This is a genomic window from Spirosoma profusum (genome assembly GCF_014699005.1).
GTDB lineage: Bacteria > Bacteroidota > Bacteroidia > Cytophagales > Spirosomataceae > Spirosoma > Spirosoma profusum.
Map to the genome: position 1 here is coordinate 1 of NZ_JACWZY010000026.1, position 57,671 is coordinate 57,671.

Below are 57,671 nucleotides of genomic sequence, written 5' to 3' on the forward strand. Positions count from 1 at the left end.
GCGTCTTAACCGCCATTGGCCGGAACTGACATTATTTCGAAATAATGTCAGTTCCGGCCAATGGCGGTTAAGACGCTTGTAAAATTTTTGAAAAATTGTGACCTAGTTTAACTCTTCCCGTCCAAATGTTAAACATTTGTTACATTTTTAGGAAAGTCCGGCCGATTATCTGACCGGACTTTTTTGTTTATAACTATTTTTCAACTTGCCTTTGTTCAAGCGTAACTGGCAAAAAGTTGATTGAAGCAATTCTTCTTTACCCGTGTAATCAATATGCGGCTGGAACGAGTAATTCGTCAATTCCACTACGTCAATATCATCAACGCGAAAAAGCTGCCACCGACTGGGAGTCCGCGCATCGGCCACAATGTCGCGGCAGTACCCATACACGCTGATGGATTGTTCTATTCCTTTCTGTGGTCCTATTTGATACGGTTCAATCGTTCGCCACGTACTCCCTAATTTCATCTGAATAACCTGCTGATTGGCAATTGCGGATTCAATGGTTCTTAACAGATTATCTTGCTGTATAAATTTCATTGCATACATTTTAAAACTTGTTGAAAGAGGGTAAAAGCCGTGTAAACGGCTCACATAAAGTATGCCAATTGATAGTATTTGTATAATAAGTGAGATATATTTACTGATTTGACTACTAGTTTGTATAGTACATCAATAATAGTAACCACAAATAAGAAACTACGGCTACTACAGAGTCTTGTTACAATAAGTATACCTTATTGAGCAAAGCAGTATAAAAATTTGTCTGGTAACAATGAGTATAGGACTTTCGCTTAGAGGGTGATTGCTTGAATTCGGGGCTTGGCTAACGCTCCCCTCAAGTAGTCAGAGAACAACCCCGTCCGCAATTGATAGATGGTTTGGCCTACTTGTCGGGCCTTCACTTGTAAAGCAACTCAGGCCTGATAACAACACGCCAAGTGATTACGCTGCGAACGAGCCTTGCGGCATTGACACCGTTCCGAGCCAGTTAACTGCTTGAAGCTCCGATGGAACGTCTCGATCTGCCAGCGGGTGTCGTTAGCTAATTCAGCGACAAACCGATTTACAGATGCGTCTAGGTCATTGCGGGGCCGCCCGAGCGGTGATGACCCAGTCAATGTCGCCGTTTGGGGCAACCAGCTTGAACAACTTTACCTGGAAAGGAACCTCTTTCAGCTTGACTATTAGCCCTGTCGTCAGGGTTTGTTCAGTGAAAAATAAGGTGTCTAAGTGCTGATAACCCCTATCTCGATGCAGACTCACCAGCCGGTTGCTCTTCAGTGTGGTGAAGAGAGCCCAACCGGAACGATGAATCAGTTTGAGATGATCAACTGATGCCTACCAAGAGTCGAATAAAATCCGTCTGGCTTTAAGCTGTTTATGGGTGCTGAGCCGCTTAAACATCTCCTGGAAATGATCGTTCTTGGTCTTGCCATCCGTTTCGGGATGGAAGATGCGGTAGTCAATAGGCCAATGAGGTTCGTCGTTACCCGCCGTGTGGATGAAGTTGACTAAGCCGATGCCTTTAACTGTACCATGCTCATTACCAGAATATTGTTTTTTAACCAAGTCGATAAAATGGGAGTATCGTTTGTCCTGAACACTATCATCAACCAGCACCGATGCGGTCTCACCATCGTTGATGTAGGGCTGAACAATGGCCCATAAATCAGCAGGTGTGAAACGTTCCGGGCGGAGGAAATCACTGACCACGTCGTGACTCAGATTGGGTTTATGGTCAGCCATGTTAGTGCAAGTGTAATTGAAAGGCGTACCAAGCAGGTACTCGATATATTCCTGTTTTGCAATCATAGAGCTAAACTCTCAAATTTGGCCCTTAAGCGAAAGTCCTAGAATATTACTTTATTATTGTGATTTATCCCTAATTATTCCCTCTAATGCTCTTTGTATGCCTCAACATCGATAGAGTACTGGTTGCCGTACAAGATCTGGTTTAGCTCGCCCCCACATCTACCCCCAATGAGCTTTAACCGGGTTACCCGCCCCTCTTTTTGAACATTGAAACTGTCGACAATTTGGACAGTTAGTCGGCATGGTGATTAAGTAGGCGATTAGGGTATATCTCTCTTGAACAGGTTGACAGTTTATGATTTGGCAGTTTAGAAGATAAACTGTAATCGGATCGCCGGTGTGATGGAAGCTGAGTGTTCCTTTAAGCAGAACACTAAAATCAACAAATCAGGTCATTCAGGCAATCAAACCACATAAAGTGCGTAAGAGTCGAATTATAGAATTCTTTAACCACCGAATTGGCCTCATTATAAGTCAGCATGAGAACCAGCATCATGTGTGTTCGCTCATTACTGCGTAACGTCATCAGTAATTCATTTCCGGCCTCTTTATCAGGCAATCCAACATCTAGCAGAATCAGTTTAGGTAGCTCATTATCGTGGTTGGTGAAATAGCCTTTTGCTTCCTGAACGGTAGTGATTTGCTTGAAACTGGCCTCTGGGAAGGCTAACCTTGCGGCTCGCTCAACAATAGCCAGTAGATTAAGATCGTCATCAATAAGGATAATCAAAAACATCAAACTGCCTTTTTAATGCTGTATTTATTTTCGTGTAGAATAGACTGATTAAGGCAATCAATCTTCTGACTTTCTGGGAAGTCTGCTGGTTTCATACCAGAACCGTTTCAGAATAGCTACATAGTTGCGCCACCCCTCCATATCCTCGGGCTTTTGGGTATAGGCCACCGCTCCAGCCTTATAAGAACGTTGGACATTCGAGTCAGAAACTGAGCTGCTGAACATCACAATTGGTACGTGTTTTTTAGTGATCGAACTAATTTTGGGAATCAATTCAATGCCATCAACCGATTGATGCAGGTCGATATCTAGCAAAATCAATTGTGGTTGTTGACGTGACTCATCAGCCAACAACTCAAGAGTTTCCTGTGGCGATTCAACGCTAACAAATTGAGCTTCGGGGAAAAGTTGCTGACCAACTCGACTTAGAATATCAATAACTGGTGGTTCATCATCGACTAGTAAGATCAAAATAGGTTTATCAGATTGCATATAGGGATGTAGCTAAAAGTCGGCGTAGCGATGACCTATTTTCTAATCGGAGAACAAGGCGCTATATATACTCCGTGTTGATAATTTTAGTTTCAGGGAGGCTAACTTTTGCTAACTCAGTTGCACTATTTACCCGTTAACACTAGTTATAATATATCAATACGCTCCTATGTAAGACGAAGGAGCATTCATGTGTCTGTTTCATTATTAGGGCGTTTTAGAAGCCTGAGAATCGGCGTGTAGTTAGGGATGGGTTTATTCCCATGCCATTACCCAAAACTAGAGTTCATAACATGCGAGGCAACTCCTCTAATTTCCACCCAACCGCAACTGACTGGTAGCTCCCAACAACAAACGACCGCCATGCGAATAAATTACCCGTAAAGCTGAGCCTTGATAACTAGCTGGCAAACTCACCGCATGATGTAGCGTCACTACGTCCGTGCTGACCGGTATACGACCGCACGACCACACACTGGTATCTGTCCAGTTGCCACTTTTAAGTGTAAACGTATTGTTATTGACCGTTACGTTGAAGGCCACAGTAGTCATACTAGTACAGGAACCGCTGACGGCGATCTGATAACTCCCAGCATTACCAGGCTGTAGATTGCTCAGCAATGGACTGCTCTGAACTGAGCCTACGGGTGTTCCATGTCGGTAAAACTGATAACTAAAGGGACCAGTACCACTCACACTCAAAGGAATTGTTACGTTACTGCCCGCACAACTGGTGATCGAAGTGGGCTGCTGAACAATAGCCACTGGTGAACCAGGTGCAGACTGAAACTCAATGGCACCCACATCGACTCGTCCACCGATGATACGTGCATTACCCGCCAGATCGACGGCTGGTAGAGCTGATACAGAGTATGGCCCAATGGACGTAGTGGAGCTAGTCGGGTCACCGGTGTTGATAGCTGGTGAACACGCATATAAAGCTACACTACTGGTACTGATAAAAGGGGACGTAGCAGTAGTTAGGTTGTTAGTGCCACTATAGCCATTTATATCGGTTTCGAATAGACAGTAGCGAGCCGTTAGTATAACATTGCTGTTAGCGATAGCAGAGCCGGGGCTGCCGTTGCCAAACAGCACACAATTGGCCAATTGGGGCGAGTTAGCCCCCTGAGTGCTCACACTAAAAATGGCATTACCTGTATTATTGCCCGAGGTATTTCCAATCAACGAGCAGTTGATAAGTGTAGGTGTAGCTGTGCCTGGCAGACCAAAGTTGCAAAGTGCCCCGCCTGCCTGCGTAGATGAGTTATAAACTAGCGCACAATTAATAAGCAGGGGACTGGCACTACCTCCAGACAGCCCTTCATTGAAAATTGCTCCCCCCAGGGTAGCCTGATTGGATACAAAAAGGCAGTTACTAACGGTAGGACTAACTGAACCATTATATATGCCTCCACCTGTTGAATGGGGTGACGTAGCATTATTGGCATTCCCATTGGTGATAACTACTCCGTCGAGTCGGGAACTACTGTTTGAACTTATATTATAGAAGACGTGAAAGCTATTATCCGTCGCATTATTAGCTACCCCAATATCACCCGAGAGTGTGGTGGAAGATGGATAACTGAGTTGCCGCTGGGTCAGGTTGGCTTCATTACCGGAAAAGCCACCATAAAGTTGTACGCCCGGGGGCAGGCTGAAGCTAATAGCACGGTCCGTGCCAGTAGTCGGTTTATAAAGCCCGGAAGCTACCAATATAGTCGTACTGGGGCACGCAGAAGCCAGCGCTGGTTGAAGGCTGGTAGCAGATAGGGCATTACTCCAACTGGTACCAGACTGATTACCAGCTCCAGTTTGGGTCACAAAACGGGTGGCGGGCTGGCTGGAGTTAACGACAAGGTTATAAGACGTAGAAACCACCGATTGGCTTGTGCAGGCAGCCGTGATACGTACCAAGTAGTTGCCCTGTTGAGCAGTGGTTAGATTAGTCAGATTCAGGGCCGCCGTCGTGGCCGAAGCGGGACTGGTGAGTGGGGCGTTATCCTTAAACCACTGGTAAGCGGCAACGGTGCCGGTCGTGCTGACTAAAAGGGTGAGATTACGTCCTTCGCAGAAGGTGCCTCCAGTTGGCGGCTGACGCGTGATGGCTACGGGCATCGGTGTGTTTTGCTGTTCGAATGCGCCCAGATCAATCGTTCCGTTGCCCATAAAACGCGGATTACCGCTAAGGTCAGTAGACGGGCCTCCAGAAAGAATATTGTAGAGATTATTATTCCCAGCGTCGATGGCGGGAGAACATAATTGGAGGGGCAATGTACCCGATGGTGGATTTACCTGAAAAAGAGGATCAACCCGAATGTTGCCATTCGTTCCCGCAAACCCATCCTGATCGATGAGCGTGTTTCTTAGGCTAGGTATTTCGGTTGAAAAAGTGAGCTGAGTTGGCACATTGCCCCAGAGAATACTGTTTGTAATACCTGTATAAGAAGAATTTGATTCCTCAACGAATAATGCATTAGGGGCATTTTTGCTTAACGTACAGTTCATCACTGTCAGACTGGATGTTGTTGACTGATAAACTGCCCCTCCCTGGCTTGTGGCTTTGTTATTGAGAAGCAGACAGTTCGTTAGATTTACGGAAATTGTAAAATTGCCCTGCACATATAGACCTCCCCCGGTCGTTGCCGTATTCGACTCGAACACACTGTTTGTTGCCTTTACAATTACCCGGCTCCAGACGGCACCTCCCTTATCACTGGCTTTGTTGTTGTTTAGCGAACAATGCGTCATACTTAGTATACCCGATACGTCCCCGTAGATGCCTCCGCCCAGAGGAGCCTGATTACTGGTAAGTGTGCAGGACATCAACGATGTTTGACTGCGATCCAGGTATAGGGCCCCTCCGCCCGCCGTTGCCACGTTATTGCTAAACGTGCAGTTTTCGAGGGTAGGATTAGCCTCTGAAGTAGCGATCGCAGCCCCGTATGGCGCTTGATTGTTGACGAAGGAACATCCCGTAATTCGTGGGTTACTTCCTGCTGCATTCAGCATAGCGGCCCCATGCCCGGCTTCCCCCTGGGCGCTAGTTGTCGCGAGGTTGTTGGAAAACCGACAGTTTGTAATGGTCGGACTGCTGTTTTGCAGGTTCAGCATAGCCGATCCGCCGAGCGCGGATGCATTGTCTTCAAAAAAACAATTGCGAACGGTAGGCGAACTGTTGATGTTAGCCATACCTGCTCCCGACTGATTCGATCCGGCATCCAGACTTCGGCCACCCGTTATCACAAAGCCATCCAGCACAGCCGTCGAATCCAGGTTCTGATTATACAAAATAGTATAGGTGTTATCCGAAGCATTACCCGGCAGGCCAATGTCACCCGAAAGAATAGCGGTGGGACGGGGTGAAGTAGGGTTTGGCCGCTGTGCAAGGGAAGTTTCTGTTCCAACGAAACCTCCATATACGGCCACTTTATTTGTTAGATTAAGGGCGTAGTTGCGTAAAAGTCCAGTCGTGGGTTTATATGTACCAGCGGCCACCCAAACCATAGCGCCATAACTTGGATTAGCCGCTACAAAGGCGGCTGCGCTGTTGATGGCCACCTGAAGTTGGGTTCCATCGAAGGCATTACCCCAACTGGTACCGTTTTTAACACCAGCTCCGTTTGGCGTAACGTAGAGAATATAGGCCACTTGTTGAGCGGTTGCCTGGTGAATAAGTAGAAGAAGTACAGCGCTGAAAAACGTGAATCGTAAACGGTTAGCCATGGGTTGAGTCGATAACGTAGTATTTGGGTTTATATAAAATCTGAATTATTCAGTTTTCAATCCTGCCTTTAAAAGTAGCCAGGGTCGCTTATGGGGCAGCTGAATCACTAGCAGCGGGATGGTCTGTCGTCGTTTAGTCTACCGCTCGTTCTGAGAGCAGAAAGAACAATAGAACTGGCTGGCAGACTAACCCGCTCTACTACGGAGACAGGCTCCCACTGTTGCCATTATCTGAACCACTGATGGTAACGTAGCAGATGGTTTGAACCCGGAGATAGCTTGATAAACAAATCAGTACTAGTAAACAAAAACACCAGAGGCATGCCCGACCGTTGAAACGAGCATCGGTAGACATACCAAACCAAACGGGTATAGAACGTAGCATAACTATGAGTTGAGTTTAGTTATTGATTTGGCTTGATAAGTTCGTTTTGTTGCTGCTCCAACTGCCGAATTTTGTAGCCATAGAATAACCAGATACTCATGCACAGCAAGCCAGCAGCCAGTAAGAGGCCAAGTAGTTGCAAAGTCCACCGACGTAGTGGCGGATTGCTCCAGAAAGAGGATTGAATGGACATTGATTCGGGCCGGAGTATTCCGTTACGTCCGACACAACAAAACAGGTGAGCTTATCTGCTACGTCCAAACAGGAGCCTTAGACAAGGTATGGACATGGGTATGGACATACTTTGGACATACCCATTAACCTGCTGACTATGAGTAGATTGTTTTTCAGCAAAAATCAAGAAACGTAGCAGTTATCCTGGCCTACAAACGGGCTAGTAACTCCTCAAGGGCCGTGTTGGGGCTTTGGTGTTCCAGCTTCTTGCGCAGCCGATGGCGGGATTTCCGAATGGCATCTACCGAAACTCCCAGCATATACGCCATTTCTTTGGTTGGTAAACCCAACTTGGTCAGAGCCAGCAGCCGCAGCTCCGTCGGTGACAGATCGGCCACCTGCTGACGTAGCGTTTCGAAAAAGCGAGGATGAACCTGCTCAAACAGATGCCGAAATTGCAGCCAGTCTTTCTCGGTCAGAATAACACTGTTACGAAGCGTATCCAGGTGTTGATCGGCCTCCGGTGGGTTCGAACTCGACCGAAGGGCCAGTGCCAGTTCAGCCGAAATCTGATCAATTAGCTCGTTTTTATCCTGGAGGCTGTTGATGTATTGTGTGAGTTGATCGGTAGCGTGAGCCAGTTGCTCAGCCTGTCGCTTCTCCTGAAGTCGTAATTTCTGGCGATTCTGATTGAGCGCATACACGCCCAGAATGGTCAATAGTAATAGGGCTCCTATGCTCAGGTTCCGAATCAACTCCGCCTGCTCTTTCTGAGCTTTTACATGTTGGAGCGTCGCCAGATAACGCTGAGCATTCAGGCGACTTTCGTTGGCTGTCAGCCGTTTACTGTCAAAGATCGTCCGAAGGCTATCGGTCAGGCGGGTTGTCGAGTCGGTCCAAAACAGTGCCTGCTGCAGGTTGCCGGTTTTGCGGGCATAGAGGGCCTGAACTTCGCTGTAATTGACGTAGTATTCATTACGAACAAGCTGGCCGGCCATCAGTCGGCGGGAGCGGGAGATGTAATCATGGGCCTTCCTGGTACTATCGAGGCTCAGGAGCGCTTTAGCAATGAAAAGACACGTAATGGCGCAGTTTTCCGGCACGATTGATTCGCCAAAGGCCAAATCCTGGTATAGGTACGGTAAAGCCTGGCGGGTTCTCCCCTGTAGACGTAACGTATTGCCAATATTGCCCGTTACCACGCTTAGATACGCGCTGTCCTGATTCAATCGGGCCTGGTTCAGCGCTTTGCGAAAAGTGATCAGCGCTTTATCGTATGCTTTTAATTCCTGATAAGCAACACCCAACGTGTTTAAGGCGGCAGTACGCAACCGCATCGGCAAGCGGGGCTGATAGCGTTCGGCAAGTGACAAATACCGAATGGCCGTCGGATAATCACCAAATCGATAATAAATGGTGCCAATTCCATAGAGGTGTTCGAACCCCTGAGGATCCTTGTCATAGCCAATCTGTTCGAAGCGTTGCATGGCACGTAGCATGTACCGAAACCCCTCGTCAAGTTGAAGGTGATCAATTAAAAACGAACCATATATATGCCAGTAACCAGCCGTAGTGATGGGTAACGGACAATTTTCCAGCGATCGGCGATACGTTTCCAGAATGTGAATACCGCTGGCTAACTCTGCTTTGTTCTTCCGATCAACATGAAAGGATAGTTGAAACCGAAGCCTGACGATGTGAGCATACCAATACAGGGGCTGATCGGACTCGTTTTTAGCTAAGGCTATGATACTGTCGATGGAATTAGTCGTACCCAGCGAATCGGACAAGTTAAATATAGGCCGGGCAATAAGGTTGACAATGCGCTGGTCGGACGGTAGTGTAAACAACTCCTTCACCCGAATCTGAGCCTGCACATCGGAAACCCACAACCAGCCGATCAGAATAATGCTGACCGACCAGAAGCACCGGTTAGCAGGCAGCCGCCCGTGATCACTGATTTTCATAAACCAAGAAGTGAGCAGCATACCAATTTATTAAACCAACTACAATAGAGTTAAGAACCAGATTTAACGGCCAATCGCCGAATGATTGCTTACCCTCGAGGCTAAATTACGAACTGCTTTTTAGTTAAGATTTACTCAGGTCAGCAAAAAGAGAGTTGATTTATTGAATGGAAATACAGTTATACATTTAAAAAATTATTACTGGATAAGTGTAGAGTAAACCTGATCGATTACTTACTCAACATGGTTTTCAATTAGCAGTTAAAGGAGTCTCACGAAATGCTCCCTCCTGAGACGACAGAGTATTCATGTATCTGCTCCAAAAATGGGACGGTTAAAAGAATAATAAACTAGCGGGAAAGCACAAGAGTATGGATGGAAGCAACTGGGGTTTTAATCACTCAATGCTTACATTCACCAACTTAAACCCTTAACCTCAGCATGGCTACCAAAGGACAAATCTTGGATATGACCCCCGTCGGTATGAAGTTTACTGTCTTACAAGCCAGTGCCGACACCCTAGGCAAGTCCTTAGATCTTCACTGGGAATTGTTGCCGGGTTGTAACATGAAGGACCCCTTGGTGCATGTCCACCCCGATGCCATCGAAACCTATGAGGTGTTGGAGGGTGACATGGAGTTCTTTATCAAGGATCGGTGGATTGCCGCCAGCCAGGGAGACCACCTCTCGGTTCCCAAAGGGGTTACCCACTGTTTTCGCAACCCGACCGATAAGATCGTACGCGTCTTGAATACGCATCAGCCTGCCTTGAAGATGGAAAACTATTTTGAGGATGTCAGTAAAGTACTCGATAAGCTTACCGATCAGGGTCGGAAACGGTTTAAGATGAATCTACGAACGGTGCTGTATATGAGTGTTCTGATGAACAAGTATCGATCCGAGATTATTGCTAAAAGCCCGCCTGATGTGGCCATCAAAGCGCTGGGTTGGGTAGCCAAGGTTTTCGGATTACAGTATTAGAGGCTGGGGTGATCAGCCCGCTAGTAGGCGATTCTGTTAAGTGCAGACCTGACTTCAGTAACTAAAAACTTTATCGTCTCCTGAAACGCTCCTACATGAGACAGAGAAACTTTCATGAATATGCAGCTTTGATTATCAAATGCTTATAAGCCATTGGTTAACGGCATATGAATCCGTGTTCAAGCAACAGAGGTAATGGAGAAGATCCTGGCTTTACAGCAAGCTATTTAATCGGTCAGCTGTTACGCTGAGACCTACTTTTTTGAAGTTCTCCAAGACTTGTTGTGGTGTCATGGGTGGCTTCTTCAAGTAGGATACTTGTTGGTCAAAGGCCATCAGGGCTCTTCTCGAATCTAGATCAATCAGGTTGGCAATGAACTCGTCAGGGTGCTGGGCTTCGAGATCGAAAAGGCTTAGTATGGCACTAGGGAAGTCCTTTAGATTCGCCGTCACAAGGACATCAGCCTGACAACGAATCGCTGCAGCTAGTACATGGCGATCATCCGGGTCAGATAGTGCCAGGGAGTCAATCAACGCTTCGTAGTGGACAACGTTTGCATCGGGAAAGGCGTTGTTCATGGCCTGAGTGCTCCGTTCCAACTGTTCAGCCGTTAGTTCAGGTCTGTTCAATAGCAGATTCCGGGTCCATTCCTGATGAATTCGATCTGTCCACTTAGGGCTATACAACTCGACATCCGCTAAGTTTAGCAACAGGTCTCGAATCGGTGCCGGGTAGAGAACGCAAGCATCCAGTAAGGCAACAAACTTAGCCGAATGGATCATTCGTAACCCAAGTTCAGGTCTTGGGCTTGCTCAGCTAAGAACCGCAGGTTCGCTTTCCTGTTCGATTTGTGCTGATCTGCATAAGTGAATAAGTCATCGAGCAAGATTCGGCGATGGCTCCCTACCTTCTTAAAGGGAATCGCGCCTTCTTCTAGCAGTTTGACAATATGTGGTCTAGACACATTGAGCAAATCTGCGGCCTGCTGGGTGGTAAGTTCCGCATCAGAGGGCACCAGCGAAATGGCCTTTCCCTCCGCCATGCTGGAAAGGATGAAAGAAAGCAATGCGAGAGCTTTGGTGGGAATGGTAAACGATTGCTGGCTTTCCTGTATCTGGATATTTATGCTATCGGAAGTTCTTTCCGCCAAGGCAGCGGTAAAACCAAAGAGTGATTCACGTGCTACGCGTTGCTCGTGTAGGGTAGGCTTCTCTAGCACAGCTTCCATTTACTTGTCGTCTTAAGGTACAAAGTTATTAAACGAAATAAACGAAACAAAGTTCAAGGAGATCTCTTTCACCTCTAGTAGGAGGCTTAGTATTAATCGAGTAACCAACGATATTGGAAAAACGTGACGGTGGCTGGCCCGCATGCTACTTACCAGAGTTGACAGATATTAAAATTACTGTCTCACAATTCGCTCTTTTGGGACTATTGAACATGCTAGCTTCTAGTGAATAAAAGTTGCTTCAAATTCTGTCCACCGATAAAACCCGGCATCTACTGGGTAACTTAGGCCAATGAAGCTTAGCAATCTAATTCGGAAACTAAACCCGGTAAGGTGGATCATGTGGATTGTTATCGAAATCCACAGCTATTTTCAGTCGAGACATCACTAATACACTAGCGTCGTACAATAGGCTCCTCAACCGGAGACGAAGGCGATTCCATCTATGCCTCATAATTGGGGCTTTAAAAGAGATAGTGAAATAGGATATAAATTCACGTTTAGCAGTAGGAAACCCTTTCTGAGAACTCTATTCTAAAATTGTTCCTAATAAATTACAATATAGATAGGAGCTTAGCGTGATTGAACCTCGAAATTTATGAATGCCAATTGCATGATGTATGCGCTGATCGGCACATTGATTTGTTGCATCGGGCTGGCTCATTCGCAACCTGTCGGAATGACAGCTAAAACTATTGCCTTTAAAGCATTGACGTTTAAACTTTCCAATAGAGACAGCGTTGCTTACGAGTACGGTTTGCTGAAGGTACCTGAGAATCGGAAGGTCACTGGGACCTGCGACATTGAACTCGCTGTAGTGAGGTTGAAAGCCAAAAATCCAACCACACACTCTCCAATTTTATTTTTATCAGGCGGACCCGGCCAATCGGGGATCAGTTACATTGAGGAAGACTATTTCCAAGCGCTTATTTTTGACCTCCAAGACGATCATGACATTATTTTGCTGGATCAGCGCGGCTCAGGCAGGTCCACGCCTAGTTTGGGATTTCCGTTACCAGACGCAGATAACAAAACTATTTTCCTGGATGAAAAAAGGGCTATAAAACTTCACAAAGAGGCTGCTGCTGCCGGACTCGCCTATTTCAAAAAAATGGGAATCGACATCAGAGGGTACAATACGGTTCAAAATGCCGAAGACCTCAATGACCTGAGGATTGCCTTGAAGACTAAGAAACTAAATTTACTGGCTTACAGTTACGGCACTCATCTTGCCCTGGCCCTGGCGCGGGAACATGCTTCCTGCATCGACCAAATGGTCCTCATTGGAACCTCAGGACCGAATCACATGCACCACCTGCCCTTTACCTATGACAACCAGTTAGTTCGTATCTCCGCTTTGGTGGCTCAGGATTCGGCGATTAATGGCTACGTACCGGACATGATGGCACTGTTGAAAAGTCAGCTAAAAAAGCTGGAGGCACATCCTATTGTCATTCCTATAAAAGACCAGCAATTTAAAAAGGTTGTCCACGTTCCCATCGGCAAATTTGGCCTTCAGCTTATTTTGAGGTTAGATACCGGCGACAGTAATGACTTTATTTACTTTCCGGCCATGTTGTATGGAATGCAGCAGGGAGACTACCGAATACTCCAGCGGTATGTCGAAAGGCGTTACAATCAGTTTAACGGGCGATATGGTTCAGGCATATCGGCCATGCGTCAGGCATCGGGAGCGACCTCCGACAGATATGCCCAAATCAATAGTCAAGGGAAAATCGCAGTTCTGGGAAACAGCGTGAACACCCCGGATATCTATGGAGGATGGCAACATATTGATCTTGGCGATGGGTTTCGAACACTTTTCAAGTGCGACCTGCCGACGTTGTTCATCAGCGGCACACTGGATAGCAATACGCCTGTTTCCAATGTTGACGAATTACTCCCCTGGTTTTCTAAGGCGCGGCAACTAAGCGTAGAAAATGCGGGGCATGAAGACATGCTGCCCAATACCGAGGTTCAAAAAGAGATCATCCGATTTTTTAGAAAATTAGGACCATCGAGAAGATCGATCCCCCTTCCCAAACCCCGTTTCGTTTCGTTCTTTTAATTCGGTACATATTAAAATAAAATGGACTTGCTACCTTTTACTGAGCATGGAGCTAAGTACCATTTGTCTAGAAATGTAACAACTGTAATCTCACAAATCCCTCCAATCTGAGACGAAGAGGTATTCATGTATCTGCTTTATAAACTGGGCGTAGATAGTGATAGCCTGGCGTCTCGCTTCGACATTTGCTCTCAGTATGTTACGCTAAATTAGCCATTATAGCTAGTAATGCACTTTTCCTCAATGCTCATATAAAGTGTATCTTTACACTTTACTATGGCTGAAAACCAATTCATTGAATACAAAGAAAGCTGGCGTGAGGAATACCTCAAATGGATCGCCGGTTTTGCCAACGCGCAGGGCGGCACGTTGTTGATTGGTGTCAATGATAAAGGGCAGGTTGTTGGTCTTGATAATGCGAAACGGCTGCTGGAAGATCTCCCTAACAAGATTCAGAATGCACTAGGCATCATCGCCGACGTAAACCTGCGCGAGCAAGCAGGACAGGCTTATATCGAGATTGTTACCCAACCTTATGAGATGCCCGTCGCCTATCTATCATGGGGAGTATCACCTACGAAGCGGTAGTACGAAGCAGGTGCTCAAAGGTAACGCCTTGCAGCAGTTTTTGCTCAAGCGCCTGGGTAAGACGTTTGATGATGTCGTCGAACCCAAAGCGAGATTGGAAGATCTTGATCCCGCAGCTATACAAGCCTTTGAGCAACGGGGTATGGAACGACAGCGGTTGGATCAACATGAACCGCTACGGACCGGTTTGTCAACCTTCCTGGACAATCTCAATCTAACCGACGGCGAAAGGGGATTGAAGCGAGCGGCATTAGTCTTGTTTGGCAAACACCCGATGCGCTTTATCTTAGGAGCTCACATCAAGATCGGCCGCTTTGGCCAAGATGCCACCGATTTGAAGTTTCAGGATGAATTGAGTGGCGATGGGTTCCGGCTGGCCGAACGCACCCTACAACTGCTGGATAGTAAGTATCTACCTGGCCTAGTCTCCTATCAGGGCCTATATCGCCAGGAACGGTTGCCATACCCACCTGATGCCATTCGCGAGGCCTTGCTCAACGCCATCATGCACAAGGACTACTTTGGCGGTCCTATCTTTGTGTGGGTGTATGATGACCGACTGGTGTTCTTCAACGAAGGCTCGTTAATTGAGGGCTTAACTCTGGCTGACCTGCAACAGCCGCATTCCTCTCGTCGGCGTAACCCTACCCTGGCGATGGCCATGTTTCGGGGCGGTCTGGTGGAAACCTGGGGTCGTGGTACATTGAAGATGATTGCTGAATGTCGGGCGTGGGGGCTACCGGACCCTTTGTTTGAAGACAAACAAGGTGGATTCTGGGTGACCTTCTTTGCCGATCGCTATCAGGAAGTGTTGTTACGACAAGCCGGGTTGAATGAGCGACAAATGAAAGGCGTTCTTTACGCCAAGCAGCAGGGACGGATCACGAACGCTAACTATCAGCGGCTCAATGCTTGTTCGCGCAACACGGCTAGTGCTGACTTGAAAGAACTGGTTCAACAGAGTTGGCTCAAGCAGCAGGGCACCAAAGGGGCAGGCTCTTATTATGTAGTAAGTTAGTAGAGCAATTGCACAAATTGCACAGCTATTGCACATTAATTGCACAATTGCGTTCATCAAACTATCCAATGTATTGACTATGGCTCTGTTCTATCTTACCTAATGGATAACATCATTCAAGTTAAAATCAGCCTGCGTGGCACCAAACCACTCATCTGGAGACGCATACTGGTGGAAAAGACGAGTACATTTGACGCACTGCATGAAGTCATCCAAATCGCCATGGGCTGGACCAACTCGCATCTACACGAGTTTACCGCAGATGGAGTACGGATTGGTCAGCCATTAGATGAGTTTGACATGGATTACGGCGAAAAGTTGATCGACGAAACAACGGTTACCCTGGAAAGCGTGCTGACAAATGGTACTCAAACGGTTGGCTATACCTATGATTTCGGGGATAGTTGGGAGCATACCCTTGTGGTGGAGAAATGGCTTCCTGTTGATGCTGCTATACGGTACCCTATGTGTACAGGTGGCAAGCTAAACTGTCCACCCGAAGACTGTGGGGGAATTCCCGGTTTCTACGAGTTGCTACGCATTATAAATGATAAAGGACACCCCGAGCGGCAGGAAATGCTGGAATGGCTCGGCGGGGACTATGATGCTAAGGCGTTCGACTGGCAAGAGGTGAACCAGCACTTAACAGCCCTATTTCACTCATCAACGGATTAGAATTGACATTCATTGCCAAAAAATAAGCGTCTCACAAAAAGCTCCATCTTGAGACGACGTCAATTCTCTTGTTCATAAATGGGGCGTTTTGTGAAATGTCCGCTTTCCAAAAGTTTCGTACTTTAGGGAACCTATAACAGACTTTAAAGGAATTTTTTAAAAAAATGACTTTATTGTTAGTAGACTTTTAAACCTCAGAAAGGCAAAAGGCTGACTTAATAGTACCTATGAATTTTGTTGCTAAATGCGCTGTCGGTGTAGTCCTGGTGAGCCTGTGGGTTTCAGCCTGTCAACAAAAGAGAAACAAGGAAGCTGAGGCTAAAGTTGATTTTGTAGCCTTGGATAAATCAACTTATCAGGTTGGTGATTCTATTCTGTTTCGACTAAATCAACCAGTAAGTCAAGTTACTGCTAGTTGGGATGGTAAACCTGCTATCAGTCAATCTCCTGTCAATAACCTTTTCTCACTTCAGTCAGTCGATTTAAGCGTCGGTTTACATCAACTAGTAATAAACGCGCTTACTATCAATAAAGAAAAGTTAATAGATACTCTTTCGATTGAAATCTGGTCAGATATTAAGCCAGAAAAACTTTCCTATTCTGTTCTGAAAACGTATCCCCACCAGGCGAGCAGTTTTACACAGGGGCTTGAATTTCATCAAGATGCCCTTTACGAAGGGACTGGACAGGTTGGGCAGTCTAAGCTGATGAAAATAGACTTACTAACAGGCTCCGTGCTCCAATCTGTCTCTTTACCAGCTCCTTACTTTGGAGAGGGTATTACGATCGTAAACAATCATATCTATCAACTGACTTGGACTTCGGGGCAATGCTTCCAGTATTCAATGGATATGACCCTACAGAAAACCCACACGTATCATACCCAAGGCTGGGGCTTAACGCACCGGGATTCAACGTTGATCGTTAGCGATGGCTCCAATCGATTATTTTTTTATACGCCGAGTTTTCAGCAGACTGGGGAGTTAATGGTGTATGACAACCAAGGCCCAGTCATGAACTTAAATGAACTCGAGTATATTGATGGGTACGTTTTGGCGAACGTGTGGAAAACGAACCGAATCGTTCAAATTGATTTAAAGTCGGGTAAAGTAGTAGGTGAATTGAGGATAGACCCTGCTTTACCGCCGGGAGTAGATACCAAAGAAAATGTGTTGAACGGGATCGCTTATGGAGATCCAGACGCTGTTTTATATATAACGGGTAAAAATTGGCCTACCCTGTATAAGCTGAAAGTAAACGGCCTATTTAAACATAAGGGGAAAACCACTATCGCACTTCGTTAATACCTACCGCCGTAATCTAGCTTGTATGCTATCAGTAGAATTTGACAGATATTAAAATGGCAAAGGTATATTCTCAGAAAATGCTCCAACGTGAGGCGAAGGAAAATTCATATATCAGCTCATTATTTGGGGCTTTTAATGAGATGTGTATACTGTCAGCCAAGGTTATGACCAATGCAGCTAAAGACTTCCCTCGCTCACAAAAAGAAGCCCAGTGGTTAGCTGGGCTGTAGGGGGTTGATCGTGCAATTCTGTTTATTTCTTCTCCAGAAGTTGCTTGACGAGTTGTTCCAATTGGTCAATACGCTTTTGTTGCTGAATACTATATAGGGTCAACTCTTCCACTTTCTCCAGCAACGTAGCATTCATTCTCACCAGGTCAACGCCCTGCTTCACGACGTCCTGAGCCGAGGGTACGTTGGGCAAATGACCATGCACCCCAACGTAGCGCTCCACATCCCCCAGCGAGAGCAAGTGATACGTGGGCGAAAAGACCTTGTCACTCCACTGGTTCACATTGTCGATACGTAGACGATGACGGGCCAGCACCGTCTCGCCCTGCTCGTTGACGGTCAGAAACTGGTCAGTCGTGCCCTGGAACAATGGATTGGACAGGTGAGCAAACTTGATGCGGCCATTGTTACGCAAATTGATAATGCCCCGCACATCCAGTGGGAATTGGGGTGAATCGGTGCCGATGCCCACCGCCACGCTGGTGTTAGTGGGATCGCCCAGAACGATGGCGTGGCTGCGGGCCACGGTGGCGTTGGCCCCGATGGCCACCGCGTTCTGCAACGTACCGCTGGTGGGTTGGGAGTTGAAGCCCAGCATGGTGTTGTTGCTGCCAGTGGTGTTGGTCGAGCCGGCCTGAATGCCGAAAAAGGAATTGTTGTCGCCATTGCTATTGAAGCCCGCATCATTGCCAAAATACGTGTTTTTTTTGCCGACGATGTTATTGAGGCCCGCACCCGAGCCCACAAAGCTGTTATCGCTTCCTGTTTGATTGCTCTGACCCGCGTCATTGCCTATAAACGTATTGGCGTTTCCGCTCGTATTGGCTCTACCCGCCCGCCTGCCCACAAAGGCATTGAAGACCCCTCCCAAATTGCTAAAACCCGCATCATTACCTACAAACGCATTGCCCTCGCCCGTTGTATTGCTGAAACCCGCTCCCGAGCCAATAAAGGCGTTATTCTTTCCCGTTGTATTGGTTTTGCCTGCATCATTTCCTATAAAGAGATTAAAGCTTGCCGTCGTATTGTTCAAACCTGCATTATTGCCTATAAACGCATTGCCCTCGCCCGTTTTATTGTTCAAACCCGCCCCCGATCCAATAAAGGCGTTATTCTTTCCACTCGTGTTTTTCTGACCAGCATTATTTCCTAAAAAGGTGTTGAAGCTCCCACCTATGTTACTTCTTCCCGTCCCAATGCCCACAAAGATATTACCCTCGCCCGTCGTATTGGCTTGGCCGGCCTGAAAGCCCACAAACGTATTACTGTCTCCTGTCATGGTGGCGTTACCGGCCTGAATGCCCACCAGCACATTCTTAGTGCCCGGTGTGGCCGAAGCCGGTGCGGTGGCGACGTAGTTAGTTTGCGCCAGGAGTGGGGTGCTCAGCAGCAGGGCCAGCAGAAGGTTGTACAGAGGTTTCATAGCTGATACGTTTTTTTTTGGTTTAAATGGAGGAAAAGCACCTTATGATTTATGACAAAGCCATGCTGGTTTGACCTAGTAAAAATACTCATTCTTCGAACGTTGCGAAATCACCCGGCCGGGTGATTTATAGGGGTATTTTCGGGGTAAAAATTATCTATTTAGGCGGTTTCGTACACTTATTGTTCCATGTCTCGTGAAAACGCTGATTATTAAGAGAAGGATTATTTGGCTAATCATCGATTAGAAGTGATAGTTGATGCCCGTACCCAGGGCCGAACTTACACCCGCTTCCTGAAGACTACTCACCCGAAAGCGCCCATCCACGCTCCAGCGCTCATCAAACTGCCAAGCGTATTCGGCCGCCAGGTGCCAGCCAGTGGTCAAGCCACGTTGTAGCCGCCGATCAATCGCGTAACTGTCTCGACCAAGGGTGCTCGCCCCCCGGTAAAGGTCATCGCGTCGGTACCAGGCCGATAGGCCCCCACCTAGCCGCAAGGCGTGATGCGAGCTAGATAAAGCATCGACCAGCACGCTTAGCTCTGTAGTGAACCGCTCGCGCCGATTAGGGCCTGGATCAATGGCATTGAAGAGTTGATTAGTGGTTGTAATGCGCATGTACCCAGCTTCAGCGGCTATGATGATGCGGTCCTGGCGAAGATGCCTGGCCAGGCGGGCAATGTAACGAGGACTAATGTCGTCGGGCGCATCTAAAGTCGTCAGATCAACACCCAGGCGCGCTGAATACCGTTTGAGGGGGCTTTGCGCCCGAAGTACTCCCGAGATCAGTAAGCCCGTTGCCAGTAAAATAAACCGGTTCATAGAAAGTTCCACACATTATTGACAGTACCATTCCATCGTAAGCGAACCCGTGGTTCCTGGAAAGCCCGTGACTTGTAGCTCAACTTCCTCCCGCGAGTAAAAATCTTGGCTCAACTGCCGATCGGTGTAGGTTCCAGCAGCTAAAGTATCCTGCAAAGCGGGGTAACGCGGCTGCCCCGCTTCTAAGTAATAAACCGACAGGGCGACGGGCCGATTAATTGTACCGGTAATACGAAGAGTCATGTTGCTTGGGTACTTCTCCCGAGCGGCTAATCGGGAGCGAACAGGGGTAGTAAAATTGTCGATGTAGAGCCGCTGATAGGATCGGTCCAACAGGGTCACTTCTCGACAGCTGACCAGCCAGAAGCCTAGGCTGATGAGATAAAGACGGGTAAGGCTAGATCGTTTCATAGGTTGAGTAGGTACCCCTGACCCTGAATCATTGGTTGGGTGTCGAATATACTACAAATTGAACTATGTGTTGTCGCTGCGCTGGTAGTCTTGCGTAAAGCCGTCTGGAAGCGGGCTGTCAGCGGGCGTGTAGGTAAGGGAAGTTGCCAAATTGCTACGAACCTCCATGGTGGATCGATGAGGCTTATTGTCATCTTTTCATTAAACGAAACGAAATTACTACCTGCACACTCAATCTCCTTAGTCGCTCCCTTAAGCGACGATAGTGTATCTAAAGTTCGGGCGTTTAACGAAGCACCAACCAATTAAGATCATTTTGGTAAAACCAGCAAGATCCGGGTTTCCTGATCGATTTAGCTGTCGTTCTTTTGTAATCGTATAACATTACAGAAGATACCCAAATGACTAAAGTAAAAGGTGGATTCAAAAGGCTCGCTTGGTCAAATTTATCCGCTCAATTCTCGGAACAACTGGCACTGGCTGCCGCCCCTTTGGTAGCCGTATTGGTTTTAAAAGAGAATGCCGTCGGAACCGGCCTGCTTCAAACAGCGCAGACACTACCTTTTCTGTTGCTTTCCCTGCCGGCTGGATGGCTAGCTGATCAGTATTCGCATAAAAAGTTGATGGTGGGGGCTGAAGCCATGCGGATGTGTTCTCTTTTGCTGATCATCCTTTTACTTGCCTTATCCGCTATGACGCATTGGTGGCTCGCCATGCTAGGTTTCTTGGGGGTAATCGGGACTGTATGCTATAGTGTAGCGGCTCCAGCTCTGGTACCAACCTTGGTGAGTAAAAGCGAGTTGCCCATAGCCAACCGTTGGCTAGAATTGGCCCGTAGCATTGCTTATGCTGGAGGGCCAGCCATTGGGGGTGCTATTGTCGGTTGGTCCCGGGCACCGATTGCTTATGCACTAGCTGCCCTCTGCTCGATGATAGCAATAAGTCTTTTATCTGGCCTAAGCAGCACTGCTGTTAAACAGAGTTCCGGTTCCTTGCGGGCCAGCCTTAAAGAGGCCGTAGCCTTCTGCTTTACCCACTCATTTCTACGCCCGATAATCGTTACCGGTATGGTATTTAGTGTTTCCTGGTTTATTCTCCAAGCGGTCTTTGTTTTTTGGGCAATTAGCCATCTAGGCATTACGGCCCAGGTGTTGGGGATGGTATTGGCTGGCTATGGAATAGGCATGATTACGGGGGCTATCGGTAGCCCTTTCCTGAGTAAGCATTTACCCTTGGGCTTTCAGATTTTATTGGGACCGACCACGGCGTTCTTAGGGTCAGTACTTATGCTGTTGACGATGTGGTCAACAAAACCCCTATTGCCAGGAGCCGCTTATTTTTTGTTTGGCGCTGGGCCCGTTATCTGGTCGATCACCACGACTTCTCTGCGTCAAGCCGTTACCCCAATCCCTATGCTGGGCCGAGTTTCGGGCGTGATGCTGTTAACGACTTTTGGTTGCCGGCCAGTCGGCGCATTACTCGGTGCAGTAACGGCTAGCCTTTTTAGCGTACAAGCCTGCTTATTGCTTTCTGCTGTTGGTTTCTTACTGCAATTGCTAGTGATCAGGTTTTCTCCAATATTGGCCCTGCATCAATTATCCGATTTGGAGGAAGTAGTCAAGGTTCCCCTGTTTGAAAGTGGAACATAATGGAACCAATCAAAATTTAATTGCTCTGTAATAATTCTTTTGCTGATTCTCACACAACCCTCATTTGTGAAACAGCTTACTTTCGCTAGATGTCAAGCGATTTGTACGCTTTTAACATCGTATATTGGGGTAGTAAAGTAGATGGAGATGCATCACGATCTGGCTAAATTATCCAACCGACAGAAAGAAATCTTACGGTTACTGGCAGACGATCTGTCAGTAGACGCCATTTCTAATCGGCTATCTTTGAGTAACCGTACGATTGGGGGCCATCAGCAATTGATGATAAGCTTATTTGAGCTTAAGGATGAGGCTGGATTAATTAAGTTAGCGAAGTCCGTATACCTTTAGTGTATGCTATTCAATGAGAAGGAGGATAGTAAAAACCATGTCTCCTTTATTCTCAGCAAAGGCTCCATTTTGAGACGACGAAGCGTTCGGACCTTTTCAATCACTACCTGTGTTTGGTGATTGTCAAATTGGTAAAATAAGCATCAGTACCACCACCTACCCATAAGGCAATACCACCTGACGTTTTTTTATTAAGCAATTCACTCACAATGAGCGTGGGTTGACTTTGGTCTGCTACGTAGAGTTTTGCCATTCGACGTTCAACCACAATTTTTAGGTGTATCCATTCATCAGGAATGACATCTACATAGGTTTCGTACTTTTCAGGGAACTTCGCTCTCAGAGTTGGAAAGTGGAAATCAGGTAAAGCGAAGTATTGTACCGTATGGTTTCGTTGTACCTGATTTTCGGCTCGGCCATTGGTCGCTCGTAGATAAATGCAATCAAAGGCGTCATTGTCCTCTGACAAATGAAAGGCCATGCCGGCAAACCCCCTATTGTCCGGATGGGCATCGATAGCTCGGTTAGAGGCCATGTCAAATTCGATGATCCCATCCTCAAAATTAAAGGTAGGTATTTTGACAATCGCCAACTTATTCCCCTCGATTGCCTTCACTTTCAAGGCGTTTTTACCTTTAAATTTCACGTCAGCTATCTCGGTATTGAAGGGCATTAGGTGGTTGGCCGTTACGAGTTTTATTTTTTGACCAAACCCAAGAGAGGTGAATAAACAAATTATAATAGCGGTGTTTAGCGTTTTCATAGTCCAATTGATTGTTGTTTAGATGCCCTGTTCGGGCCTTGGGTAACTTCGTTACTATCTGGCTAGGCACAACAATACGTTATTGGCAAAGATGAGGGAAGCAGTGTGCTTTTACGGGTTCAACTTCGCATCAAGTTTTTTCAAGTTATGTTCAAGTTCATTTTATCCGTTAAATGATTTAATCTGGGTACTCATGGCGACGTTACAACCCTTTGTAACCTATGATTTCCTTCATCGCAAAAACGCTCCCAGTTGAGACGAGAGCGTGTCTATTATACGGGCATTTTGTAAAACGGTATTTAGCCCGAGGTTTGTACTTTGGCAAACATAGCCATACGCTTATAATGACAAAAACTCTCAGCCAGAATGCCCTTTTCTTTCTGGGCCTTGCCCTAGCCATGGGCCTCTTCCAAAGCTTACTCTATTGGATCGTTGGCGCGGATTTGGTGACACAATCCTCATTCGCCAATTACTTTTTGGCGGCTAATCTGACCGCTTTGTTAGGTACAGCAGTTCTACTTCGATTTTACTATATCCAGCAATTCCGGGCAGCTTTTCTTACGGGTTTGTTCGCTTTTTTTACCGCCTTGCTGCGGGTGATGCTGCTCTATTGTATTCTGTTACCGCTTACTAGGGCTCTTCAAGGCTATTATCCCTATGTGTTAGTACTAGATCTGGGTGCCAGCCTCGTAGCAGCGAGCAGCCTGGTGCTTTCTTCCGCAGGAAAAAACGGCTGGCTAAAAGCCGCTGGGGTGTCCAGCTTCCTGGTGGCAAGTTGTGCCTTGGTCCTACTAATCGTCTCGATGCAGGTCTATAGTGGTCGCCCTACGCCAACGCTGGAGAAGTGGCAACTGGGGCTTTCGTTTATGGCCAGTTTACATCCCCTATTTTTCGTCGGCTATTTATGGCAACCTCCGGCTGCCCCGTCACAACCCTGGGATTCCAACCTGTCTTCCTGGCAAACAATCTTGATAGACGCGGCTCGACTTATGGGCATAGCCGCTTTCCTGTTTCTGGGCGTAAGCCTGTTGGGTGAAGGAATCAGGGCCAGCTATCCCCAGCCGGAAGCCATCAAACAGGCCCGGATTTTCGAAGCTCGTACGTTTACCAATCGGCGTGGTGACAAGCTCTCGTATCGCCTGCTCAGGCCAGAAAGCTATGATTCTACCCAGCGCTATCCGCTGTTGGTCAGCCTGCACGGCGGAGCAGGTTACGGAACAGACAACATCCGCCAATTAGCCAGTTGGGAAATTCAGCGACTGACCGAGCCGAGAAATCGGAAAAAATACCCCGCCTTTATCCTGGCTCCTCAGTGTTCCCGTGGCACCAGTTGGGGTGGAATACCGCACCTGGTGCCACGGGATACGATCGTTTTTGACTTACTGAACACCCTGGAAAGGGAGTTTAGCATTGACTCCAATCGGCTTTATGTGGCCGGTCATTCGCTGGGAGGCTATGGCACCTGGTCTTTCATCGGGACTCGCCCGGGGGTGTTTGCTGCTGCCCTCCCCTTCAGTGGAGCCGGTGACCCTAGCTTGGCCAACAACATGGTAGACATCGCCATCTGGGCCTTTCACGGCGAAACAGATCGGAATGTGCCGGTAGAAGGATGCCGAACTGTCATCAAGGCCATTCAACAAGCGGGTGGCCATCCACGTTACACCGAGTTTGCGGGAGTGGGGCACTATCTAAACCCAAGCTTAGACGCTACGCCCGGCCTACTGGATTGGTTGTTTGCTCAAAGACGAGTGATCCAACCGGAGTAGCGTGTTATGAAAAAATAGGGTTCCTGCTTCTCTTACTTCTGATGAACCTGAAGCTAATGGGTGTAGAGTGATGTCGCTTAAAAGGCTCCGCAAAATGAGACAAAGGAAGGCTTTCTAGGCCTATTTCCTGAATGGGTCGATTTTAGTGACTAGGCAATTCCAACGGATTATGGATTTTCTGGGTCCTAGTTGAAACGAAAAAGTCATGAGTTTCAAACCTATACTACCCTTTTTTCTAGTAGCCTTCATGAGCTGCCAAAAAGAAGACGCAAGTGTGCAAACATCTCCTTGCCAGTCACCTTATGTCACACTTAGACGTCAGAATTTTATCCAGGATAGGCCTGCACTCGTTGTGCAAAGAAGTCAAAAAAATGGCGAATTTAGTTTCCAGATAGTTCCTTCTTACAGCACTGGCGTTGATGAGGCAGATCGAACACCTTGGGGAAGCTGTAATTTAGGAACAGCTTTTCAGAAGGATAGCTTAAAGGTCATTGTAAGTGGCTATTTTCTCACCTCGGATCTGTTAGAAACGATGAACATTTCCCCGTTGCCGTTTGAAGTTACTAGCATGCAACTAAGAAATTAGCAGTCTTGCTTAAATCCCTCCTATTTGAGATGAAGTGGGTTTCGAGGTTGAGCATTAATGTGAACGGATTTGGCCGCAACTATTGACGAGGTGGCTATATCCCTAAAAACGACTGACATTCATGTGGCTCAGCCCTCACCAACTGGTTTGATTCGTCAACAATTGAGATGTATTAGCCTCAACTTTTGTTAAATTTGTGAACATCGATCAAGCTATGGCAACGACAAACACGAAATCAAAAGCTAGGAGGCCCCTCAAGGTAAAGCTCCTAAACGCATCGGGTCAAGTGATCGAGGGTCTCATCCCATCTGGCCATCTGTCAGCCGAAGACCCTGGATTGGCTATTGCCAGTGAGTTGGGTAAACACAAACACCTTGATCCCACGCCCATTCCTTGATTACGGTTACTAAGCCTGCCTTGTTGTGTGATACGGGCCTGCTGAGCCGTGTTTTCCTAGCCAAGTCACCCTTCTTGGAAGCCTACCAAACTGCCATTGAGCACTTTCAAGAAGTCATCACCACCGCTGTTTTTATTGAGCTCCAACACTGGTTACTCATCCAACGGGGCCTAGCCCTGCCTATTAGTCGGGCCGAGTATGATCGGCATCGAAAGCGGTTGGACGATTACATCGTTTTAAATAGTGATGGTGTTAGTGAGCAAGCATTAGAAGTGGCCCGTCGATGGCCTGATACCGGAGTAGGGGATGCCTATACGATTGGTACAGCCCTGGTTTTTGACGTGCCGGTTTTTACGCTTAATCCAAAGCATTTCGAGCGGGTGAAGGGGCTTAGTTTATATAAGCCTGCTAATTATCAGGAGCTAGTCCAAAGCACTAGGCGTACTTAAGTAACCTACTGCTACCACTTGATTTGGTGCCCCTTTTCTGCTTGGGTCAAAATCTAAACTCGAAATTGTCGATTTAAACGGGCGTTTAATGAAACCGTATGCTACTGAAATAGGTTTACAAAGAAGAACAAAACTGATTATCAGTCTGATATTGCACATTTCCAAACCGCACTTTTTTATACGGATACCATTTTAGTGGTTGATAGCCCTTCTCGTGATGAGCTAGATCAGGCGTTTTATAGCCTAAAGATGCATGCGGTCGTACCGAATTGTAAGCCGAAATGGCCTGCTCAACGGCCGTTTCGGCCATGCCAAAAGTAGGGAATCCCCAAAGATTGAAATCTTCTTTTAAGGTCCGAAAAACCCGCTCCGCTAACGCATTCTCGTTCGGGTCGCCCGACTCGGTCATACTAATGGTGATCGTCGCTTGGCGCAGTCGATCCACATAGGCGCCCGAACAATACTGAACACCCCGATCCGAATGGTGGATCAGCGTTCGATCCGATGGAACACGCGTTTTTAAGGCCATTTCTAAGGCCGCTACTGGCCCTTTGGCTTCTAGCGTTTTATGGAAGGACCGCTCCGGCGGCCCGGCAACCCACGATTTTACGCGAGTACGCATCCATAATCACCGATAAATAAGCAAAGCCAATCCCCACCCGAATGTAACTCAAGTCACTTACCCAGAGCTGACCAATTCGATCGGGTTTGAGTTCTTTAACTTAGTTAGGATATTTCTCCAAATCATGATCAGAGTCGTTTTTTTTGATTCTTGATCGTTTCTTTTTCAATATCAAACTATTGTCTTTCAATAGATTATGCAGTCTGTCGCGTCCTAGCTTAATTTGATGAGAAGCCAGAAAGGCCTGCATCAATTCATATAGTTTAGTCGTTCCCAAGCCCGCAATCTGCCTACGTAATCGTCTAACTTCAGCCAAGACAATAGCCGACTGAAAGCCCAGTTTTTCCTGACGCCGGGTAGCCGCATACTAGGCTTGTCGTGTCAACCCCGCAGCGGCGGACCGTAAACAACCCACATAACTGCTCCATGCCCACCAGGGGATAGCGACGAGTCAGTTGGTCGATTGTTTGGTGCCAGACTTTTTTAGGATCGGGATTTGAAACTGTTTTTCGGCAATTTGAATGGCCGTTTCAAAGGCTTCAGCTTTGAGTTTAAGCAATTTATTTTCCTCTTCAGTCGCGGCCAGTCGTCGTTCCAGTGCTTTGACGTAGGCATCTTGGTTGTGCTTTTTCATGGATTTATAACAGCGATAGGGATATAAATAAGGGGCTAATCGGTGCTTGAAATACCGCAGCGGCGGACCGTCATCGGTTCAACTGACGTAATTCGGTCAGGGAAATGTGCAGGTATCGTTCAATGTCGGGGGCTTCGGCGATCTCGGCCCGAAAGACTTCAACGACCCTTCGCTTGAAATGAAGCGATTTTCTAGTTTTCTTATTTCGTTGTAATACGCTAATATACATAAGCTTACCGATTTACTGTACACAGAAATCAGTAGCATACGCTTCAAAGATTCGGGTTTAGTATAAACTTTTGCTTTTGAAGCGTTATAAAGGCACCCGACGCTATTTTTGCCCCAACTCTGCCCCTGTGTTTATTCTGCTTCGTTTTGCATTCCTTCTACTGATCGGTTGTACGGCTAATGGCCAAGCCATTCGACAACCTACATTTCTTACCGTTCGGGATAATCTGATGTATATTCCAGTGAAGGTCAATGGACGGGGACCTTATAATTTCCTGCTGAATTCTGGAGTTACTGGAATGGCCCGTATTGATCGTCGTCTGGCTAAAGAGTTGGGTTTGAATATTGTAGGCTTCCAGCAAAACACTACTGGCAATCAGGTAAAGCGGGAATTTTTGGTAGGTGTGAATCAGCTTAGCGCTGGCAACAGTAGCCATTCAGCGCTTCAACTGGCTGTTGATGAGTATAATCCTGTTGTAAAACCGCAGCTAACGGATGGCCTGATTGGTCAGAATTTCTTTGATGGGTATCTAATCACTATCGACGGTCCTAATCACCAATGGCTGGTCACGAAGGACACTTTATCCCGTCAGGCAAAAGGCGTTCTTACATACTCGAAATCATTCGTTATTACGGGTACAGTTGGCTCAAAAGTAATGCCCTTCAATCTGGATGTGAGCTCGAATCAGGCGTTGCTTTTTCCCAAATCTTCGCTGGTGGGCGTTCACTACACCGATACGGCTAATCAGCAGGTAATTACGCAGGGAAACACGAATTTTGTTTTGCAGGAAGCCATCATTCAGGATGAAATTGTGCTGGGCGGATTACGACTAATCAACCAGAAAATTTATTATTCTGACAAGGTTCATCAGATCAGTATCGGGACCGCCTTCTTAAAAGACCATGTTGTTCGCTTTGATCAACGAAAGAAATTGATTCGGATAGACTAACCTTTGAAATTACAGGCCCCGACAGGCTCCGGCTGTCGGAGTCGCGTTAGCGACTAACCATGTATGTAGCTACAACCGACAGCCAGAGCCTGTCGGAGCCTTTTAATTATGAACGTAGCAGATATTGCAAAGCATCGATTTGTCAGTCAGCAGTTTGCTGGTACTGATTTTAAAACGGCCAGCGAATTGGTAAGCTGGTTAGGAGCCGTTCAGGGTCAGGAGTACGCGCAGTCGAAATGGGGACTTGGCCTGCGATTGCCGCACTTGACCGACGCAGAAATCGAACAGGATTTCACCGATGGAACCCTGCTACGTACACATATGTTACGTCCGACCTGGCACGTAGTAGCTGCCCCCGACATCCGGTGGATGCTTCAGCTAACGGCTCCCCGCGTTCACGTAGCAAGTGGCTTCATGTATCGAAAACTCGAACTCGATACGTCGCTTTTCAATCGCTGCAACGATTTGATGATTCGTGAGCTTGAGGGCGGCAAACACCTCACCCGCGATACGTTGAATCAGGCATTTAAACGTAACGGAATTGACATTTCGGGTTTTCGACTAAGCTATGTCATGATGAATGCCGAACTGGAAGGTTTGATTTGCAGTGGCGCTCGGCAGGGCAACCAGTTCACGTATGCACTTCTTGATGAGCGTGTAGCACCAACACCAACATTCACTAAAGAAGAAGCTTTAGCTGAACTAGCCCGGCGCTATTTTACCAGTCGTGGCCCCGCTACGTTAGCGGATTTCGCTACGTGGTCGGGTCTCACGCTGACCGATTGTCGAAAAGGGGTACAGTTTCTTGATACGTTCCTGAAGAAATTCGGCGATTATTATTTCACGGACGTAGCACAGCCGGCAAAACCAGACCTGGATCGTATACATTTATTGCCAGTTTACGACGAGTTTATCATGGGCTACAAAGACCGAAGTGCATCGATGATTTTTCGGAATGGGTTGCCCCAAACCACGATTAGTTTCGACAATCTGATTATGGCAGATGGACAAATTATTGGTGCCTGGAAACGTAACGTTAGCAGTAAAACGATAGAAGTAACACCCAATTTTTTCGAATCCCTGACTGATTCTCAACGTAACGCCCTCACTACGTCCATCCAGCATCTGCAACGGTTTACGGGAAGGCCTGTTACGTGTAGGTCGAGTAGCAGAAACGATTTAGAGCATAAAGAATGAGTCCAAAATGAGCATTTTTGTCATGCTGACGAAGGAAGCATCTCAACGAAATGTATTGGGTGAGAAACCAAACTTCTTTTTAAAAGCAATCGAGAAATTGTTCGGGCTTTTAAAACCGACCAGCCGCGCCACTTCGGCCACTTTCATATACGTATCACTCAGCATTAACTCCTTGGCGCGCTCCATCCGCAGATCGGCAACGTAGCTGAAAATCGTGGTGCCAAATACCTCCTTGAAGCCGCTCATTAGTTTGGTTCGGTTCATGCCGACCAGAATGGTCAATTCTTTCAGTGACGGCGGATTATCCAGATTCTGAGCCAGTTCGTCGCGAATGGTATGAAACTTCTCTAGGTCCTCTCGTTTCAGCAAATCCTGCCGAACAGGTTGCTCATCCTGAAACTGCCCGATTTGCAACGTCAGTAATTCCAATAATTTACCTTCAATGAAAAGTTTCTGCAACTGGCCGGTTAGTTGGCAGTCATACATGGCCATCAATACGTCTTTTTGAGGTTGTGTCAGCGGGAAAGTCCGATTTCCTAGCAATGCTGATTGGCGTTTTTCAATGGCCTTGCCAAAATCTTTTAGCTGGCTAAGGTCATCCTGAAAAAGCGTCCGTAAATAGCTTTCAGAGAATGCGATATCTATGGTGAAACAAGGCATCCTTTCGGCATACTGTAGTTTTCCTCTTAGCGCCGTGTAATATCCTAAGCTGTGGTGTCCTTCTGCAAGTTGGTTAGACGGCCCGTAGCCCGGCGCGGGCAAATAACGGCGTTTCCCACTCAGCACAAAATTCATGTGAATTGTGGGCGTATCGATCCAAATATCGACTGGATAACAATTGTTTGTAGCTAATTTCTGGAATTGAAGCTTGACTTCATCCAGTTGCAAATATTGAACTTTTCCTAGTTGATCACCCAGAATAGTACATTCAGTTTTTTCTTCCAAAGTATTAGGTATAGAGTCATCTGCAGCCCTATATCCTGCTGATAAAGAACTATTTAAAACATTATTTTGCTCTTTATTGTTGCGTAAATCTTTTTCCATAACCCCCTGTTACTTAGAAATTTATAAACCAAACTTAAGGTTAAATACAGATTAAAACTGGACAAAATGCATATAGCATACTCATTTCTGCATATCCAATACTTCTACCGCTCTACCTTTGTAATTGTTTATACTTAGTCTAAATAAGCTTCAAAAGTAATCTAAAATGCCCATTGTGCAACAACGTGTACTTCTATTTTTTGGGGTTTTTCTAGCCTTTTATGTCTTCTCATTTGCTCAGCCTGGAAACAAGTTTTCCATATCTGGCACCATTCAGGCATCATCGGGCGAAACCATTCCGGGTGCAAGCGTGGTCATTGAATCACTCAAAAAATCGACCATAACTGATGAGAAAGGGCGCTTTACGTTAACCGAAATCCCAACTGGTGAACATCAGGTTCAGGTGCGGTCAGTAGGTTTTAAAGAGCAGGTAAAAACGGTCCGGGTTCGTCAGAATACCCGATTCAGCCTTGCTCTCGAACAGGACGATATTCAACTGACAGAAGTGTCGGTTATCGGACGTAGTGACGCGAAGGAAGTAGCCCGGCAGGCATTTAACGTAACGGCGGTTGATGCCAGCAAACTCCATAACTCCACTCTCGATCTATCACACGCCCTCGACCGCGTGTCGGGCGTTCGGGTGCGGGAATCGGGCGGAGTTGGCTCCAACTTCAACTTCTCGCTGAACGGATTCACGGGTCGTCAGGTGAAGTTTTTCATCGACGGAGTGCCAATGGACAATTTCGGTTCGTCGTTCCAGTTGAATAATATTCCCATCAACCTGGCCGAGCGCGTCGATGTCTATAAAGGCGTGGTTCCCATCTGGTTAGGTTCCGATGCACTGGGTGGCGCAGTCAACATCGTAACGGGCAACAAGCAGCGTAATTACCTCGATGCGTCCTACTCTTACGGTTCGTTCAACACCCACCGTAGTGCCGTGAACGCAGGTATCACTACCAAATCGGGTTTTACCGTTCAACTGAACGCGTTTCAGAATTATTCGGATAACAACTATTGGGTAACGGTCGACGTAGCGGATATCAATACGGGCGAATATTTCCGGAATCAGCGCGTTCGGCGGTTTCACGATACGTACCGGAACGAAACGTTGGTCGCTAATGTGGGGGTGGTTGGCAAAAAATACGCTGACAAACTGCTGTTTGGTATAACGCTGGGCCAGAACCGTGCTGAAATCCAGACCGGTGCCCGCATGGTGAGCGTGTTTGGCCAGTGGTATCGGCGGGGAAATATCGTAATGCCCAGTTTCCGGTATCAGAAAGAAAACCTGTTCGTGAAAGGGCTGAACGTGCGGCTGACAGGCAATTTCAACCTGGGTCAGGAGCAGAATGTCGATACTGTTTACCGACGCTACAACTGGTTCCAGCAGTTTAAGGAATACCCCGGAAAAGGCAGCGAACGCGAACGGTCACTGTATAAATTCCGCAACAACAACGGGCTTATAACAGCGAACGCCAGCTACCAGATTTCGGGAAAACAGTCGATTAGCGTCAACAATGTGTTCAATACGTTCAATCGGCAAGGTTTCGACGAGTTGAATCCGGCCAACCAGAACTACGAGCAACCCCGCGTCAATACCAAAAACATACTGGGCGTTGGCTACAAATACGATTACGACGACCGCTGGAATACGTCGCTGTTTGTCAAGCATTTCTCGCAGCATAACAAATACGGCATCACGTATAATCCGAGCGGCAATTTTGGCGACGTAGCGTACATGACGCAGAAAAACAGTTTCTCGCAACTGGGCTATGGCATTGCTACGTCGTATTTCCTGCAGAAGAATCTCCAGCTAAAAGCCTCGTACGAAAAGAGTTACCGGCTTCCCGAAACCGACGAGCTCTACGGCGATCTGCTCAATCTGGAAGGTAACATCAACCTTAAACCCGAAACTAGCTTTAACTATAACGTCGGATTCAGTTACCTCACCAATCTGACCAAACAGCATCGGTTCACCTTTGCAGCCAACGCGCTCTATCGCGACGCGCGTGGGTTTATTCGCCCCCGGCTCAACAACAATCAGACCAAGCAGGTTATGGACAACCTGGCCGACGTAACGAACCTCGGTTTCGACGGCGAAATCCGCTATTCGTTCAAACGGATGCTCACGACGGGTGTAAACCTGACGTACCAGAATCTGCGGAACAACACCCGGTTTGAAGACGGAATAACTGCCCAGAGCCCGCTCTACCGCGACCGGATTCCGAACATGCCGTTTCTGTTTGGGAATGCCGATGCGTCGGTGTTTCTGCGGAACGTAGGCGGGGCAGGTAATACGCTGACGTTCGGCTATAACCTGCTCTACGTACATGCCTATTACCTCTATTGGCCAAGTCTGGGCCAGAGCAAACTGGACATCCCCCAACAACTTGCGCATGATGCCAACGTAGTATACGCCCTGGCGAACGGCAAATACAACATTGGCCTCGAATGTAAAAACCTGCTGGATGCCCGGCTGTACGACAACTTCAGTCTGCAAAAGCCCAGCCGGGGCTTCTACCTCAAACTCAGATACTTCGTTGGTAAATAATCCTTTTCAATTCTCCTACAATCATGTTTAACAAAAACACATACATCCTGACAGCACTGGCCGTTGGCCTGTCGGTCGTTGCCTGTACAAAAGAAGAAACCCTCACGCCCGGCACCGACGGCCAGACTGGCGACGGCTCCAAAGAGCGCTTTGTCATTGCCGCCCTCCCGATTGGGTCAACGGGCGTAGCTGATTACCTGCTGACAGCCGATACGTTGTCCAAAGGAACTGTATCGACCAAAGGATCGGGTATCGAGCAGGACGGTACGTATCGGTACTACATCACGCACAAAAACCGTTTCTTCAGTCTGCTCTATGGGCAGGGTAACCCCGGCGCTGTAACGACCTATACGTTGAACGCTGCCGGAAAACTTGAAAAAGTATCTGATTTCCAAGCAGAAACGGTACAGGTATTTACAACCGTGCAGGACGACATCCTGACCGTTAAAGTGCCACGTAGCGGTAACGAAAGCGCATCGTTCTACCGCATCAACGCCGATCAGTCGAAGGTAGTTGGCGAAGCTCAGGTCAACATTGTGAAACTGGCGGGTAACGGCGAACGGGCGCACTTTACGTGGGCCACGCAGGTTGGCGATAAAGTATTTGCGCCATACATGAGCATTAAAGGCGTATCGCCGGACGTGTTTGGAACCAGCTATCCGGATAGCGCCTGGGTGGCGGTATTGTCGTATCCTGGCCTACAGGTAGAGAAAGTAATTAAAGACAACCGAACCAGCTTTATCGGTCGCTATTTCATCGATGGACTGGCCGTTGATGAGCAGAAAGACATTTACGCCTTCTCGTCGGCTGTAGCGACCAACAGCGGTAAAGCCACTTCGACCAAACCATCGGCTATCACCCGGATCAAAGCCGGTACGACCGAGTTCGACAAGAGCTATTATTTCGACGTAGAGAAAGCATCGGGCGGCTACAACCTGACCACGCAGCTTTACGTTGGGAATGGCAATGTGATTCTGACGATGACCAGCGCATCGGAAAAAGGAGCTTATGCGGTCGGGAAACGCCTGGCCATTGTCAACGTCTACAACCAGACCTTTAAATGGGTTGATGGCTGGCCAGCGGCTACAGAAATCAATACCGTAGCAGCCCGTAGTAATTACACTCCGCTGGATGGCAAAAACGGCTACCTGGGCGTTACGTTGACCGACGGTACCAGCTACATCTACCAAGTCGATGCTACGACGGCCAAAGCTACGCGTGGTCTTAAAATCGATGGTGGGAGCATCCAGGGCATCAACCGCCTGACGTACAAAGCAACGCAGTAAGCCCTTGTCAACCAATTAATTAAGGCTGAAAATAATTGAACCTATTTAGACTTTCTTCAAGATGCTTCGTGCCTCAGCATGACAAACTCCTCATTTTTAACTTGGTTTCAGAAGTGTAAACAGTTTCATTATCAACTTCTCTACAATGGGCACAAAGACCGTTTCCAAAAATAAAGAATCCTCCCGGTCACTTTTCTACCGGATTTCGGCCTGGCTGCACCTCTGGCTTGGCCTTGTTACGGGCATCATTATGGTGATTGTCTGCCTGACGGGCTGCATCTGGGTGTTTCAGGAAGAAATTACCAGCATGTTCATCGAACCCGAAGCGAACGTAGCACGCCAGAACAAAGAGATTCTTCGTCCGTCGCAGCTTATGGCGATCGCCGAACGGGAATACCCGGGCAAAAAGGCTTCTTACGCGTTGTACCACCAAGGAACAGCTGTTGAGGTAACTATTGGTGGACGTGGTAAAGAAGGTGGTACGCTTAAAGTTAACCCCTATACGGGCGAAATCATCAGCAACAAGGCCCGTAAGAAAGGGGAAGTAAACTTTTTCCGTTGGATTCTGAACGGACACCGTTTTCTGTGGATGCCCCCTAAAATCGGTCGCCCGATCGTCAATTACAGTACGTTGATTTTTGTCTTTACGCTCATCACCGGCATGGTACTATGGTGGCCGAAAAAATGGACGAAAAGTACACGCCACCGAAGCTTTGCCATTAAATGGAACGGCTCGGCCAAACGTGTCAATTATGATTTACACAACGTATTGGGCTTCTACTCGCTTTTTTTACTGGCAGCTCTTGGCATGACAGGCATGGTGTACGGAATTGAATGGTTCAGCAAAGGCTTATACTGGACCACCTCAGGCGGCAAAGTGCTGGCTGATTATAGACCATCGCTCTCCGATACGTTACAGAACAGTCGCCCCTATACACCTGCGCAGGCTGCCGACATAGCGTGGCAAAAAGTAGCCCACAACCACCCCGATTCGAAAGGGTTTTACTTGACTTTCCCGGATACGGCAGAACGTAAATCACCGATCTACGTAACAGTCTATCCGTCGCTGGGCAAGTTCTATGACCTTCAATCCTACAACTTCGATCAGTTTACTCTAAAAGAACTTCCCAGGCGGGCTGCTTTCGATAAGCCCTTTTCGGAGTCTGATTTTGGGGACAAGCTGCGTCGGATGAATTACGATATTCACGTTGGTACTATTCTGGGTTTACCGGGTAAGGTTCTAGCCTTTTTTGTCAGCCTGATCGGGGCTAGCCTGCCCATTACCGGCTTTATTGTCTGGTGGGGGAAACGTTCGAAAAAAGGGAAGAAAAAAGACAAAAAGGCGAAAGCTCAACCACCAACGGCCACCCGAAACGATACGCCAAAACCAGCGTTCAAACCCGGCGTCACTCGACCTGCTACGTTACCAAAACCGCAGGAGCCCGTCGTGCAGTTTTCGCGAATCAATGACGTAACACCAGCGAGACCTCCTTTCCTGAAAAACAGGCAAAGTGGTCCGTCTCCCTTTGGTAATCAGGTTGGTTAACCAACGTAGCAGTAAAAGGCCCCGACAGGCTCTGGCTGTCGGAGTCGCGACAGCGACTAATTATGTAGCTACAACCGACAGCCAGAGCCTGTCGGGGCCGTACAAAACCATCTCTATTATGAAACGATTCAACTTTTTCGTTGCGCTTCTATCCATACTTTCCGTTGTCAACACATTCGGTCACGCTTTATGGATTGAAACCAATTCAACGGGGCAAAAAGGCCAGAAACAAACCGTAAAGATTATCTATTCAGAACCCGACGAAGCACCCGAAAAAGTCGGCGACTGGTATTCGGATGTCAAGGAGTTTGAACTTTGGCTCATCGGCCCCGACCAGCAGAAAACCAAACTGAACGTAACGCCCGCACAGGACTACTTTGCGGCTGAATTTACCCCTCAGCAGGAAGGTGTCTATACGCTCGCAATTGGACACGGAGCCAAGGATTTAGGTGGTACTACCAAGTATCAGTTCAACGCTACCGCAATCGTAACTGTCGGCAAAACAAATGCTACGTCGACGGTGCATCCGAACGAATTGAACGTAGCAGAGACGCAGTTTGGGAAAGAATATAAAGTGGGAAAAGCCATTTCGCTAGCCGGTTTCTTCAAAGAAAAACCTTCAGAAAAATTGCGGATTGAGATCTCATCGCCCAGCGGCTGGAATCGGGCAATCCAGACCAACGCCGAAGGTGTAGCCGAATTTACACCGCTATGGCCGGGCGTCTACAAAATCGAAGCGTCGAAGACCGAAAAAACCACCGGCGAACAAAACGGTAAGCCGTATCAGGCCGTCTGGCGCTGTGCTACGTATGTACTGAACGTAGGAAAATAATTTCACTACGTTCAGTGCATTATGTTTGTCATCCTGACGCAGGAAGGATCTTAAGGCCTCTCAGCACTCTGGTAAGGAAACCTTATCCTTCCTGCGTCAGGATGACAAACAATAATTCTTGACTATTGATGAGTCATGGCAACAAAAAGATGGACCGAAAATCCGTTTCAGTTAGCGCATACATCACAGGGGAAATTATTCTTTACGTCAACTTCGAACTCTGGTACAGCTTCCGATCCGGGCATTTATTCCGCTATCTGACAGCCGACGAATTTCATCGGTTTCACAATTCAGTCTTGGCGTTCGATTGGAAACGATTACCGACAAAATTAGTGCAGTCGCCATACGTAGCAAACCAGCAGTCGGCGCTAAACGTTACGTTGTTTGGCGCGCTCACCCGCGCCGATCTCCTTGAATTACGGGAATTAATCGGAAAGGCTGCGTTGCCTGTAACTACCTTATCCAGAGTCTACAACCACCTGAATTGAAATAGTGGAATTCTCGTCTGTTTTTTCATAACTTACTCCCCTAACCAAACTCAGGATAAGTTATGGAGAATCAACCGCCACCGCCTACTCCTCCCCCACCAACTCCCCCTCCTTATGCGCCAGCGCCAGTAGCATTGAGCGAATCCGACGAACGGATGTGGGCTATGCTGTCTCATTTAATTGCACTGCCGGGTTCGTTTTTCTTGATTGGCACCGTTTTGGGGCCGGTGATCATCTGGCAAATCAATAAAGACAAATCGGCCTATGTAGATTACCACGGGAAAGAGTCCGTAAATTTTCAGATTACCATGGCTCTGGCCACTGCCGTATCCATCGTCCTGATGTTTGTTATAATCGGCTTCGTCCTGATCTGTATTGTGGGACTTGTCTGGCTGATATTCACCGTCATTGCGGGTATTAAAGCCAACAACGGCGAATACTACCGCTACCCACTGACGATACGGTTTATAAAATAGTGATAAGCGATAAACGATGAGTGATGAGTTGGCTAACGCGCTTAATTATCGAATGCGTCAGCCAACTCATCACTCATCGTTTATCGCTTATCACTATACATCTAATACGAGTTTATCTGCCCAGTTACGTAGAGCAACCGGAGGAAGTTTTGACGATCCGTGTACAAGCCGTTTGCGTATCAAACAACAAACGCTGAGCTTGCAGCAGGTCAATTAACGTAGTGACCCCGCGCAGGGATGCGTACCGAACCGAAGCAGGACACGGCTGGTGTCGCGCCGGATGCCGATGTAGCAGTCGATGTTCTGGCGGGGCGTTATGATCTGGCCAGAAAGGCGATTCAGGAGGGCGAACTTTCTTCAACGATACGTATATGTATCATTACGCCCGGTCTTTTTACCACATGACCCTACGCCAATATCCGCAGGCGGTAGCCGAGATACGCATCTGCGATTCGTTGGTCCATTACCCATTTATTTTAATGACTCTGCTATCTTTCAGAAAATAGTAAGACTCATCCATGAATCTATTCCTGAACGTAGTACTGAATCTGGCAACCTACGTATTAATTCTTCCCGTCTTTGCTCAATCGACAGTACCAGTCACATTGGGTAGCGCTACGTCGTATGGCAATAATGCCAGCGTAGGAAAGTACGCCAACGTCCGGGGTTTCAAGATGTATTACGAGGTGTATGGTTCGGGAAAACCGTTGCTGTTGATTCACGGCAATGGCGGCTCTATTGAAAATTTCAAAAATCAGATTCCGTATTTCGCCAAAAACTATCAGGTAATCGCGGTCGATAGCCGGGCGCAGGGAAAATCAATCGACACCAGCGATTCGCTTACGTACGAAATGATGGCCGATGATTTTAACGTATTACTGAATCAGCTTAAGGTGGATTCGTGCTACGTTATCGGTTGGAGCGATGGCGGTATCGACGGCTTATTATTGGCCATCCGACATCCCGAAAAGGTAAAAAAACTGGCCATTACAGGAGCTAACTTATGGCCCGATACGTCCGCTATTGATGCTGATCTTTTTCGGTCGATGGTAGTTTCCAATGACAGTCTGGCTAACGTAGCACAAACACCCGACGTAAAAGCGCAGAAGAAATTAGTGAGTCTGATGCTACGTCATCCGCATATTTCAACGCAAGATTTGAAAATGGTACGTTGCCCAACGCTGGTGATTGGCGGTGATCATGACGTAATACCGCCAAAACATACGCTGACCATTGCCGAAGCTATTCCGCAAGCGTATTTGTGGATTTTACCCAACTCCGGGCATTCGACGCTTATTTTTTACAAGGATTTATTCAATCAGATAGTGAGCGATTTCTTCAAAGCACCGTACCGAAAAATAAAGGGTATGGCGAAGATGAATTAAAGCCTTCGATCTTGCCTAAAAACGAGCATTTGTTATGCTGAGCTATTTTGTCATGCTACGTACCTCAGCATAAAAAAAAATTGAACGTAACACCTATCTATTCAACACTTTACTAAACACCACCATGCGCTTAATTTTCCTTCTCTCGTTCATTTTTCTACTTATCTCCTGTCAGCAAAAAGACTCATCAACATCCGTTTCGGTCAAAGATTATTTTACCTACACCGGCTCACCAGAATCAGGAGGTGTAAAACTCATCCCTATTAGAACGCCGGTGGGTGAGTTCAAAGTCTGGACAAAACGGTTTGGAAATAACCCAAAAATCAAAGTGTTGCTGCTGCACGGCGGCCCGGCCATGACGCACGAGTACATGGAATGTTTCGAGACGTTTTTTGGGCGCGAAGGTTTTGAATTTTATGAATATGATCAGTTAGGTTCCTACTATAGCGACCAGCCCAAAGACAATAGCCTCTGGACAACCGAACGGTTTGTAGAAGAGGTTGAACAGGTACGTCAGGCGCTTGGGGCCGATAGTACCAATTTTTACGTACTGGGCAATTCGTGGGGTGGTATTCTGGCGATGGAATACGCGCTGAAATACCAGAAAAATATGAAGGGCATGCTGATTGCCAACATGGTAGCCAGTGCACCTGAATATGGGAAATACGCGGAAGACGTACTAGCCAAACAACTGAAACCTGAAGTGCTGGCCGAGGTTCGGGCTATCGAAGCGAAAAAGGATTTTGCGAATCCACGCTACATGGAATTGCTCATTCCTAATTTTTACCACGAACATATCTGCCGCCTGACTGAATGGCCGGACGCCCTTAATCGTTCCATTAAACACGCAAACAATGAAGTATACACATTGATGCAGGGCCCGAGTGAGTTCGGTATCGGCGGGCGGCTGGCTGAATGGGACATCAAAAATCGGTTGCACGAGATTACCGTACCCACCTTAATGATCGGAGCGAAACACGACACGATGGACCCTAAGGCTATGGAAGAACAAAGCAAAATGGTAAAAAAAGGGCGCTACCTCTATTGCCCCAACGGCAGTCATTTATCCATGTGGGATGATCAGCAGGTATTTATGAATGGCGTAATTCAGTTTATTCACGATGTTGATGGCGAACGTTTATGAAAAGCTTGCTTAACGTAACAGTCTGTTTTATAGGCCTCATTTCACTACATTTCAATCCATTGGTGGTTTTCGGTCAGAAGCCAAGAGCCAGAGACATTGGTATTCCGTTTACCGGTACGCCCGGAAGACTCAACGCCATCACCGACGTAAAAGGCGTAGAAGTTGGCTACAGCACCATCATTTCTGGGCAGGGGAAAAACGTTCGGGGGCAAGGTCCGGTACGTACCGGTGTTACGGCCATTTTACCTCGTGGCCGAACCAATAATCCGGTCTATGCCAATTGGTACACCTTAAACGGAAATGGCGAAATGACCGGCACTACGTGGATAACGGAATCCGGGTTTCTGGAAGGCCCGGTTATGATTACCAATACCAACAGTGTGGGCACGGTACGCGATGCTGTTCTGAAATGGTACGTTAAAACCGGCTGGTACAAAGAAGATTTCTGGTACACGTATCCCGTTGTGGCTGAAACGTACGACGGTTTTCTGAATGATATTTACGGCTTTCATGTCAAGGAAAGTCATGCGTTCGAAGCGCTCGATGGCGCTAAAAGCGGAGCTATTCACGAAGGCAACGTTGGTGGAGGAACGGGGATGATGTGCCTGGGATTTAAAGGTGGTACGGGAACGGCCTCGCGGCTGGTCAAGATTGCCGATTCGTCGTACACAGTTGGCGTGCTGGTTCAGTCGAATTTTGGCGCGAAACGGAATCTAAGTATTGCCGGAGTTCCGGTAGGACTGGAATTGAAAGACACGCTGAATTACGAGCTGAAAGCGCCACCCTCCTATCAACCCGGCGATGGGTCGATCATTGTTGTTGTCGCGACCGACGCTCCTTTGCTGCCCCACCAGTTAAAACGAATTGCCGCACGGGTGCCGTTGGGAATCGGTATTGTTGGCGGACGGGGCGAAAATGGCTCCGGCGATATCTTTCTGGCTTTCTCGACCGCCAATCCGGGTGCGTTTAAACGGGATCGCTTCACTACGTTGAACGAACTACCCAACGACCGGATAAATCCACTATTCGAAGCCACCGTTCAGGCCGTTGAAGAAGCGGTTATTAACGCGATGGTAGCTGCCGAAACGACGGAAGGCATCAATGGAAATAAAGCCTATGCACTGCCGCACAAATCGGTAATTGAGCTGCTGAGAAAGTATAAGCGGATTAAGTAAATAATAACGTAGTGTACTTCTGGTTCATGCGGCTGTTTACTACGTTCTGCTTACTAAAAATCAGCGTTCTCTTATAAAACTACATTTTCACTACAACCTGACACTTCATGAAATACCCACTACTAACTTGCCCGGCCCTGCTCTCCTCGCTGGTGATGGCCCAACCACAAACAGCCAAATTAAAAATCAATCAGCAACGTATTCAGACCCGACTGCTGGAGTTGTCCAAGTTTGGCGAATTGCCCAATGGCGGCATCGGTCGGGTAGCGTATAGCAAAGCCGATCAGGAAGGGCGGGCTTACTTTATCGGGCTGATGAAAAACGCCAAACTCGACGTAACGATTGACTACGCCGGCAACATCATTGGCCGACGTAAAGGCAAAAACCCGGCGCTAAAACCCATCGCCTTTGGCTCTCACATCGATTCCGTACCCAATGGCGGTAATTACGACGGCCCCGTCGGTTCGATTAGTGGGCTGGAACTCATTGAAACGCTTAACGAAAACAACGTAGTAACTGAGCACCCACTGGAGCTGATCATTTTTGCGAATGAAGAAGGTGGAACCGTTGGCAGTGGCGCTCTGATTGGTAAAATCACGCCAGCCGCGTTGAAATCCATGACGCAAAGCGGACTGACCATCGCCGATGGTATTCGGGCTATTGGTGGAAATCCGGATAGCCTAAGCAAAGTAGCCCGCAAAAAAGGCGACGTAGCATCTTTTATCGAACTGCACATTGAACAGGGCGGCATCCTGATGAAAGAGAATCTACAGATCGGTGTCGTAGAAGGAATTGTTGGCATTCAACACTGGGATGCAACGATTGAAGGCTCGGCCAATCATGCCGGCACCACACCCATGAACGCCCGTCGCGACGCACTGCTGGCAGCCGCAAAACTGATTGTCGCACTGAACGAGGTAGTTACGAGTCATGACGGTCGGCAGGTGGGTACTATCGGCAAAATTGCGGCTGAACCGGGTGCGTATAATGTCATTCCGGGTAAGGTGGTTTTGGGGGTGGAAATCCGGGATTTATCGCACGATAAAATCTGGAAGCTATTTGGTGAATTCGAAGCCAAAGCCAAGGAAATCGCTAAAGCGTCTGAAACGACCATTACGTTCGCGCAGTCGTCTATTGGCGTAACGCCTGCGCTCACGGCCAAACCGATTCAGGATAAAATTATTGCTGCGGCCAAATCACTTGGTTTTACGTATCGGTACATGCAAAGCGGAGCTGGTCATGATTCGCAGGAAATGGCCCAGATTGCCCCGGTAGGCATGATTTTCATACCAAGTGTGGGCGGTATCAGTCACTCGCCTAAAGAGTTTTCGAAGGGCGTCGATATTGGTAACGGGGCTAACGTATTACTGCAAACGCTGTTTGCCCTCGACCGGGAGTAAATCACGTAATAAGCTGGATCGATAAGAATATGTAAGTGATTCTATTTAACATGATTACTAATTATATCAACGTATTGCTGACGCTTGGGACTTCGACAGGCGTCAGCAATGAACTGTAAACGAACTAGTTAATATATCCATCAATTCAGTATCCACGTTATTTAATCCTTTGTTTTGAGAACTTTAGCAATGTCATTTTCTAAATCAGCTAAATCAAGATTACCAACGTTCGCTACTAACACAATCATTTGATTGGAGCCTGTTTTTCTACTTAAAAAGCTGGTGTAACCCGGCAAATCACCTTTGTGATAGGAAACATCCCATACGCCACCCCGTTCGCGTAAATACCAGCCGTACCCAAATTTTTCTTTCACATGCTGATAAACCATGAGGTCACGCATCCGCTTTGTTAAGAATTTTTCGGAATAGAGTCCTTGATTAAATTTGACCAGATCAGAAGTTGTCGTAAATAATGACCCAGCTCCATCAACAACTTCAAGAGAATAGTTAATCGTATCAGGTTGTTCCTGGGCAGTCGTTTTGTAGCCAATCGCTAGATTCGGTATGCTGTCTAAATTCCGGGCTACACCCGATGAAGTCATGTGAAGTGGACTGAAAATTAACTCGTTGATTAACGTATGGTAGGGTTTTCCGGATGCTATTTCCGCAATTTTCGTTAACAGAACGTAGCCGGAATTTAAGTACGCAAACGCTGCTCCCGGTTCGAAATCGAAGCCATTTTGGGTCAGATCTGCTTCGACAAACGCACGCTTTTCCGTAATGAACTCTTTCATTCCTGACGTATGCGTTAATAATTGGTGGATGGTAACCTTTGCCACTTTGGAATGACGTACCGTCTTGAAATACGTTCCAAGTTCGTCCGTCAGCTTTAGTTTGCCTCGTTCGACCAATTGCAGGATGAGAATAGCCGTAAAAGGCTTAGACAGTGAAGCAATTAAAAATTGGGTACTGTCGGTGTTCGGTTTGCCAGCCTCCGCATTAGCTTTGCCGAAACTCTTTCGATAAAGAACCCGCCCCTTATCCACCACCACGACATTACCGATAAATTCGTGTTCGTTAAAGGCTTTTTCGGCCAGATAAGCAATTTTGTCCTGCCTGGTTTTCCCCGGATTCGTGTTGCAGCTCGTAATAAATAGCACTAACAAGAGTACTAGGTAACCATATGCTCCTGTAGTTATTTTAGAGATCAGATTGATTCCCATGGATGCTGTTTTCTTAATAAGTAACCAACTGAGCAAATTTAACGAGGACACTATTTCCCCAAAATTCATTTATTGCGCAAGTTTTGCCAAGTTTTATCGCTCTATATATCAGCTTTTTATCGAAAATATCTTCTTCTAATTCGGTTATTCCAGAATTTACTTTTGTAGTAATTTACACGTTTTGGTTATTGGAGATTGAGTCGTACACATCCGCGAATGCTTTATGAAAAACCAATTTAGACAGCTGACATTCCGCTCTGCTACGTATACGCTGGCTATGATTGCAGTCTTTTTTTTGCTGAATACTACGTTAACCGGCCACATCTGGGAGGGCATGACCGTCAGTAAATCTGCTCTGACGGGTGAGTATTGCGAGTTTAATGACGTCGGCAACTTTTTTCATCAGTCGGTCAATACGTACTCCAATCTGGTGTATTTCTTCTTTGGCATTTTCATTTGCCAGCTTGCTCTAAATGATCATAAAAATCAACCGACAGTATTCCAGAATCGAATTCAGCAATTCCCGCTGCTATCGTTGCTTATGGGCGTTTGTCTGATTTATCTGAGCGTTGGCAGCGCTTTTTTCCATGCATCGCTGACGTGGATCGGGCAACGCGTCGATATGAATGGTACGTATGGTGTCAGTGTTACGTTACTCATCATTGCCCTTTATCATGTTTTCCATCGGATCAATTTATCGGAATCCGCAAAGCGAGTTTTTATCGGCATTGTCATTTTACTCATTCTCTCGTTTTATGAAATCCACCTGCTGATTCCAAGCAGTATTCTCTTACCAACTTTAATTCTGACAACCTGGGTATTGATAACCATCAATTATTTCCAGTTTCGACGAGAGCGGTCTATTTGGCTTGCGATTTCCAGCATTGTACTGATTGTAGTCGCACTGAAAATTCGAGCGCTCGATGTGCAAAAAATCGGCTGTGACCCACATTCTCTTTACCAAGGCCATTCGGTCTGGCACCTGCTGGCGGGATTGAGCAGTTTTTTGAGTTACGCTTTTTTCCGGTTTACGCCTTCCAGCTCAACTTTGTCACCACCCTAACCATCAGCTTTTCCATGAAAAACGGGGCGGCCATCTACGGTGGGTTTGCGGGTACCGAAACCAACCTGAGTCAGCGCTCTCCTATCAACGCCACGACCCCATCCAGCGTTACACTCAGTGGAGACATCGGCACCGTCGGCAACAACACCGACAATTCATATCATGTCATCAGCAACCCCACTGGACTGACCACCACCGCCATCCTCGACGGCTTTGTCATCACCCAGGGCAACGCAAACGGGGGGGGGCGACAGTTTCTTCGGGGGCGGTATGTTCAACAATGGGGGCGGCAATAGCGCTGCTGTATGTAGTCCGCTGATTCGCCAGTGTGTGTTTGTCGCTAATCAGGCTTCTTATGGGGGTGCCATCGGTAATTCTGGCAGCTTGAACGGCAACAGCAGTCCAATACTGACCAATTGTGTCTTCCAAAATAATACGGCCACTAATTCGGGTGGAGGGATGTACAACAATAGCGCTTACGCTGGCACCAGCAGTCCCCGGCTAACCAACTGTTCCTTTCAAAGCAACACGGCCACCAATCGGGGCGGGGCGATTTACAACGATGGTAGTTCCTCGGGCAAGATCAGTCCGGTGTTGACCAACTGTTCCTTCCAAAACAACTCGGCAACCACCAGTGGCGGGGCGATGTATAATGTAGGAACGGGCAACACCAGTCCGGTGCTGACCAACTGTGTGGTGTTAAACAACGGCGGGGCCAATACGTTCGTCAACAATACCGCTACGCTGACGGCCAGCTATAGTCTGTTTGATACGTCGGTAACGGGCTACACCAGCGGACCAGGTAACCTCACCACTACGTCTCCCTTTGCCTCCCCCACTAGTACCCAACTGGCCCCACCTCACCCGCCATCAACACCGGCGATCCGACTATCAACATAGCCACCGTCAGTATTATAGACCTGGGGGCAACCTCCGCTTTGCTCAGGGACGTATCGATATGGGTGCCTTCGAGTGGGGTACTACGTGCCAGGGACTCGTTACCTCCCTGAAAGCCGGAAACTGGCATGACACCACCGTGTGGTCCTGTAACGTAGTACCCATTAGTACCGACATCGTCCAGCTCAACCACGTAGTGACTTTACCAACCAACTACCCAGCCCAGATCACAACGCTACGTAACAGCACTACTGGGAAGGTAACGTATCTATCCGGTGCTGCGTTGAGGTTAGGGTTTTAACCACCCCCAACCCAGCGTGCACGCTGGATTGAGGCACCACTACGTCGCTGGAAACACTACGTAGCAAACAACGCGTCATCAACTCGGTCTTAATGTACAAATTTGCCCTAAACACATGCTCCGACACAATACACAAAGTTTCTGACACAATAGCAGAAGCCTTTTGGTAAAGAAACCCTCAACTTGTTGCAGCAAATTCGCCTACGTAGCTGCTATGACCGAACCATACCGACTTACTGTTTTCCGCTTCTATCTGCGCTATTTTCAATACGTTCTGTATGGAGTTTCCCTGGTAGGATCAGCTCTGTTAGGGGCTCGCCATCCCAGCCAATCGTCTGATCTGGAACATTACCCGGCTTTATGCCTATTGATCTTTACCAACTCTTTACCCATAAACCCAACGTACTTATGACCCATTTTTCCGACTCTTTTCTAATGTCAGTTCCGGCCCGTCGTCTCTGGGGAAGCTTGTGGCTCTTGCTCACCACTTTTTCAGACGATTATTCTGCCAGGCGGCCAAGCCAGTATAGTATCTGGCTGATGAGAGGAATCCGGATGCCACTGGGTTTGGGGCTAACTCCAGTGGTCAAGGCTCAGAATTTCGTATGGGCCAACCAAATGGGCGGCACCAGCCCTAATCGAGGCTATTCGATGGCGGTGGATGATACGTCGACCGTTTAGCAGATTTACACCATTGATGGTCAGTATATTAAATAGTGCCATTTACTTTATCAAGGACTCCTATCTCACAAACTAATCAACTCAATCAGCGCATGACTGTATTTTTTCAAACCCGACCTAACTGCTCTAATTCATCTACGACCCGAAATCGATACCTTCTCATCCCCTGGGTACTGGTCTTTTCAATTCTGGCCGGTATGAGCAGCCGATCCTGGGCGCAGTGTTTTTCATCCCCTACCAACTATGCCGTGGGAGTCTACCCCGTAGCGGTCGCAACAGGAGATTTCAATGGCGATAACAATGGCGATCTGGTTACAGTGAGTTTCGGCACCAACACGGTATCGGTGATGCTGGGCAATGGTAATGGCACCTTTGCCCCCTCAACCAACTTTCCCACAGGGAATTCCCCCCACTCGATTGTGGTGAGAGACTTGAATGGGGATGGGGAACTCGATCTGGCCGTATCGAATGTCGGCAGTAACAATGTATCGGTGCTGCTGGGTGATGGTGCGGGGAGTTTTGCGCCAAAAATCGACTATCCTACGGGACCTGGCCCTTGGAATATAACGGGGGGGGATTTCAATGGAGATGGGAAACTCGATCTGGTCGCGTCGAATTACAACAGCAACACGGTATCGGTGCTACTGGGTGATGGTGCGGGGAGTTTTGCGCCAAAAATCGACTATCCTGCGGGAAATGCCCCCTGGTATGGGGCGGTGGGGGACTTCAATGGAGATGGGAAATCCGATCTGGCCGTGACGCACAACGGCGGCAACACGGTATCGGTGCTACTGGGTAATGGGGATGGGACCTTGGGCACCAAAACTGACTATCCCACGGGAAACAGCCCCTTTTGGATAGCGGTGGGGGACTTTAATGGAGATGGTAAATCCGATCTGGCCACGGCGAATAACAATAGCAGCAATGTGTCTGTATTGCTGGGCAATGGAGCGGGGGGGTTTGGGGCCAAAACCGACTTTCCTACGGGCCCTGTCCCTTTTAGTCTGGCAGCGGGTGACTTCAATGGGGATGGGGAGCTCGATCTGGTTACGACAAATTCCAACAGTAATAATGTATCGGTGCTGCTGGGCAATGGTGCGGGGAGTTTTGCGCCAAAAACCGACTTTATCTCCGGACCTGTCCCCTTCGTTGTAGCAGTGGCGGACTTCAATGGAGATGGCAAATCCGATCTGGCCGTAACGCATTACCAAAACAGCAATGTGTCGATACAGTTGAACTGCGCTGTTTTTCCACCGATATTAGTCACTTCAGCCAGTCCCAATCCAGTTTGTGCGGGTAGTACAGCAGTCCTGTCGGTGACGGCATCGGGAGGCACCTCTCCCTATAGTTACACCTGGGCGGCTCCGGCGGGTATTACCCTGTCTGCTACATCTACCAGCGCGGTTTCGGCCAGCGTAGGTACGGGCGTGAGTGGTCCGCAAACCTTTACTATTACCGTGGCCTCATCCGGAGGTTCACCCACCAGTACCAGTCTGGTCAGTTTGATGGTCAATGCCACGCCCACGGTCAGTATAAATCCGTCCAGTGCTACGTTATCCTGCGCCAGTCCGACGGTGAGCCTGACGGCAGCTGGAACAGGAACGGTACGTTGGGACGACAACTCCATCAACGCCATTCGCACCGTGAATGCCGCTGGTACGTATTCCGTTACGTTGACGAGCCCAGGAGGTTGTACAGCCACTACCTCGGCTTCGGTGACTTCGGCCACTGCTACGTTCCTCACCTGGACAGGGCAGACCAGTACCGACTGGAACGTAGCAGGCAACTGGTGTCCGGCCCGCGTACCGTTGTCTACCGACGACGTATTGATTCCATCGGAACCCGCCAACCAGCCGATTCTGAGTACATCGGCGGTAGCCTACTCCGTGGAAGTGCAAAGTGGCGCTTCGCTGAGCATCACCGCTGCGGGAAGTTTGGCCATCAACGGCCTGAAATCGACGTCGGGATTCACCGTCGCCTTCCTGAACAGGGGTACAACGACCAACAGCGGGCAGATAGCGGTTGGCAATTCATTTACAGCCACTATGGCGCAATATGGGATTCGCAACCAGGGAACATTCCGAAATCTGGCCGGGGGCAGCCTTATCGTAGACCGAACGCTAACGAATGCTGTTGCCAACGTAAACGGCAGTTTTACCAACGTAGCGGCCATCACCATTGGCAGTTCGGGAGTAGTTGTCAACGGGGGGTTATTCAACAATGGTCCCTTTCTGAACAGTGCGGGCGGCATCATCCGAATCGACCAGACGACGGGAAAGGGCATAGACAACGGGAGTGGCGGGTCCAGCAACTTCGTTAACTCGGCTACCATTACTATTGGTGCATCGACTACGATTGGTGGACAGGGTATTACCAACAGAGGTACGTTCCGAAATAGTCTGGGTGGGAACATCAACATTAACCGAACTGGCTTAGGCGTGAGCGGTGACGGCGTATATAACAGTGGTACGTTTGTCAATTCTTCTACGCTGACTATTGGGGATGTCGCCTTTGAGGGTCAGGATGATATCTATAATGATGGAGGGACATTTATTAATGAATCTACTGGAGAAATCAGGGCTGACAGAGCTTTGGCCAATGGTATCTGGAACCTTCCGAACACTACGTTCCGAAATGATGGAAAAATCTTCATTGGTTCCATTGCCAATACGGGTGCAACGGGTATTCTGCATACCGGAACCTCCTTCTCCAACAATGCTGGGGCTGTTATTGAGCTGGAACGTGTAAGTCGGGGGCTAACCAATACCACGCAGTTTGTCAATGCCGGTCAGATTCGGATGGGCAGCATCGCCCCCCTTCCGAGTGGTGGACTGTTAAATGGGAACAATACGGGCACTGTTCTGGCTAATTTTATCAATCTGGCCGGCGGTTCGATTCAGATTGACCAGACGGTAGCCGGACAGGCGGCCATCTCCAACGAACTAAGCACCTCCTTTACCAACGGGGGGACAATCAGCATCGGAACATCGGTCAGTGTTGCGGGCAATGGTATTGCCAACGCGGGAACGTTCACCAATCTGGCCTGTGGCGTTATCCGGGTTTTTGCGCCGGTTTATAACGAGAATGGCACCTTCACCAACAATGGCCTCCTGACGGTCAAAACGACACGAAAACCGACCAGAACCATTGTGCGGATTAATTCGCCCGCTGGGATAGCCGGAACGTACACCTATGGCACCGCTAATTTTGGACCGCTTTTAGCCACGGTGAACCTGACCGCCGATGCCGTTTTGGTTAATGATGGTACGGCCAATCCTACAGAGGGGTGTAATCCCCCTGTAAATGCAGTCCAGCTCATGGGAAAAGTTGCGCTGGTTGACCGGGGAACCTGCGCTTTCAGTCAAAAAGTTTATGCTGCGCAACAGGCGGGTGCCATTGCCGTAGTCGTATTCAATAATGTAGCCGGTGTGCAGACAATGGGGGCTGGCACATTTGCCGATCAGATCACGATTCCTTCAGTGATGTTATCACAAGCCGACGGACAAGCGATCAAGGCCGCCCTCATCAATGGTCCGGTCAACTTCAGCATCATTCAGGAGGAGATTATAAATACCTCCCTGACCAACAATGGAATTATCGACTATCCGCAGGGAAACCCAATTCCCAACGTAACGAACAACGATGTAATTGCCGCCCCCATCAGCAGTTGCGGTAGCCTCACCATTACGCCAGCTCTGCAACTGGGAGCCAACAACAACCAGTTTACGGTGGGTACTACATGGTATAAAGATCAGGCTCTTACCCAATCCGCAGGCACATACAATCAGGGTACCAATACGTTCACGGCTACCAGTCTATCTATAGGCAGCAGTACTACGTTGTATTTTGCCGCCACCGATATCGCCAATAGTTGTACCAAAACGGTATCCATCTCACTGACACTCAACAGCGTTCCTGACGCCACTATTACAGCCAGCCCCAGCCTGACGGTCTGCCAGGGGGCGTCTGTTACGCTGACGGTTCCAGCCGGCATTACGGGTACGACCTACCAATGGAACAATGGACAGACAACACAATTTATCGTCGTCAACACCAACGACCCTTCTGGTAATCCAGGACCGGGCGGAGGCTACAGCGGCCCGGCCGGTCCTCAATCGGTGACGGTGACCAACGCGGCTGGCTGTTCATCTACCGCTACAGTTTATCTGACCATCAACCCCGTTCCGGTAGCCAGTATTAGCCCATCGAGTCTGACAGTGTGCCAGGGACAGCCCGCTTCGCTGACGGCTTCGGGCGGTAGTGTTTACCTGTGGAATACGGGCGAAACGACGGCGGTGATCAACGTAACGGCCACCGGAACGTATTCAGTCACTGTTTCAGGAGTGGCCAGTGTAACGGGGCCAACTGGTCCTACCGGCCCAACAGGTCCAGCGCGGTTGGCTGCTGAAACGAGTTGTTACTCCACGGCCTCGGCTACGGTGACTGTTAACGAGTTACCCAAGCCGAGTCTAGTCAGCAGCGGTTCGATAACGTGTGCTCAAACCAGTGTTACGTTGACAGCCTCGGGCGGCACTTCGTACACGTTCACCAATAGCAACGGTACAGTAATCGGTACACCAGGAACCAGTAATACGTTGGTGGTGAGTAGTGGAGGAACGTATTCGGTCATTGTGGCGAATGCCAGTGGATGCACCGCTACGGCCAGCACGAATGTGTTCAGTTCAACTACCACACCCGCCGTGAGTATTACGCCCGCTAGTGCTACGTTAACCTGCGCGAGTCCAACGGCGAGTTTAACCGCCGTTGGCACTGGAACGTATCGATGGAGTACGGGTGCTACGTCTCAGATCATCAGCGCTACGTCAGCGAATACGTATTCCGTTACGTTGACAGGAGTCAACGGATGTACCGCTTCAACATCGGTTCAGGTATTCCAGAATAATTCCTCTCCTACGGTTAGTATCAATCCATCGAGCGCTACGTTGACCTGCACCAATCCAGCCGTGAGTTTGACAGCGGTGGGTAGTGGAACGTATCGCTGGAGTACAGGTGCTATGTCTCAAGTGATCAGTGCTACGTCCGCTGGGCCTTACTCCGTTACGTTGACGGGTGGAAATGGTTGCACAGCCACTACGTCGGTGCAGATCGGTCAGGACAATACGTTGCCTGTGGTGAGTATTTCGGCCAATCCGTCACTGACCATCAGTGGGGGGCAGGCGATTACGCTTACGGCCAGTGGAGCCACTACGTACCAGTGGAGTTCGGGCGCTGCTACGTCTGCCATTGTTGTTAATGTGGCAGGCATTTACTCTGTTACGGGTACTACGGGCAGTTGTTCGGCAGGCGCTTCGGTCACTGTTTCATCGCCGTTTGCCATCTCGTCGGTTATCTCCAATTCGTGTCAGCAGATTGCCAGTAACCGCTACGTTATCAGCTTTACACCTCGTTACGTCGGTCTCAATGGGCAACCGGTTAGCTTCTCGATTGCCAACGAGATTTTCCCCACTACTGATCCCGGACCCTATACGCTACAGCTCTATACCGATAATCCCACGCTGATTCTCCACGCTCAGCAGACCGGTACGCCGGGCGAGGTAACCTATACCTATAACTGGCTGGCCGTTTGTCTGAATCAGCAACCCAACACCCCACCCAGAGTGAATCAGCCGTTGACTGATCAAATCGCTCGCGTCGGGCAGGGATTTGGTTATACGTTGCCCCAAACCACGTTTACCGACAATGAATCTCCCCAAAGCCTGACCCTGTCGGTCAATGGACTACCCGCTGGATTAAGTTTTACGGCGCCTTATCAGATCGGGGGTGTACCCACCGCAGCCGGGACAAGTTCTGTAACGGTAATCGCTACCGATCCCGGTGGACTTACTGTGGCAGCTACGTTTGTGCTGACGGTGGTAGACCCTTCGGCAACCAACACCCCTCCTACCCTGGCAAATCCCGTACCCGATCAGGTGGCTATTCAGGGCCAGCCGTTTGGTCTAAGTCTGGCCAATACGTTCGCTGACGCGCAGACTCCACAAGCCCTGACACTGGCCGCCAGTGGATTGCCCGTCGGCCTGACACTGGTGGGAACCAACATTTCAGGTACACCTTCTCAAACCGGCACGTCGGCCATAACGTTAATTGCGACCGACCCCGGCGGACTTACGGCTACGACCAGCTTCAACCTCATCGTTCAACCTTCTTCGGTTACGGCCAGTGCACCGTTCGCCATCACCGGCGTAAGTCCCATTACCTGCACCCAGATTGCGGCTAACCGCTACGACATCAGCTTCCAGCCTCGCTACAGTGGTGTCAACGGACAGGCCATTAGCTTCTGGGTAGTGGATGAGTTGGCACCGACCACTGCGCCGGGGCCTTACAGTCTGCAACTTTACAATGACAAGCCAAGCATTGTACTGAAGGCCAAACAGACAGGCAGTGGGGGAGAAGCCAGTTTCATCTACAACTGGCTCAATTTCTGTCAGAATCCACAGCCCAACACGCCACCCCGCGTCAACCAGCCGCTGACCGATCAGGTGGCTAAAGTGGGTCAGGAGTTTGGCTACACGATTCCTCAACTTACCTTCACCGATAACGAATCGCCCCAAAGCCTTTCGCTGAGTGTGAGCGGTTTGCCCGCCGGACTCAGTTTCAGTCCACCGACTCAGATTGGGGGTGTGCCCAGCGTAACGGGCCTCAGCACAGTAACGGTGACAGCCACCGACCCGCAAGGCTTGACCGTGAGCACCAGCTTTACGTTGCGGGTGATCGATCCGAACAACTGCCGGACTAATGGAGCTATCACTACAGTCAAAGCAGGAAATTGGGATGATCCGGCCGTATGGTCGTGTGGAGTGGTGCCCGGTCCTGCTGACGTAGTACAGCTTAATCATGCCGTTACGTTGACAACCAGCTACGTAGCACAGGTCAAAACGCTACGTTACGGAGTAGCCGGGAAGCTAACGTATCAGACCGGTGCGAAGGTGAGGCTCGGTTTTTGATCAGGGAATGCGACAATGGGTTAATTAACGTATTGCTGAGCTTGACGAAGCCACACATGTCAGCAATGCACTGTAAACGAATTAGTTATTATCCCATCAATCCATTATTCACGTTGACTTGGTGTTAAAATCAGGTTATTTAACGTGAATAATGAATGGTTGATTTGCGCTTTTTTGTCATCCTGAGGCACGAAGGATCTTAAAGCATCCTTACTTGGGAGTATGCAAGCTTTAGGTTCCTTCGTGCCTCAGGATGACAAAAACATCCTAGCCAAACCACTGTATACTAATAAATTGCGCGAATAAAATACCCATTATTCACGTTATTTACTGGAACAGCCCTATATACAGCAAACCCCAGTTCGGTTCGAACCGAACTGGGGTTTGTTAAAATGAAGCGATTTTAGGGTTCCTAGGTAGTAGTCTTTACAACCGGTACCGAGATCGTCATATTGTCCCACGCGATAGCTATACTCGAATTCGATGGGGTAATGGTCAGTTTCTCAATTGGCGTTTTGTTCGCCGAAACAGGTACTTTAATCGTAGCTACGTCAGTGCCTTTAATTTTATCATAATCATAGGCACCCCATTGCCCCAGCGTACTATTCAGAATAACACTCCATTCTTTTTCTCCGGGGATAGTGAACAGCGTGTACGTACCAGCCTTCACCCTTTTACCACCAAACATTACGTCGTTTTTGAACGTGATTTCGGTGGCTTCGTTTGCGCCCGTGCGCCATACTTTGCCATATTTTTCGAGACTACTGGAACCTTCAGGCCCGAAAATAACCCGCCCTTTCTTTGATGGTTGGCCATAAACAACCTTGACATTCTTATCCGGGCTTTCGACGGTCATCTTGGGGCTGGCAGGTTTTTTATCCTGCGCCTGTACCAGCGATACCATGGCAAACAGAAAAACAAGTACTAAAAACGGGGTTTTCATGTGTAAAAAGTTGGTTTGTTTACTACGTCTATAAACGACAAAATGAGAATGATAGTTTTTCAGTCCTAAACTATTCAAAATACGTACCAAAATTTGCTACCTAAAACCCGGGCCAAAATCAGGCAGAAAAAATGGCCTGATTAGCCTAAAAAGAGATCACTAGCCGATTTTTTCGAATTTATCAAGTTTGTGAGCCAGAGAAGCTTTACCTTTGCGGCTTCAATCGACCGCGTCTGGAATGCCGCTGATTGCCTCATCGAGTTATGTGCCGCCTGCCCGTTTGTGGAACGGCCACCTGCAAACCATTATTCCCTCGCTCTTTCGCAAGGTACCAACCGCCTACGTCCGCGAACGTATCGACACGCCTGATGACGATTTCCTGGATTTGGATTGGGCGTTTTGTAGTGATGAGTTAAGAGCGATGAGTGATGACTTGGCTGACGCAAATAATCACTCATCATTTACCCCATTAGCCATCCTTTCTCACGGCCTTGAGGGGAGTTCGACGAGTCCGTATTTGGCGGGTATGGTACGTCATTTAACGCAAAACGGCATTGATTGTCTGGCGTGGCATTATCGGTCGTGTAGTGGCGAGATGAATCGGCAGGAGCGGTTTTACCACATCGGCGAAACGAGCGATTTACACTACGTTATCAACTACGCGCTTCAGAAAGGGTATCAGAAAATTTACCTGATGGGGTTCAGCGCGGGCGGCAACGTAACGCTGAAATACCTGGGCGAACAGGGTCCGTCGCACGGGGGTGAGAAAATTAATCCAGCAATTAAAAAAGCGGTTGTTTTCTCGGTTCCGGTCCATTTGATGGGGTCGGCGCAGCGGCTTGAGCGATGGGATAGCCTGGTTTATAATTATCGCTTTAATCGGACGCTGAAACGTAAGGTCATGCAGAAAGCTGCCGTTATGCCGGGCGTCTTTCCGACAGAAGCTATAACTAAAGCACGTAACATTCGCGAATTCGATAACTTATTCACAGCACCGATGAACGGGTTTCGGGACGTAACGGATTACTATACACGTAGCAGTTCGCTACAGTTCATTCCAAATATTGCGATTCCGACACTGATCGTAAATGCTAAAAATGACCCGTTTTTATCGCCCGAATGCTTTCCTGATACGTTGGCTCGGGAACTACCGAAGGTCTGGATGGAGTTTCCCAAGCAAGGCGGTCACTGTGGCTTCCCATCGAAAAGCGGTGGCATTCAGGGAACGTACTGGTCGGAAGAGCGAACGCTGGCGTTTTTGACAGAACGATAATTGATATGGACGGGCAACAGATAAAGCAACTCCTTCAGACGAATAAAGAACATTTATTCAAGGCGTACCCTCTGTCAACGATGGCCTTATTTGGTTCTTATACCGATGGCACCGCGACAGAGGAAAGCGACGTAGACATCTTAATGGAATTCAAGCAACCTGTTGGTTTTGAATTCATTGATTTGTCTATTGAGTTAGAAAACTTGTTGCAGAAACCTGTTGATCTGGTAACCAGACAGGCAATTAAGCCAAACCTGATACCCTTTATTACGCGTCAGTTACAGTATGTCTAAACGGTCAGATTATATTCTTTTAGCGGATATGCTAGATGCTCTCGAAGCAATACAGGAATATACTGATGGCCTAGACTATAATTCTTTTCTAAGTAACAGGATGGTGCGTGATGCGGTTGTACGGAACATTCAAGTACTTGGAGAAGCTGCCAATCGCATTTCCAAGTCGTTTCGTGAACTACATCCGACTATCGAATGGATGCGAATTATTCGTACTCGACCTATTCTGGTTCACGATTATTTTGGGCTGGATTATGAGATTATGTGGCGCATTATCACACTTCATCTACCTGATCTTCAACAAAATGTAAAACAGACTTTAGGTAGTAACCCGCCAATAGACGCGGATATTGAACCAATGTAAATCATGCTCACCAAACCACTGGAACAAACGTATTACATCATCGATTTTGATAGCACCTTCACCAAAGTGGAGGCCCTCGACGTATTGGGCGAAATCTCACTCGCTGGTCGGCCCGACCGCGACGACGCCTTGAACCAGATTAAAACCATCACCGACCGGGGTATGTCGGGCGAGATTTCGTTTACCGAATCGCTCAATCTTCGGCTGAATCTGTTGAAGGCGCATAAGACCCAATTGCCGGCCCTCATCGAAAATCTGATGGGCAAAATATCTGATTCGTTTACGCGTAACAAAGATTTTCTGACTGAAAATGCCGAGCATATCTACGTAGTGTCGAATGGGTTTAAGGAGTTCATCGTTCCTATCGTTACGTCGTTGGGCGTGCTGGCCGAAAATGTGTTTGCCAATACGTTTGTGTTCGACGAAACGGGATCGATTGTCGGTTTCGATGCGAAAAATCCCCTATCAGCCAATGGTGGGAAATCGCAGGTGATCCGCAACCTGAATCTCGATGGCGAAGTTTACGTAATTGGCGATGGTTATACGGATTACGAAATCAAAGCCTCCGGGCTTGCCAATCGTTTTTACGCTTTCACCGAGAATGTAATGCGCCCTCGCGTAGTCGAGAAAGCCGACCACGTAGCACCCTCGCTCGATGAATTTTTATACCATAACAACCTAAGTCGCAGTCAGTCATATCCCAAAAGC

The 57,671-nt window shown here is 48.1% G+C and carries 55 protein-coding genes and 1 pseudogene (1 of these 56 running past the window's edge); 36 read left to right on the plus strand and 20 right to left on the minus strand.

Annotated elements, in window-relative coordinates; all coding sequences use genetic code 11:
- Positions 1 to 165 precede the first annotated feature (165 nt).
- The 8 genes and pseudogenes from IC229_RS24820 to IC229_RS24855 form a co-directional block, all read right to left on the minus strand.
- Entirely contained in the window at positions 166 to 540 is a 375-nt protein-coding gene (locus tag IC229_RS24820; protein WP_190890001.1) for a WYL domain-containing protein, read from the minus strand.
- 254 nt (positions 541 to 794) lie between these two features.
- Positions 795 to 1,815, minus strand: a pseudogene (locus IC229_RS36305) (IS701 family transposase).
- A 379-nt stretch (positions 1,816 to 2,194) separates the two neighbouring features.
- Positions 2,195 to 2,551, minus strand: a complete 357-nt coding sequence (locus IC229_RS24830) for a response regulator (protein ID WP_190890003.1) — start codon at positions 2,549 to 2,551, stop codon at positions 2,195 to 2,197.
- Between the two features lie 57 nt (positions 2,552 to 2,608).
- Positions 2,609 to 3,043 (minus strand): response regulator, encoded by a 435-nt coding sequence (locus IC229_RS24835; RefSeq protein ID WP_190890005.1) that lies wholly within the window; start codon positions 3,041 to 3,043, stop codon positions 2,609 to 2,611.
- Between the two features lie 309 nt (positions 3,044 to 3,352).
- Positions 3,353 to 6,769 (minus strand): right-handed parallel beta-helix repeat-containing protein, encoded by a 3,417-nt coding sequence (locus IC229_RS24840; RefSeq protein WP_190890007.1) that lies wholly within the window; start codon positions 6,767 to 6,769, stop codon positions 3,353 to 3,355.
- Between the two features lie 199 nt (positions 6,770 to 6,968).
- On the minus strand, positions 6,969 to 7,154 hold the full coding sequence (locus IC229_RS24845; protein ID WP_190890009.1) for a hypothetical protein: 186 nt from the start codon (positions 7,152 to 7,154) through the stop codon (positions 6,969 to 6,971).
- 19 nt (positions 7,155 to 7,173) lie between these two features.
- The gene (locus IC229_RS24850) at positions 7,174 to 7,347 is read right to left on the minus strand and encodes a hypothetical protein (protein WP_190890010.1); all 174 of its coding nucleotides are present in this window, start codon (positions 7,345 to 7,347) and stop codon (positions 7,174 to 7,176) included.
- Between the two features lie 190 nt (positions 7,348 to 7,537).
- Positions 7,538 to 9,295 (minus strand): tetratricopeptide repeat protein, encoded by a 1,758-nt coding sequence (locus IC229_RS24855; RefSeq protein ID WP_190890012.1) that lies wholly within the window; start codon positions 9,293 to 9,295, stop codon positions 7,538 to 7,540.
- A gap of 483 nt (positions 9,296 to 9,778) precedes the next feature.
- Between IC229_RS24855 and IC229_RS24860 the strand changes: the two genes are divergently transcribed.
- On the plus strand, positions 9,779 to 10,276 hold the full coding sequence (locus tag IC229_RS24860) for a cupin domain-containing protein (RefSeq protein WP_223834190.1): 498 nt from the start codon (positions 9,779 to 9,781) through the stop codon (positions 10,274 to 10,276).
- A gap of 213 nt (positions 10,277 to 10,489) precedes the next feature.
- On the opposite strand, the gene IC229_RS24865 is transcribed toward IC229_RS24860, so the two are convergent.
- On the minus strand, positions 10,490 to 11,059 hold the full coding sequence (locus tag IC229_RS24865) for a PIN domain-containing protein (protein WP_190890016.1): 570 nt from the start codon (positions 11,057 to 11,059) through the stop codon (positions 10,490 to 10,492).
- Positions 11,056 to 11,505 (minus strand): helix-turn-helix domain-containing protein, encoded by a 450-nt coding sequence (locus IC229_RS24870; RefSeq protein ID WP_190890018.1) that lies wholly within the window; start codon positions 11,503 to 11,505, stop codon positions 11,056 to 11,058. The genes IC229_RS24865 and IC229_RS24870 overlap by 4 nt, the downstream gene beginning before the upstream one ends.
- A 598-nt stretch (positions 11,506 to 12,103) precedes the next feature.
- Between IC229_RS24870 and IC229_RS24875 the strand changes: the two genes are divergently transcribed.
- From IC229_RS24875 to IC229_RS24890, 5 genes are all read left to right on the plus strand, one after another.
- Positions 12,104 to 13,573: an alpha/beta fold hydrolase gene (locus tag IC229_RS24875; protein WP_190890020.1), complete on the plus strand. Its 1,470-nt coding sequence runs from the start codon at positions 12,104 to 12,106 to the stop codon at positions 13,571 to 13,573.
- A gap of 276 nt (positions 13,574 to 13,849) precedes the next feature.
- Entirely contained in the window at positions 13,850 to 14,161 is a 312-nt protein-coding gene (locus IC229_RS35440) for an AlbA family DNA-binding domain-containing protein (protein WP_223834181.1), read from the plus strand.
- Complete coding sequence (locus IC229_RS24880; protein ID WP_223834182.1) at positions 14,109 to 15,179, plus strand: ATP-binding protein; 1,071 nt, start codon at positions 14,109 to 14,111, stop codon at positions 15,177 to 15,179. The genes IC229_RS35440 and IC229_RS24880 overlap by 53 nt, the downstream gene beginning before the upstream one ends.
- A gap of 102 nt (positions 15,180 to 15,281) precedes the next feature.
- The gene (locus tag IC229_RS24885; protein ID WP_190890022.1) at positions 15,282 to 15,854 is read left to right on the plus strand and encodes a plasmid pRiA4b ORF-3 family protein; all 573 of its coding nucleotides are present in this window, start codon (positions 15,282 to 15,284) and stop codon (positions 15,852 to 15,854) included.
- 227 nt (positions 15,855 to 16,081) lie between these two features.
- Positions 16,082 to 17,158 (plus strand): glutaminyl-peptide cyclotransferase, encoded by a 1,077-nt coding sequence (locus IC229_RS24890; RefSeq protein WP_190890024.1) that lies wholly within the window; start codon positions 16,082 to 16,084, stop codon positions 17,156 to 17,158.
- Positions 17,159 to 17,413: 255 nt separating this feature from the next.
- On the opposite strand, the gene IC229_RS24895 is transcribed toward IC229_RS24890, so the two are convergent.
- The 3 genes from IC229_RS24895 to IC229_RS24905 form a co-directional block, all read right to left on the minus strand.
- The gene (locus IC229_RS24895; protein WP_190890026.1) at positions 17,414 to 18,814 is read right to left on the minus strand and encodes a hypothetical protein; all 1,401 of its coding nucleotides are present in this window, start codon (positions 18,812 to 18,814) and stop codon (positions 17,414 to 17,416) included.
- Between the two features lie 243 nt (positions 18,815 to 19,057).
- Positions 19,058 to 19,636: a hypothetical protein gene (locus IC229_RS24900; protein ID WP_190890028.1), complete on the minus strand. Its 579-nt coding sequence runs from the start codon at positions 19,634 to 19,636 to the stop codon at positions 19,058 to 19,060.
- 15 nt (positions 19,637 to 19,651) lie between these two features.
- Positions 19,652 to 20,047 carry a hypothetical protein gene (locus tag IC229_RS24905; protein ID WP_190890029.1) on the minus strand — a complete coding sequence of 132 codons (396 nt, stop codon included), beginning with the start codon at positions 20,045 to 20,047 and terminating at the stop codon, positions 19,652 to 19,654.
- Between the two features lie 401 nt (positions 20,048 to 20,448).
- Here IC229_RS24905 and IC229_RS24910 point away from each other — a divergent pair, with 401 nt between their 5' ends.
- Both IC229_RS24910 and IC229_RS36175 read left to right on the plus strand, forming a co-directional pair.
- On the plus strand, positions 20,449 to 21,696 hold the full coding sequence (locus tag IC229_RS24910; RefSeq protein ID WP_190890031.1) for an MFS transporter: 1,248 nt from the start codon (positions 20,449 to 20,451) through the stop codon (positions 21,694 to 21,696).
- Positions 21,697 to 21,843: 147 nt separating this feature from the next.
- A complete protein-coding gene (locus IC229_RS36175) occupies positions 21,844 to 22,047 on the plus strand; it encodes a LuxR C-terminal-related transcriptional regulator (protein ID WP_190890033.1) in 204 nt (67 codons plus the stop codon).
- 103 nt (positions 22,048 to 22,150) lie between these two features.
- Here IC229_RS36175 and IC229_RS24920 read toward each other — a convergent pair whose 3' ends face one another.
- Positions 22,151 to 22,810, minus strand: coding sequence for a hypothetical protein (locus IC229_RS24920; protein ID WP_190890035.1), 660 nt, complete (start codon positions 22,808 to 22,810; stop codon positions 22,151 to 22,153).
- A gap of 344 nt (positions 22,811 to 23,154) precedes the next feature.
- Here IC229_RS24920 and IC229_RS24925 point away from each other — a divergent pair, with 344 nt between their 5' ends.
- From IC229_RS24925 to IC229_RS24940, 4 genes are all read left to right on the plus strand, one after another.
- Positions 23,155 to 24,576: a carboxylesterase family protein gene (locus tag IC229_RS24925; protein WP_190890037.1), complete on the plus strand. Its 1,422-nt coding sequence runs from the start codon at positions 23,155 to 23,157 to the stop codon at positions 24,574 to 24,576.
- A gap of 205 nt (positions 24,577 to 24,781) precedes the next feature.
- On the plus strand, positions 24,782 to 25,162 hold the full coding sequence (locus tag IC229_RS24930; RefSeq protein ID WP_190890040.1) for a hypothetical protein: 381 nt from the start codon (positions 24,782 to 24,784) through the stop codon (positions 25,160 to 25,162).
- 214 nt (positions 25,163 to 25,376) lie between these two features.
- On the plus strand, positions 25,377 to 25,559 hold the full coding sequence (locus IC229_RS24935; RefSeq protein ID WP_190890042.1) for a hypothetical protein: 183 nt from the start codon (positions 25,377 to 25,379) through the stop codon (positions 25,557 to 25,559).
- Positions 25,560 to 25,582: 23 nt separating this feature from the next.
- The gene (locus tag IC229_RS24940; protein WP_394355987.1) at positions 25,583 to 26,008 is read left to right on the plus strand and encodes a type II toxin-antitoxin system VapC family toxin; all 426 of its coding nucleotides are present in this window, start codon (positions 25,583 to 25,585) and stop codon (positions 26,006 to 26,008) included.
- A 115-nt stretch (positions 26,009 to 26,123) separates the two neighbouring features.
- Here the strand turns inward: IC229_RS24940 and IC229_RS24945 are convergent, their stop codons facing one another.
- The 3 genes from IC229_RS24945 to IC229_RS24955 form a co-directional block, all read right to left on the minus strand.
- Complete coding sequence (locus tag IC229_RS24945) at positions 26,124 to 26,630, minus strand: integrase core domain-containing protein (protein ID WP_190890046.1); 507 nt, start codon at positions 26,628 to 26,630, stop codon at positions 26,124 to 26,126.
- A gap of 451 nt (positions 26,631 to 27,081) precedes the next feature.
- Complete coding sequence (locus IC229_RS24950) at positions 27,082 to 27,264, minus strand: hypothetical protein (protein ID WP_190890048.1); 183 nt, start codon at positions 27,262 to 27,264, stop codon at positions 27,082 to 27,084.
- 70 nt (positions 27,265 to 27,334) lie between these two features.
- Positions 27,335 to 27,493 carry a hypothetical protein gene (locus IC229_RS24955; RefSeq protein ID WP_190890049.1) on the minus strand — a complete coding sequence of 53 codons (159 nt, stop codon included), beginning with the start codon at positions 27,491 to 27,493 and terminating at the stop codon, positions 27,335 to 27,337.
- Between the two features lie 76 nt (positions 27,494 to 27,569).
- Between IC229_RS24955 and IC229_RS24960 the strand changes: the two genes are divergently transcribed.
- The gene (locus IC229_RS24960) at positions 27,570 to 28,442 is read left to right on the plus strand and encodes a retropepsin-like aspartic protease (protein WP_190890051.1); all 873 of its coding nucleotides are present in this window, start codon (positions 27,570 to 27,572) and stop codon (positions 28,440 to 28,442) included.
- 108 nt (positions 28,443 to 28,550) lie between these two features.
- Entirely contained in the window at positions 28,551 to 29,639 is a 1,089-nt protein-coding gene (locus IC229_RS24965; RefSeq protein WP_190890053.1) for a winged helix DNA-binding domain-containing protein, read from the plus strand.
- 42 nt (positions 29,640 to 29,681) lie between these two features.
- On the opposite strand, the gene IC229_RS24970 is transcribed toward IC229_RS24965, so the two are convergent.
- Positions 29,682 to 30,584: a helix-turn-helix transcriptional regulator gene (locus IC229_RS24970; RefSeq protein ID WP_190890055.1), complete on the minus strand. Its 903-nt coding sequence runs from the start codon at positions 30,582 to 30,584 to the stop codon at positions 29,682 to 29,684.
- A 265-nt stretch (positions 30,585 to 30,849) separates the two neighbouring features.
- Between IC229_RS24970 and IC229_RS24975 the strand changes: the two genes are divergently transcribed.
- The 12 genes from IC229_RS24975 (at position 30,850) to IC229_RS25030 (ending at position 42,963) form a co-directional block, all read left to right on the plus strand.
- Positions 30,850 to 33,231 carry a TonB-dependent receptor gene (locus IC229_RS24975; protein ID WP_190890057.1) on the plus strand — a complete coding sequence of 794 codons (2,382 nt, stop codon included), beginning with the start codon at positions 30,850 to 30,852 and terminating at the stop codon, positions 33,229 to 33,231.
- A gap of 23 nt (positions 33,232 to 33,254) precedes the next feature.
- Complete coding sequence (locus tag IC229_RS24980; protein ID WP_190890059.1) at positions 33,255 to 34,517, plus strand: DUF4374 domain-containing protein; 1,263 nt, start codon at positions 33,255 to 33,257, stop codon at positions 34,515 to 34,517.
- Between the two features lie 145 nt (positions 34,518 to 34,662).
- Positions 34,663 to 36,063 (plus strand): PepSY-associated TM helix domain-containing protein, encoded by a 1,401-nt coding sequence (locus tag IC229_RS24985; protein WP_190890061.1) that lies wholly within the window; start codon positions 34,663 to 34,665, stop codon positions 36,061 to 36,063.
- 118 nt (positions 36,064 to 36,181) lie between these two features.
- Positions 36,182 to 36,895: a DUF4198 domain-containing protein gene (locus IC229_RS24990; protein WP_190890063.1), complete on the plus strand. Its 714-nt coding sequence runs from the start codon at positions 36,182 to 36,184 to the stop codon at positions 36,893 to 36,895.
- A 149-nt stretch (positions 36,896 to 37,044) separates the two neighbouring features.
- The gene (locus tag IC229_RS24995) at positions 37,045 to 37,383 is read left to right on the plus strand and encodes a hypothetical protein (protein WP_190890065.1); all 339 of its coding nucleotides are present in this window, start codon (positions 37,045 to 37,047) and stop codon (positions 37,381 to 37,383) included.
- Between the two features lie 62 nt (positions 37,384 to 37,445).
- Positions 37,446 to 37,859, plus strand: a complete 414-nt coding sequence (locus IC229_RS25000) for a DUF4870 domain-containing protein (protein ID WP_223834184.1) — start codon at positions 37,446 to 37,448, stop codon at positions 37,857 to 37,859.
- Positions 37,860 to 37,875: 16 nt separating this feature from the next.
- Positions 37,876 to 38,076, plus strand: coding sequence for a hypothetical protein (locus tag IC229_RS25005; RefSeq protein ID WP_190890067.1), 201 nt, complete (start codon positions 37,876 to 37,878; stop codon positions 38,074 to 38,076).
- 20 nt (positions 38,077 to 38,096) lie between these two features.
- Positions 38,097 to 38,264: a hypothetical protein gene (locus IC229_RS25010; RefSeq protein ID WP_190890069.1), complete on the plus strand. Its 168-nt coding sequence runs from the start codon at positions 38,097 to 38,099 to the stop codon at positions 38,262 to 38,264.
- Between the two features lie 113 nt (positions 38,265 to 38,377).
- Positions 38,378 to 39,244, plus strand: a complete 867-nt coding sequence (locus IC229_RS25015; protein WP_190890071.1) for an alpha/beta fold hydrolase — start codon at positions 38,378 to 38,380, stop codon at positions 39,242 to 39,244.
- A 124-nt stretch (positions 39,245 to 39,368) separates the two neighbouring features.
- Complete coding sequence (locus IC229_RS25020) at positions 39,369 to 40,388, plus strand: proline-specific peptidase family protein (RefSeq protein WP_190890073.1); 1,020 nt, start codon at positions 39,369 to 39,371, stop codon at positions 40,386 to 40,388.
- The gene (locus IC229_RS25025) at positions 40,385 to 41,563 is read left to right on the plus strand and encodes a DmpA family aminopeptidase (RefSeq protein ID WP_190890074.1); all 1,179 of its coding nucleotides are present in this window, start codon (positions 40,385 to 40,387) and stop codon (positions 41,561 to 41,563) included. The genes IC229_RS25020 and IC229_RS25025 overlap by 4 nt, the downstream gene beginning before the upstream one ends.
- A gap of 107 nt (positions 41,564 to 41,670) precedes the next feature.
- Positions 41,671 to 42,963 (plus strand): M20 family metallo-hydrolase, encoded by a 1,293-nt coding sequence (locus tag IC229_RS25030; protein ID WP_190890075.1) that lies wholly within the window; start codon positions 41,671 to 41,673, stop codon positions 42,961 to 42,963.
- A gap of 161 nt (positions 42,964 to 43,124) precedes the next feature.
- Here IC229_RS25030 and IC229_RS25035 read toward each other — a convergent pair whose 3' ends face one another.
- Complete coding sequence (locus IC229_RS25035; RefSeq protein WP_190890076.1) at positions 43,125 to 44,255, minus strand: serine hydrolase domain-containing protein; 1,131 nt, start codon at positions 44,253 to 44,255, stop codon at positions 43,125 to 43,127.
- Positions 44,256 to 44,409: 154 nt separating this feature from the next.
- Between IC229_RS25035 and IC229_RS25040 the strand changes: the two genes are divergently transcribed.
- The 6 genes from IC229_RS25040 (at position 44,410) to IC229_RS25065 (ending at position 54,090) form a co-directional block, all read left to right on the plus strand.
- A complete protein-coding gene (locus tag IC229_RS25040; protein ID WP_190890083.1) occupies positions 44,410 to 45,249 on the plus strand; it encodes a ceramidase domain-containing protein in 840 nt (279 codons plus the stop codon).
- Positions 45,250 to 45,263: 14 nt separating this feature from the next.
- Complete coding sequence (locus IC229_RS25045; protein WP_190890084.1) at positions 45,264 to 45,545, plus strand: hypothetical protein; 282 nt, start codon at positions 45,264 to 45,266, stop codon at positions 45,543 to 45,545.
- On the plus strand, positions 45,463 to 46,149 hold the full coding sequence (locus IC229_RS25050) for a hypothetical protein (protein WP_190890086.1): 687 nt from the start codon (positions 45,463 to 45,465) through the stop codon (positions 46,147 to 46,149). The genes IC229_RS25045 and IC229_RS25050 overlap by 83 nt, the downstream gene beginning before the upstream one ends.
- Positions 46,076 to 46,447, plus strand: a complete 372-nt coding sequence (locus IC229_RS25055) for a hypothetical protein (protein WP_190890088.1) — start codon at positions 46,076 to 46,078, stop codon at positions 46,445 to 46,447. Before IC229_RS25050 ends, IC229_RS25055 begins: the two co-directional genes overlap by 74 nt.
- Positions 46,448 to 46,807: 360 nt before the next feature.
- On the plus strand, positions 46,808 to 47,128 hold the full coding sequence (locus IC229_RS25060) for a hypothetical protein (RefSeq protein ID WP_190890089.1): 321 nt from the start codon (positions 46,808 to 46,810) through the stop codon (positions 47,126 to 47,128).
- A gap of 92 nt (positions 47,129 to 47,220) precedes the next feature.
- Positions 47,221 to 54,090 (plus strand): FG-GAP-like repeat-containing protein, encoded by a 6,870-nt coding sequence (locus IC229_RS25065; protein ID WP_190890091.1) that lies wholly within the window; start codon positions 47,221 to 47,223, stop codon positions 54,088 to 54,090.
- A 412-nt stretch (positions 54,091 to 54,502) separates the two neighbouring features.
- Here IC229_RS25065 and IC229_RS25070 read toward each other — a convergent pair whose 3' ends face one another.
- Positions 54,503 to 55,033, minus strand: coding sequence for a DUF2911 domain-containing protein (locus IC229_RS25070; protein WP_190890093.1), 531 nt, complete (start codon positions 55,031 to 55,033; stop codon positions 54,503 to 54,505).
- A gap of 238 nt (positions 55,034 to 55,271) precedes the next feature.
- Here IC229_RS25070 and IC229_RS25075 point away from each other — a divergent pair, with 238 nt between their 5' ends.
- The 4 genes in view from IC229_RS25075 to serA are tightly spaced (at most 5 nt apart) and all read left to right on the plus strand, a layout consistent with a single transcriptional unit that may run on beyond the window.
- On the plus strand, positions 55,272 to 56,306 hold the full coding sequence (locus tag IC229_RS25075; RefSeq protein ID WP_190890192.1) for a YheT family hydrolase: 1,035 nt from the start codon (positions 55,272 to 55,274) through the stop codon (positions 56,304 to 56,306).
- A 5-nt stretch (positions 56,307 to 56,311) separates the two neighbouring features.
- Positions 56,312 to 56,599 carry a nucleotidyltransferase family protein gene (locus IC229_RS25080; protein WP_190890094.1) on the plus strand — a complete coding sequence of 96 codons (288 nt, stop codon included), beginning with the start codon at positions 56,312 to 56,314 and terminating at the stop codon, positions 56,597 to 56,599.
- Positions 56,592 to 56,963, plus strand: coding sequence for a HepT-like ribonuclease domain-containing protein (locus IC229_RS25085; RefSeq protein WP_190890096.1), 372 nt, complete (start codon positions 56,592 to 56,594; stop codon positions 56,961 to 56,963). Before IC229_RS25080 ends, IC229_RS25085 begins: the two co-directional genes overlap by 8 nt.
- Positions 56,964 to 56,966: 3 nt before the next feature.
- Positions 56,967 to 57,671, plus strand: partial view of a phosphoglycerate dehydrogenase gene (serA, locus tag IC229_RS25090; RefSeq protein ID WP_190890098.1) — the 5' portion only. Its footprint extends 1,200 nt past the window's final position; 705 of the gene's 1,905 nt are visible here — the first part of the coding sequence; it begins with the start codon at positions 56,967 to 56,969; its stop codon lies beyond the right edge, outside the window.

Coding starts and splice junctions, on each gene's coding strand:
- IC229_RS24820 (WP_190890001.1), bottom strand. CDS start 540: ATGAAATTTATACAGCAAGATAATCTGTTAAGAACCATTGAATCCGCA.
- IC229_RS24830 (WP_190890003.1), bottom strand. CDS start 2,551: ATGTTTTTGATTATCCTTATTGATGACGATCTTAATCTACTGGCTATT.
- IC229_RS24835 (WP_190890005.1), bottom strand. CDS start 3,043: ATGCAATCTGATAAACCTATTTTGATCTTACTAGTCGATGATGAACCA.
- IC229_RS24840 (WP_190890007.1), bottom strand. CDS start 6,769: ATGGCTAACCGTTTACGATTCACGTTTTTCAGCGCTGTACTTCTTCTA.
- IC229_RS24845 (WP_190890009.1), bottom strand. CDS start 7,154: ATGCTACGTTCTATACCCGTTTGGTTTGGTATGTCTACCGATGCTCGT.
- IC229_RS24850 (WP_190890010.1), bottom strand. CDS start 7,347: ATGTCCATTCAATCCTCTTTCTGGAGCAATCCGCCACTACGTCGGTGG.
- IC229_RS24855 (WP_190890012.1), bottom strand. CDS start 9,295: ATGAAAATCAGTGATCACGGGCGGCTGCCTGCTAACCGGTGCTTCTGG.
- IC229_RS24860 (WP_223834190.1), top strand. CDS start 9,779: ATGAAGTTTACTGTCTTACAAGCCAGTGCCGACACCCTAGGCAAGTCC.
- IC229_RS24865 (WP_190890016.1), bottom strand. CDS start 11,059: ATGATCCATTCGGCTAAGTTTGTTGCCTTACTGGATGCTTGCGTTCTC.
- IC229_RS24870 (WP_190890018.1), bottom strand. CDS start 11,505: ATGGAAGCTGTGCTAGAGAAGCCTACCCTACACGAGCAACGCGTAGCA.
- IC229_RS24875 (WP_190890020.1), top strand. CDS start 12,104: ATGAATGCCAATTGCATGATGTATGCGCTGATCGGCACATTGATTTGT.
- IC229_RS35440 (WP_223834181.1), top strand. CDS start 13,850: ATGGCTGAAAACCAATTCATTGAATACAAAGAAAGCTGGCGTGAGGAA.
- IC229_RS24880 (WP_223834182.1), top strand. CDS start 14,109: ATGAGATGCCCGTCGCCTATCTATCATGGGGAGTATCACCTACGAAGC.
- IC229_RS24885 (WP_190890022.1), top strand. CDS start 15,282: ATGGATAACATCATTCAAGTTAAAATCAGCCTGCGTGGCACCAAACCA.
- IC229_RS24890 (WP_190890024.1), top strand. CDS start 16,082: ATGAATTTTGTTGCTAAATGCGCTGTCGGTGTAGTCCTGGTGAGCCTG.
- IC229_RS24895 (WP_190890026.1), bottom strand. CDS start 18,814: ATGAAACCTCTGTACAACCTTCTGCTGGCCCTGCTGCTGAGCACCCCA.
- IC229_RS24900 (WP_190890028.1), bottom strand. CDS start 19,636: ATGAACCGGTTTATTTTACTGGCAACGGGCTTACTGATCTCGGGAGTA.
- IC229_RS24905 (WP_190890029.1), bottom strand. CDS start 20,047: ATGAAACGATCTAGCCTTACCCGTCTTTATCTCATCAGCCTAGGCTTC.
- IC229_RS24910 (WP_190890031.1), top strand. CDS start 20,449: ATGACTAAAGTAAAAGGTGGATTCAAAAGGCTCGCTTGGTCAAATTTA.
- IC229_RS36175 (WP_190890033.1), top strand. CDS start 21,844: ATGCATCACGATCTGGCTAAATTATCCAACCGACAGAAAGAAATCTTA.
- IC229_RS24920 (WP_190890035.1), bottom strand. CDS start 22,810: ATGAAAACGCTAAACACCGCTATTATAATTTGTTTATTCACCTCTCTT.
- IC229_RS24925 (WP_190890037.1), top strand. CDS start 23,155: ATGACAAAAACTCTCAGCCAGAATGCCCTTTTCTTTCTGGGCCTTGCC.
- IC229_RS24930 (WP_190890040.1), top strand. CDS start 24,782: ATGAGTTTCAAACCTATACTACCCTTTTTTCTAGTAGCCTTCATGAGC.
- IC229_RS24935 (WP_190890042.1), top strand. CDS start 25,377: ATGGCAACGACAAACACGAAATCAAAAGCTAGGAGGCCCCTCAAGGTA.
- IC229_RS24945 (WP_190890046.1), bottom strand. CDS start 26,630: ATGCGTACTCGCGTAAAATCGTGGGTTGCCGGGCCGCCGGAGCGGTCC.
- IC229_RS24950 (WP_190890048.1), bottom strand. CDS start 27,264: ATGAAAAAGCACAACCAAGATGCCTACGTCAAAGCACTGGAACGACGA.
- IC229_RS24955 (WP_190890049.1), bottom strand. CDS start 27,493: ATGTATATTAGCGTATTACAACGAAATAAGAAAACTAGAAAATCGCTT.
- IC229_RS24965 (WP_190890053.1), top strand. CDS start 28,551: ATGAACGTAGCAGATATTGCAAAGCATCGATTTGTCAGTCAGCAGTTT.
- IC229_RS24975 (WP_190890057.1), top strand. CDS start 30,850: ATGCCCATTGTGCAACAACGTGTACTTCTATTTTTTGGGGTTTTTCTA.
- IC229_RS24980 (WP_190890059.1), top strand. CDS start 33,255: ATGTTTAACAAAAACACATACATCCTGACAGCACTGGCCGTTGGCCTG.
- IC229_RS24985 (WP_190890061.1), top strand. CDS start 34,663: ATGGGCACAAAGACCGTTTCCAAAAATAAAGAATCCTCCCGGTCACTT.
- IC229_RS24990 (WP_190890063.1), top strand. CDS start 36,182: ATGAAACGATTCAACTTTTTCGTTGCGCTTCTATCCATACTTTCCGTT.
- IC229_RS24995 (WP_190890065.1), top strand. CDS start 37,045: ATGGACCGAAAATCCGTTTCAGTTAGCGCATACATCACAGGGGAAATT.
- IC229_RS25000 (WP_223834184.1), top strand. CDS start 37,446: ATGGAGAATCAACCGCCACCGCCTACTCCTCCCCCACCAACTCCCCCT.
- IC229_RS25005 (WP_190890067.1), top strand. CDS start 37,876: ATGAGTGATGAGTTGGCTAACGCGCTTAATTATCGAATGCGTCAGCCA.
- IC229_RS25010 (WP_190890069.1), top strand. CDS start 38,097: ATGCGTACCGAACCGAAGCAGGACACGGCTGGTGTCGCGCCGGATGCC.
- IC229_RS25015 (WP_190890071.1), top strand. CDS start 38,378: ATGAATCTATTCCTGAACGTAGTACTGAATCTGGCAACCTACGTATTA.
- IC229_RS25020 (WP_190890073.1), top strand. CDS start 39,369: ATGCGCTTAATTTTCCTTCTCTCGTTCATTTTTCTACTTATCTCCTGT.
- IC229_RS25025 (WP_190890074.1), top strand. CDS start 40,385: ATGAAAAGCTTGCTTAACGTAACAGTCTGTTTTATAGGCCTCATTTCA.
- IC229_RS25030 (WP_190890075.1), top strand. CDS start 41,671: ATGAAATACCCACTACTAACTTGCCCGGCCCTGCTCTCCTCGCTGGTG.
- IC229_RS25035 (WP_190890076.1), bottom strand. CDS start 44,255: ATGAATTTTGGGGAAATAGTGTCCTCGTTAAATTTGCTCAGTTGGTTA.
- IC229_RS25040 (WP_190890083.1), top strand. CDS start 44,410: ATGAAAAACCAATTTAGACAGCTGACATTCCGCTCTGCTACGTATACG.
- IC229_RS25045 (WP_190890084.1), top strand. CDS start 45,264: ATGAAAAACGGGGCGGCCATCTACGGTGGGTTTGCGGGTACCGAAACC.
- IC229_RS25060 (WP_190890089.1), top strand. CDS start 46,808: ATGCCTATTGATCTTTACCAACTCTTTACCCATAAACCCAACGTACTT.
- IC229_RS25065 (WP_190890091.1), top strand. CDS start 47,221: ATGACTGTATTTTTTCAAACCCGACCTAACTGCTCTAATTCATCTACG.
- IC229_RS25070 (WP_190890093.1), bottom strand. CDS start 55,033: ATGAAAACCCCGTTTTTAGTACTTGTTTTTCTGTTTGCCATGGTATCG.
- IC229_RS25075 (WP_190890192.1), top strand. CDS start 55,272: ATGCCGCTGATTGCCTCATCGAGTTATGTGCCGCCTGCCCGTTTGTGG.
- IC229_RS25080 (WP_190890094.1), top strand. CDS start 56,312: ATGGACGGGCAACAGATAAAGCAACTCCTTCAGACGAATAAAGAACAT.
- IC229_RS25085 (WP_190890096.1), top strand. CDS start 56,592: ATGTCTAAACGGTCAGATTATATTCTTTTAGCGGATATGCTAGATGCT.